This window comes from Caulobacter sp. Root655, from assembly GCF_001427665.1.
GTDB lineage: Bacteria > Pseudomonadota > Alphaproteobacteria > Caulobacterales > Caulobacteraceae > Caulobacter.
This window is the reverse complement of record NZ_LMHC01000004.1, coordinates 1-54,537: the sequence shown is the minus strand read 5'-3', so window position 1 is coordinate 54,537 and position 54,537 is coordinate 1. Positions and strand designations below refer to the sequence as shown.

Annotated in this window: 57 protein-coding genes, 1 other RNA gene and 2 pseudogenes (1 of these 60 only partly in view); 43 read left to right on the top strand and 17 right to left on the bottom strand. The window is 68.1% G+C overall.

Translation table 11 applies throughout. The annotated features are described in order from the left end of the window. From ASD79_RS06705 to ASD79_RS06695, 3 genes are all read left to right on the top strand, one after another. Positions 1-613: the end of a TonB-dependent receptor gene (locus ASD79_RS06705; protein WP_082584830.1), read on the top strand. It extends 1,541 nt beyond the left edge of the window; only the last 613 of its 2,154 coding nucleotides appear in the window; its start codon lies off the left edge, out of view; it ends in the stop codon at positions 611-613. Next, on the top strand, positions 613-1,704 hold the full coding sequence (locus ASD79_RS06700; protein ID WP_056720272.1) for a PepSY domain-containing protein: 1,092 nt from the start codon (positions 613-615) through the stop codon (positions 1,702-1,704). Before ASD79_RS06705 ends, ASD79_RS06700 begins: the two co-directional genes overlap by 1 nt. 446 nt (positions 1,705-2,150) lie before the next feature. Next, complete coding sequence (locus tag ASD79_RS06695; protein ID WP_235524347.1) at positions 2,151-3,263, top strand: hypothetical protein; 1,113 nt, start codon at positions 2,151-2,153, stop codon at positions 3,261-3,263. A 101-nt stretch (positions 3,264-3,364) separates the two neighbouring features. Here the strand turns inward: ASD79_RS06695 and ASD79_RS06690 are convergent, their stop codons facing one another. The 3 genes from ASD79_RS06690 to ASD79_RS06680 are packed head-to-tail and all read right to left on the bottom strand — an operon-like array spanning position 3,365 to position 5,250. Further along, on the bottom strand, positions 3,365-3,811 hold the full coding sequence (locus ASD79_RS06690; protein ID WP_056720270.1) for a hypothetical protein: 447 nt from the start codon (positions 3,809-3,811) through the stop codon (positions 3,365-3,367). A 3-nt stretch (positions 3,812-3,814) separates the two neighbouring features. Continuing rightward, positions 3,815-4,138 carry a rod-binding protein gene (locus ASD79_RS06685; RefSeq protein ID WP_056720269.1) on the bottom strand — a complete coding sequence of 108 codons (324 nt, stop codon included), beginning with the start codon at positions 4,136-4,138 and terminating at the stop codon, positions 3,815-3,817. Beyond that, entirely contained in the window at positions 4,138-5,250 is a 1,113-nt protein-coding gene (locus ASD79_RS06680) for a flagellar basal body P-ring protein FlgI (RefSeq protein WP_056720268.1), read from the bottom strand. The genes ASD79_RS06685 and ASD79_RS06680 overlap by 1 nt, the downstream gene beginning before the upstream one ends. Positions 5,251-5,472: 222 nt before the next feature. Here ASD79_RS06680 and ASD79_RS06675 point away from each other — a divergent pair, with 222 nt between their 5' ends. Together ASD79_RS06675 and dksA are read left to right on the top strand one after the other, a co-directional pair. Continuing rightward, positions 5,473-5,901, top strand: coding sequence for a flagellar assembly protein FliX (locus tag ASD79_RS06675; protein ID WP_056720267.1), 429 nt, complete (start codon positions 5,473-5,475; stop codon positions 5,899-5,901). Positions 5,902-6,076: 175 nt separating this feature from the next. Beyond that, positions 6,077-6,505, top strand: a complete 429-nt coding sequence (dksA, locus tag ASD79_RS06670) for an RNA polymerase-binding protein DksA (protein WP_007676630.1) — start codon at positions 6,077-6,079, stop codon at positions 6,503-6,505. Positions 6,506-6,600: 95 nt separating this feature from the next. On the opposite strand, the gene ASD79_RS06665 is transcribed toward dksA, so the two are convergent. From ASD79_RS06665 to ASD79_RS06655, 3 genes are all read right to left on the bottom strand, one after another. Beyond that, positions 6,601-7,317, bottom strand: a complete 717-nt coding sequence (locus ASD79_RS06665; RefSeq protein WP_156400401.1) for a hypothetical protein — start codon at positions 7,315-7,317, stop codon at positions 6,601-6,603. Between the two features lie 63 nt (positions 7,318-7,380). Next, positions 7,381-7,995, bottom strand: coding sequence for a pyridoxamine 5'-phosphate oxidase family protein (locus ASD79_RS06660; RefSeq protein WP_056720265.1), 615 nt, complete (start codon positions 7,993-7,995; stop codon positions 7,381-7,383). A 118-nt stretch (positions 7,996-8,113) separates the two neighbouring features. After that, entirely contained in the window at positions 8,114-8,470 is a 357-nt protein-coding gene (locus tag ASD79_RS06655) for a response regulator (protein WP_056720264.1), read from the bottom strand. A 341-nt stretch (positions 8,471-8,811) separates the two neighbouring features. On the opposite strand from ASD79_RS06655, the gene ASD79_RS06650 reads away from it, so the two are divergent. The 5 genes and pseudogenes from ASD79_RS06650 (at position 8,812) to ASD79_RS06635 (ending at position 12,099) form a co-directional block, all read left to right on the top strand. Continuing rightward, on the top strand, positions 8,812-9,609 hold the full coding sequence (locus ASD79_RS06650) for a crotonase/enoyl-CoA hydratase family protein (protein WP_056720263.1): 798 nt from the start codon (positions 8,812-8,814) through the stop codon (positions 9,607-9,609). A gap of 15 nt (positions 9,610-9,624) precedes the next feature. Beyond that, positions 9,625-10,281 (top strand): DUF3052 family protein, encoded by a 657-nt coding sequence (locus tag ASD79_RS06645; protein ID WP_056720262.1) that lies wholly within the window; start codon positions 9,625-9,627, stop codon positions 10,279-10,281. 75 nt (positions 10,282-10,356) lie between these two features. Then, positions 10,357-11,448, top strand: coding sequence for a M23 family metallopeptidase (locus ASD79_RS06640; protein ID WP_156400400.1), 1,092 nt, complete (start codon positions 10,357-10,359; stop codon positions 11,446-11,448). Between the two features lie 31 nt (positions 11,449-11,479). Continuing rightward, positions 11,480-11,601: pseudogene (locus tag ASD79_RS24940) on the top strand (hypothetical protein); the annotation flags it as partial. 99 nt (positions 11,602-11,700) lie between these two features. Continuing rightward, entirely contained in the window at positions 11,701-12,099 is a 399-nt protein-coding gene (locus ASD79_RS06635) for a hypothetical protein (protein ID WP_235524346.1), read from the top strand. 25 nt (positions 12,100-12,124) lie between these two features. Here ASD79_RS06635 and ASD79_RS06630 read toward each other — a convergent pair whose 3' ends face one another. The 3 genes from ASD79_RS06630 to ASD79_RS06620 form a co-directional block, all read right to left on the bottom strand. After that, the gene (locus ASD79_RS06630) at positions 12,125-13,039 is read right to left on the bottom strand and encodes a helix-turn-helix domain-containing protein (RefSeq protein ID WP_056720259.1); all 915 of its coding nucleotides are present in this window, start codon (positions 13,037-13,039) and stop codon (positions 12,125-12,127) included. Between the two features lie 130 nt (positions 13,040-13,169). Beyond that, positions 13,170-14,237, bottom strand: coding sequence for a ribosome small subunit-dependent GTPase A (gene rsgA, locus ASD79_RS06625; protein ID WP_056720258.1), 1,068 nt, complete (start codon positions 14,235-14,237; stop codon positions 13,170-13,172). A 235-nt stretch (positions 14,238-14,472) separates the two neighbouring features. Further along, positions 14,473-15,954 carry an NAD(P)/FAD-dependent oxidoreductase gene (locus ASD79_RS06620; RefSeq protein ID WP_056720257.1) on the bottom strand — a complete coding sequence of 494 codons (1,482 nt, stop codon included), beginning with the start codon at positions 15,952-15,954 and terminating at the stop codon, positions 14,473-14,475. 178 nt (positions 15,955-16,132) lie between these two features. Between ASD79_RS06620 and ASD79_RS06615 the strand changes: the two genes are divergently transcribed. The 14 genes from ASD79_RS06615 to murG all read left to right on the top strand — a co-directional run bounded on the left by ASD79_RS06615 (position 16,133) and on the right by murG (position 30,754). Next, entirely contained in the window at positions 16,133-17,026 is an 894-nt protein-coding gene (locus ASD79_RS06615) for a DMT family transporter (protein ID WP_056720256.1), read from the top strand. After that, positions 17,023-17,742 (top strand): N-acetylmuramoyl-L-alanine amidase, encoded by a 720-nt coding sequence (locus tag ASD79_RS06610; protein WP_056720255.1) that lies wholly within the window; start codon positions 17,023-17,025, stop codon positions 17,740-17,742. Before ASD79_RS06615 ends, ASD79_RS06610 begins: the two co-directional genes overlap by 4 nt. Further along, positions 17,742-18,395, top strand: coding sequence for an FMN-binding negative transcriptional regulator (locus tag ASD79_RS06605; RefSeq protein WP_056720254.1), 654 nt, complete (start codon positions 17,742-17,744; stop codon positions 18,393-18,395). The genes ASD79_RS06610 and ASD79_RS06605 overlap by 1 nt, the downstream gene beginning before the upstream one ends. 220 nt (positions 18,396-18,615) lie before the next feature. Next, positions 18,616-19,014, top strand: an RNA gene (gene rnpB / locus ASD79_RS06885) — RNase P RNA component class A. A gap of 249 nt (positions 19,015-19,263) precedes the next feature. Beyond that, positions 19,264-19,731 carry a division/cell wall cluster transcriptional repressor MraZ gene (locus tag ASD79_RS06600; RefSeq protein ID WP_007675749.1) on the top strand — a complete coding sequence of 156 codons (468 nt, stop codon included), beginning with the start codon at positions 19,264-19,266 and terminating at the stop codon, positions 19,729-19,731. Further along, complete coding sequence (gene rsmH, locus ASD79_RS06595) at positions 19,728-20,678, top strand: 16S rRNA (cytosine(1402)-N(4))-methyltransferase RsmH (protein ID WP_056720253.1); 951 nt, start codon at positions 19,728-19,730, stop codon at positions 20,676-20,678. The genes ASD79_RS06600 and rsmH overlap by 4 nt, the downstream gene beginning before the upstream one ends. Beyond that, the gene (locus ASD79_RS06590; RefSeq protein WP_056720252.1) at positions 20,675-21,121 is read left to right on the top strand and encodes a hypothetical protein; all 447 of its coding nucleotides are present in this window, start codon (positions 20,675-20,677) and stop codon (positions 21,119-21,121) included. The genes rsmH and ASD79_RS06590 overlap by 4 nt, the downstream gene beginning before the upstream one ends. Then, positions 21,118-22,875 (top strand): penicillin-binding protein 2, encoded by a 1,758-nt coding sequence (locus tag ASD79_RS06585; protein ID WP_056720251.1) that lies wholly within the window; start codon positions 21,118-21,120, stop codon positions 22,873-22,875. The genes ASD79_RS06590 and ASD79_RS06585 overlap by 4 nt, the downstream gene beginning before the upstream one ends. Then, entirely contained in the window at positions 22,872-24,329 is a 1,458-nt protein-coding gene (locus tag ASD79_RS06580; RefSeq protein ID WP_056720250.1) for a UDP-N-acetylmuramoyl-L-alanyl-D-glutamate--2,6-diaminopimelate ligase, read from the top strand. Before ASD79_RS06585 ends, ASD79_RS06580 begins: the two co-directional genes overlap by 4 nt. After that, positions 24,322-25,710 carry a UDP-N-acetylmuramoyl-tripeptide--D-alanyl-D-alanine ligase gene (murF, locus tag ASD79_RS06575; protein ID WP_056720249.1) on the top strand — a complete coding sequence of 463 codons (1,389 nt, stop codon included), beginning with the start codon at positions 24,322-24,324 and terminating at the stop codon, positions 25,708-25,710. Before ASD79_RS06580 ends, murF begins: the two co-directional genes overlap by 8 nt. Continuing rightward, positions 25,710-26,825 carry a phospho-N-acetylmuramoyl-pentapeptide-transferase gene (gene mraY, locus ASD79_RS06570; RefSeq protein WP_056720248.1) on the top strand — a complete coding sequence of 372 codons (1,116 nt, stop codon included), beginning with the start codon at positions 25,710-25,712 and terminating at the stop codon, positions 26,823-26,825. Before murF ends, mraY begins: the two co-directional genes overlap by 1 nt. A gap of 13 nt (positions 26,826-26,838) precedes the next feature. Further along, positions 26,839-28,254 (top strand): UDP-N-acetylmuramoyl-L-alanine--D-glutamate ligase, encoded by a 1,416-nt coding sequence (gene murD / locus ASD79_RS06565; RefSeq protein WP_056720247.1) that lies wholly within the window; start codon positions 26,839-26,841, stop codon positions 28,252-28,254. Between the two features lie 186 nt (positions 28,255-28,440). Then, a complete protein-coding gene (gene ftsW / locus ASD79_RS06560) occupies positions 28,441-29,607 on the top strand; it encodes a putative lipid II flippase FtsW (RefSeq protein WP_056720246.1) in 1,167 nt (388 codons plus the stop codon). Between the two features lie 61 nt (positions 29,608-29,668). Next, positions 29,669-30,754, top strand: a complete 1,086-nt coding sequence (murG, locus tag ASD79_RS06555) for an undecaprenyldiphospho-muramoylpentapeptide beta-N-acetylglucosaminyltransferase (RefSeq protein WP_056720245.1) — start codon at positions 29,669-29,671, stop codon at positions 30,752-30,754. 42 nt (positions 30,755-30,796) lie between these two features. On the opposite strand, the gene ASD79_RS23780 is transcribed toward murG, so the two are convergent. Beyond that, the gene (locus ASD79_RS23780; RefSeq protein WP_156400399.1) at positions 30,797-31,216 is read right to left on the bottom strand and encodes a hypothetical protein; all 420 of its coding nucleotides are present in this window, start codon (positions 31,214-31,216) and stop codon (positions 30,797-30,799) included. 84 nt (positions 31,217-31,300) lie between these two features. After that, entirely contained in the window at positions 31,301-31,861 is a 561-nt protein-coding gene (locus tag ASD79_RS06550) for a TetR/AcrR family transcriptional regulator (RefSeq protein WP_056720244.1), read from the bottom strand. 44 nt (positions 31,862-31,905) lie between these two features. On the opposite strand from ASD79_RS06550, the gene ASD79_RS06545 reads away from it, so the two are divergent. Then, positions 31,906-32,367 carry an SRPBCC family protein gene (locus ASD79_RS06545; protein ID WP_056720243.1) on the top strand — a complete coding sequence of 154 codons (462 nt, stop codon included), beginning with the start codon at positions 31,906-31,908 and terminating at the stop codon, positions 32,365-32,367. 81 nt (positions 32,368-32,448) lie between these two features. Here ASD79_RS06545 and ASD79_RS06540 read toward each other — a convergent pair whose 3' ends face one another. After that, the gene (locus tag ASD79_RS06540) at positions 32,449-32,742 is read right to left on the bottom strand and encodes a hypothetical protein (RefSeq protein ID WP_056720242.1); all 294 of its coding nucleotides are present in this window, start codon (positions 32,740-32,742) and stop codon (positions 32,449-32,451) included. A gap of 97 nt (positions 32,743-32,839) precedes the next feature. Further along, positions 32,840-33,382 carry a hypothetical protein gene (locus ASD79_RS06535; protein ID WP_235524345.1) on the bottom strand — a complete coding sequence of 181 codons (543 nt, stop codon included), beginning with the start codon at positions 33,380-33,382 and terminating at the stop codon, positions 32,840-32,842. Positions 33,383-33,502: 120 nt separating this feature from the next. On the opposite strand from ASD79_RS06535, the gene murC reads away from it, so the two are divergent. The 7 genes from murC to ftsZ all read left to right on the top strand — a co-directional run bounded on the left by murC (position 33,503) and on the right by ftsZ (position 43,171). After that, positions 33,503-34,921, top strand: a complete 1,419-nt coding sequence (murC, locus tag ASD79_RS06530; protein WP_056720241.1) for a UDP-N-acetylmuramate--L-alanine ligase — start codon at positions 33,503-33,505, stop codon at positions 34,919-34,921. 136 nt (positions 34,922-35,057) lie between these two features. Continuing rightward, positions 35,058-35,957, top strand: coding sequence for a UDP-N-acetylmuramate dehydrogenase (murB, locus tag ASD79_RS06525; RefSeq protein WP_056720240.1), 900 nt, complete (start codon positions 35,058-35,060; stop codon positions 35,955-35,957). A gap of 227 nt (positions 35,958-36,184) precedes the next feature. Continuing rightward, entirely contained in the window at positions 36,185-37,588 is a 1,404-nt protein-coding gene (locus tag ASD79_RS06520) for a M20/M25/M40 family metallo-hydrolase (protein ID WP_056720239.1), read from the top strand. A gap of 236 nt (positions 37,589-37,824) precedes the next feature. Next, on the top strand, positions 37,825-38,793 hold the full coding sequence (locus tag ASD79_RS06515; protein ID WP_056720238.1) for a D-alanine--D-alanine ligase: 969 nt from the start codon (positions 37,825-37,827) through the stop codon (positions 38,791-38,793). Then, a complete protein-coding gene (locus tag ASD79_RS06510) occupies positions 38,762-39,676 on the top strand; it encodes a cell division protein FtsQ/DivIB (RefSeq protein WP_056720237.1) in 915 nt (304 codons plus the stop codon). Before ASD79_RS06515 ends, ASD79_RS06510 begins: the two co-directional genes overlap by 32 nt. A gap of 32 nt (positions 39,677-39,708) precedes the next feature. Next, a complete protein-coding gene (ftsA, locus tag ASD79_RS06505) occupies positions 39,709-41,034 on the top strand; it encodes a cell division protein FtsA (protein WP_056720236.1) in 1,326 nt (441 codons plus the stop codon). 604 nt (positions 41,035-41,638) lie between these two features. Beyond that, complete coding sequence (gene ftsZ / locus ASD79_RS06500) at positions 41,639-43,171, top strand: cell division protein FtsZ (protein WP_056720235.1); 1,533 nt, start codon at positions 41,639-41,641, stop codon at positions 43,169-43,171. Positions 43,172-43,271: 100 nt separating this feature from the next. Here ftsZ and ASD79_RS06495 read toward each other — a convergent pair whose 3' ends face one another. Both ASD79_RS06495 and ASD79_RS06490 read right to left on the bottom strand, forming a co-directional pair. Further along, entirely contained in the window at positions 43,272-43,610 is a 339-nt protein-coding gene (locus tag ASD79_RS06495; protein ID WP_056720234.1) for a hypothetical protein, read from the bottom strand. Between the two features lie 161 nt (positions 43,611-43,771). Further along, complete coding sequence (locus ASD79_RS06490; RefSeq protein ID WP_156400398.1) at positions 43,772-44,107, bottom strand: hypothetical protein; 336 nt, start codon at positions 44,105-44,107, stop codon at positions 43,772-43,774. 231 nt (positions 44,108-44,338) lie between these two features. On the opposite strand from ASD79_RS06490, the gene ASD79_RS06485 reads away from it, so the two are divergent. The 9 genes and pseudogenes from ASD79_RS06485 (at position 44,339) to ASD79_RS06450 (ending at position 52,702) form a co-directional block, all read left to right on the top strand. After that, positions 44,339-44,809, top strand: coding sequence for an Lrp/AsnC family transcriptional regulator (locus tag ASD79_RS06485; RefSeq protein WP_056720232.1), 471 nt, complete (start codon positions 44,339-44,341; stop codon positions 44,807-44,809). A 134-nt stretch (positions 44,810-44,943) separates the two neighbouring features. After that, a complete protein-coding gene (locus tag ASD79_RS06480) occupies positions 44,944-46,149 on the top strand; it encodes a saccharopine dehydrogenase family protein (protein ID WP_056720231.1) in 1,206 nt (401 codons plus the stop codon). Positions 46,150-46,161: 12 nt separating this feature from the next. Next, complete coding sequence (locus tag ASD79_RS06475; RefSeq protein WP_056720230.1) at positions 46,162-47,334, top strand: carboxynorspermidine decarboxylase; 1,173 nt, start codon at positions 46,162-46,164, stop codon at positions 47,332-47,334. Between the two features lie 292 nt (positions 47,335-47,626). After that, positions 47,627-48,748, top strand: a complete 1,122-nt coding sequence (locus ASD79_RS06470; protein WP_056720229.1) for a histidinol-phosphate transaminase — start codon at positions 47,627-47,629, stop codon at positions 48,746-48,748. Between the two features lie 14 nt (positions 48,749-48,762). Then, positions 48,763-49,824: a 4-hydroxyphenylpyruvate dioxygenase gene (gene hppD / locus ASD79_RS06465; protein WP_056720228.1), complete on the top strand. Its 1,062-nt coding sequence runs from the start codon at positions 48,763-48,765 to the stop codon at positions 49,822-49,824. 11 nt (positions 49,825-49,835) lie between these two features. Next, positions 49,836-49,949 (top strand): annotated as a pseudogene (locus tag ASD79_RS24935) (hypothetical protein); the annotation flags it as partial. Positions 49,950-49,985: 36 nt separating this feature from the next. Beyond that, entirely contained in the window at positions 49,986-51,269 is a 1,284-nt protein-coding gene (hmgA, locus tag ASD79_RS06460) for a homogentisate 1,2-dioxygenase (RefSeq protein WP_056720227.1), read from the top strand. A 45-nt stretch (positions 51,270-51,314) separates the two neighbouring features. Next, a complete protein-coding gene (locus ASD79_RS06455) occupies positions 51,315-52,322 on the top strand; it encodes a fumarylacetoacetate hydrolase family protein (protein WP_056720226.1) in 1,008 nt (335 codons plus the stop codon). After that, positions 52,322-52,702, top strand: a complete 381-nt coding sequence (locus tag ASD79_RS06450) for a Rieske (2Fe-2S) protein (protein WP_056720225.1) — start codon at positions 52,322-52,324, stop codon at positions 52,700-52,702. Before ASD79_RS06455 ends, ASD79_RS06450 begins: the two co-directional genes overlap by 1 nt. A gap of 9 nt (positions 52,703-52,711) precedes the next feature. Here the strand turns inward: ASD79_RS06450 and ASD79_RS06445 are convergent, their stop codons facing one another. Further along, on the bottom strand, positions 52,712-53,068 hold the full coding sequence (locus ASD79_RS06445) for a hypothetical protein (RefSeq protein WP_056720224.1): 357 nt from the start codon (positions 53,066-53,068) through the stop codon (positions 52,712-52,714). A 210-nt stretch (positions 53,069-53,278) separates the two neighbouring features. Between ASD79_RS06445 and ASD79_RS06440 the strand changes: the two genes are divergently transcribed. After that, the gene (locus tag ASD79_RS06440; RefSeq protein ID WP_056720223.1) at positions 53,279-53,479 is read left to right on the top strand and encodes a hypothetical protein; all 201 of its coding nucleotides are present in this window, start codon (positions 53,279-53,281) and stop codon (positions 53,477-53,479) included. A gap of 350 nt (positions 53,480-53,829) precedes the next feature. Next, on the top strand, positions 53,830-54,321 hold the full coding sequence (locus ASD79_RS06435) for a GNAT family N-acetyltransferase (RefSeq protein WP_235524349.1): 492 nt from the start codon (positions 53,830-53,832) through the stop codon (positions 54,319-54,321). A 77-nt stretch (positions 54,322-54,398) separates the two neighbouring features. On the opposite strand, the gene ASD79_RS23770 is transcribed toward ASD79_RS06435, so the two are convergent. Further along, positions 54,399-54,537, bottom strand: a 139-nt coding sequence (locus tag ASD79_RS23770) for a flagellin (protein WP_255356966.1), incomplete at its 5' end; no start/stop codon positions are given.

The following is a 54,537-nucleotide window of genomic DNA, read 5'->3' as shown; positions in this document are numbered from 1 at the left end:
TCTGGACATCAGCCCGATCGTCTCCAACAACCGCGAACTGGGCGCCGAGCTGAAGCGCGGGCCGTTCGAGGCCAGCGCCACCTATTTCTGGTCGGCGTCGAAGCTGGGCCAGTTCCTGGTCACCAACCCGGGCGGCACGTTCGACGTCCTGCGCCAGCGGGTCGAGATCGAGGGGTTGGAGCTCAACCTGAAAGCCCGCACGCCCGTCGAGGGCCTGGTGCTGTCGACCGGCTACGCCCGCCTGCGCGGCAAGACCGACACCAACGACGACGGCAAGGTCGACAAGAACCTGGACGGCGCCAACATCTCGCCCGACCGCCTGAACCTGGCGGCCGACTTCCAGCGCGGCAAGTTCGGCGCGCGCCTGCAGGCGCAGTCCTATCTGAAGCGCGACATGCAGGGCAGCACGGTGAAGGACGACTTCAGCGGCTACACGGTGGCGGACGCCTTCGTGCGCTACGAACTGCCAGTGGGGGCCTTGTCGCTGGGCGTGCAGAACCTGCTCGACAAGCAATATCTCAGCTACAATTCCGACACGACCCTACCGCTGGACAGCAAGGTCTTCGCCGGGCGCGGGCGGACGGCCACCCTGGGCTGGGACACCCGCTTCTGATGAAGACCCTGCGGCTCATCCACCGCTGGACGGGCGGGCTGATTGGCCTGCTGCTGGCCGTGCTGGGCCTGACCGGCACGCTGCTGCTGCACGAGGACGCCTATCTGCGCGCCACCGTGCCGCACGCGGCCGACGCCCAGGTCCAGGACACCGCGACCCTGGCGGCGGCCGCGGCGCGGATTTTCGCCGGGCCGGATCGGCCGCGTTCGATCGTCCTGGCCACCCAGCGCCTGGGCCTGCATAAGCTGGCCTACAAGGGCGAGCACGCCGCCTATGCTGACCAGAGCGGCGCGATCGTCCAGGCCTGGACCTCGAATTGGACACGGCCCGAGGTCTGGCTGTTCGACCTGCATCACCACCTGTTCAACGGCGACACCGGCGAGGTCTTCGGCGGCGTCGCCGGGCTGGCGGGGCTGGGCTTCGTGGGCACCGGCCTGTGGCTGTGGTGGCCGACGCGGCGGATGTTCCACGTCCGGCTCTGGCCGCGCATGGCCAAGCGGGCGGCGATCGTCCACCACCATCGCGACCTCGGCGCCCTGGTCGCGCCGCTGCTGATCCTGTCGCTGACCACCGGCGCGACCATGAACCTCAAATGGTTCTCCGACATCCTGCGCGCGCCGTTCACCCCGCCGGCGGTGATGAAGGCCGCGTCCGCGCCGCCGAAGGTCAAGGGCGGCAAGCTGGCCAGGGACCTGGACTGGGCCGCCGTGATCGGCGCGGCCCAGGCCCGCTATCCCGGCGCCGAGGTGCGGGTGATTTCCCTGCCGGCCAAGCCGGGCGGATTGATCGGCGTGCGCCTGCGCCAACAGGCCGAATGGCTGCCCAACGGCCGCACCCAGGCCTGGTTCGACCCCGCCGACGGCCGCCTGGTCGCCACGCGCGACGCCCAGACCCTGCCGCTGGGTTCGCGGATCGCCAATCTCGACTACCCGCTGCACGCGGCCAAGGTGGGCGGTCTGCCGTATCGGTTGGTGATGACGGTTTCGGGGGTGACGCTGACCCTGCTGGGGACGCTGACGGTGGTGACGTTCTGGGGCAATCCGACGGGGAGCCTGAGGCGGCGGAAGAAGGCGAAGACAGCGGCGGCGTAATGCCCCGTGAGGGGGACACACACCCATTTCCGCATCGACCTTGCAGCGGGCAGGCGCGTGGAGGGAAATGAGTGTGTGTCCCTCAACGCAACGGGTGTTTTCTCAAGCTCGGTCGCCAATGCGTCGGCGCGCGCCTTGGCCCGGGCGACCGCCGAGCGGCGTTTAGCGGACCTGCGCCGTTCCGCCACATGGGCCTTTAACGCTGTCGCGCCGTCTTCGCTCTAAACTGCGCGGACATTGGAAGAGAACCTGCATGTGCAATCTAGAAGCGCGAAGGCTGAACGTCTTGAGATCCTACAGCGCGCTCGTTACCGAGGCGGGTCTGGCCGGCAATTTTTTCGTGGCCGCCATGTCCCTGGTCTTGCTCGTAAGACCAGGCGCCGTGTGGACGCCATCGTTCGCGCAAGTGGCTGGAGGCGCGTGGCACGATGGAAAATGATCGGTCGGTGCGCAAGCTCACCGCGTTGGCGCAGTCCGCCTCTACCGCGCGGGTCCTCAACCTCTCGGCGGTCCACAGCAAGCACCGGCTGGATCCAGCCCTCATCGCGGCGCCTTTCTTCGCCCATCGGCTGCTGGATCGCAGCATCATCTTGAAGCACCGGCTGCGGCCGCATGAATACGGCTTGTTCGTCACCCCCAAGCCCACCGCCACCAAGATCCTGATCCCCATCGACAATGAGGACCTGAGGGCCGGCGCCCACTACGCCTTTGTCGGCCAGCGCGATTTCGAGGCGGTAATGCAGGCCGCGTTCGGCGACAACCTGAGGCCGGGAACCCGGGACCGCATCGTCCTCGACCTCATCGATTCCCTGCCGTCCCTCGACCCATTCCTGCTGCGCGAACAACTGCGACGTCACGAGGTCGAGCCGGCCCGGATCTATTTCGGGATCTCCGAGGCCGATATCCAGCGGATGTTCGACTTCGTGCGAGCGCAGATCATCAGCTTGGTCACGCTGTCGTCCAAGGAAGGCACGGCAAGTTCCTCCGAGGGCGCCGGCCGTCTGGTGGAGAAGCTCTTGTCCAACAGGCCCGAGGACGGCTTCGAACCTTTGAAGGCCACCCTTAAGCTCAGTGACAAGGAGTATCTCGACGGGGTCTTCGCCTGGCGCGGCTTTCTTTACTACAAATGGCAACTTGAGGAGCTAAGGGAGGCGATCACCGAGGTGGCGCTGGAGATCTCCAGCATCTCGCCACGCGGGCCCCGCGACACGGAGGCCACCCAGTATCTGCCCGAGGCGCGCCAGCGCATCCGCACCGCGGTCGGTCAGGCCATCTCGCGGGTCCAAACCCTGCTGGATGTCTATAACAAGGCCTATCTGGGTCTGACGGAGGGCGGCAAACCCCAGGGCTTTCGTGACTTCCTGCTCACCGCGCCTGGCATGTTCACCGAACTCGGCGAGTGCTTGGGCGGTGTTCAGCACATCATCAGCTTTTGGCGCTACCGCTTCCCGGCGGGCAAGGCGCGGCTGATCTCGCCCTCGGAGCTGATGGACGTGTTCCTCGACTTCGAGGACAGCCTGATCATCTCGCCCGAAGAGGCTTTCACTCGGATCGCCTGACATGGACACGACCATACCGCAGCGCCTCGTGGGCTTCGCTTTCGCGGATTCCGACTTCGTCTTTGAGGTGATCGCGGACGGCCTGACCGGCCTGGCCCGGCCTAAGCCCGCTGGTTCAGCGTGATCGCCGTGCCGCTGGCGCGATAGGCCGCGCCGTGGGCGCCGGGGCCGTAGCCGACGGCCTGCGGGCGTTGTTCGGCGACTTCCTGGGCGATGGCGCGGACCAGGCCCTCGGTGACGGTCTTGGCGGCGGTGACCGCGCGGCCCTGGCGGGCCAGGACGGCGTCGAAGGCCTCGGTGGCGCGAATCAGGCGCTGGCGGACGGCCAGGGCGGCGCCGGACACCAGGGCGACATTGGCGCGGACCCGCGTCGACTCGTGGCGATAGAGGTTGGCCAGCTTGGCGACCTCGTCGACATACTGCGCCGCCTCGTGCGGACGGCGGGCCTCGAAGGCGGAGGATTGCCGGGCGATCAGGTCGGTCAGTCGCTCGGTCAGGATGATCAGCTGCTCGACGCGGTCGTCGGCGTCTAGGGCGTTGAGGGCCATGGGCTACTCCTTCAAACCTTGCATCTTCAGCATCTCGCGCTGGACCGTGGCGGCCAGGCCGATGCCGCCGGACTTGGCGACCTGCTTGGCCATCTCTTCGTTCAGCAGCGACTTGAACATGTCCTCGCCCTCGCCGCCGCCGCCCAGCTCGGGGGTCTTCACCCCGGCCGACATCGACTGCAGCATCACCGACAGGAACGAGGCCTCGAACTTCTGGGCGGTTTCCTTGATCTTGCCGCGGCGCAGCAGCTCGGCGGTCGAGGTCGCCGTGTTGGGCGTGGCGGTGTCGACCAACGGGGTGGCCGCTATGGGAGCGAAGGAGCCCATCACATCACCTCGATTTCGGCTTGCAGGGCGCCCGAGGCCTTGATGGCCTGCAGGATCGAGATCATGTCGCGCGGCGTGACGCCCAGGGCGTTGAGGCCGCCGACCAGGCTCTTGAGCGAGGCGCCGCCGCCCAGGGTCAGCAGCTTGCGGCCCTTCTCCTCCTCGACGCTGACGGTCGACTGCGGGACGATGGCGGTGCGGCCCTGGCTGAACGGGGCGGGCTGGCTGACGGCCGGGCTCTCCTGGACCGAGATGGTCAGGTTGCCCTGGGCGATCGCCACCTGGCTGATGCGGACGTCATCGCCCATGACGATGACGCCGGCCACTTCGTCGATGATCACCTTGGCCGGCGAGTCGGGCTCGACCTCCAGGTTCTCGATGGCTGTGACGAAGCTGATCATGTCCATGCCGGCCGGCGGGCGGACCGCGACGATGGTCGGGTTCTGGGCCTGGGCGCAGTTGACGAATTTCTGGTTGATGGCGTCGGCGATGCGGCGCGAGGTGGTGAAGTCCGGATTGCGCAGGGTCATGCGCAGGACGTCCATGCTCACCATCTGGAAGCCGGTCTCCTTTTCGATGATGCCGCCGGCGGCGATCCGACCAGCGGTCGGAACACCCTTCGTGACCGAGCTGCCCGAGGCCCCGCCGGCCGAGACGGCGCCGGTCTGCACCGAGCCTTGCGCCACGGCGTAGGTCTGGCCGTCCGCGCCCTGCAGGGCGGTGACCAGCAGGGTGCCGCCCAGCAGGCTCTTGGCGTCGCCCAGGGTGGCGACCGTGACGTCCATGCGCGCCCCGGCCGCCGAGAACGGCGGCAGGTTGGCGGTGACCATGACGGCGGCGGTGTTCTTGGTGTTGAGGTTGCCGTCGCGGACGTTGACGCCCTGGCGTTCCAGCATCGCCTCCAGGCTCTGCTTGGTCATCGGCGCGTTGCGCAAGGAATCGCCTGAGCCGTTGAGGCCGACGACGATGCCGTAGCCGATCAACTGGTTGTCGCGCACGCCTTCGAAGGCGACGATGTCCTTGATCCGCGACTTGGCGTCGGCGGGGCTCGCCACCAGGGTCATGGCGGCGAGGGCAAGGCCCAGAACGGATGCGAAGAATGAACGAGACATGGCGATCCTGCGGCGGGGTCGTATCCCCGTCCTGCTCCATGCCAGAAGCGGGCCACGAAAAAGCTCAATAAAATCAGTCAAAAGGCGGTGATTTTCTGCCTGCGACAATCGTGTCCGGCAGTTTCTGCCCGGCATTAACCATACCGCAAGCGGCGACCCGCAAGATGTGGTTAACGAGGGGAATCAAGTCCCTGTTCTCGCGGGTTTGGAGCGGCGGTCGTCATGAAGGTTTCCAGCACGGGGGGCGCGGGCGCGGTTGGCGCATCGCGGGCTAAGCCGACTGGCGGCGGTTCGGGGTTCGCCCTTCCCACGGTCGGGGGCGCGAGCGCGGCTTCGGGCGTCGTCCAGGCCGGCGGCGTGGCCGGGGTCGGGTCGTTGGACGCCCTGCTGGCCCTGCAGGCCAACCTCGACCCGATGGAGCGCAAGCGCCGGGCGGTGAAGCGAGCCGGGGGGCTGCTGGACCTGCTGGACTCCCTGAAGATCGCCGTGCTTGACGGCGAGGTTTCCACCGGCACGCTCTCGAAGCTGAAGACCGCCGTGCGCGAGCATCGCGAGGCGACCGACGATCCGGCGCTCGAAGCCATCCTCAACGAAATCGAGACCCGCGCCGCCGTCGAGGCCGCGAAACTCGAAGCGGCCCGGCAGGGATGAGCGCGGCCATGGAACCCCACACCTCCCGTGCGGTTCTCAGGGATATCCCCAGGCAGGGTGCGTCCGTACACCACGCTGAATGCGCCGCTCACATGAGGTTCATTGAACGAAGCTATCGTTTTGGTATAAGCACCCCGCCTGACCTGGGCGGAGTTCATCGGGGCGTGAGGCGTTAATGCAAACGGCCACTGTTCTTAAGGCATCAGACTCGTATCGTCCGACGGACGACGAGCCTTTCATGAACGAACGGCAGCTTGAATATTTCAAGAAGAAGCTGCTGGTCTGGAAAGAGGAGATCCTCCGCGAATCTCGCGAGACGGTCACCCATCTCCAGAAAGAAACTGAAAACCATGCCGACCTCGCCGATCGCGCGTCGTCGGAAACTGATCGGGCGCTGGAACTTCGCACCCGGGACCGTCAGAGAAAGCTTATCTCCAAGATCGACCAGGCGTTGCGTCGGGTCGAGGACGGTTCCTACGGCTACTGCGAGGAAACCGGCGAACCCATCGGTTTGGCGAGACTGGACGCGCGGCCCACCGCGACGCTCAGCCTGGAAGCCCAGGAACGCCACGAACGTCGGGAGCGGGTTCACCGCGACGACTGAGGTCTTTTCGAGGGCCTCGACTGAATGTGTTTCAAGCGGCTTCGCCCTCCTGGGCGGGGCCGCTTTCGTTTTGGGCGGCCTCCCTCGCCCGGGTGTCAGGGAAGAGGTCGCGGCGCGTAGAGATCCTTTTGGCGGACATAGCCGCCGCGAGGGGTTCCGGGCGGGTCGTACCAGGCGAGATGGACAAAACCCTCGGGCGAGAACGCCGCGGAATAGGTCCTCTCTATCCAGACGCCCACGCCTGGAGGCGGAAGTCGGTTTTCACGCGGCGCGGGCGTTGGTTTTTCGCCAGCATGCGCGATCGTGAAAACCCGCGCGCCGCGCTTTCGCACCACGCCCACATCGAAGAAGGACTCGCTCACCCAGCTTGAGCGGTCGAGCGAGATGCGATCGCGGCAAGCTTTCGGGCGGTTTTCGTCCCTGGAGCCAGGTTCCAGCGTCAGCTGGTTGCGATAGCCGTTTGGCGTCTTCGAATAGATCTTGGTGGTGAAGTGACGGTCGGGATGGGCGGGATCCCACGAATCCACGACATAGGCCTCGCCAAGTTCGCTACGCTGGTCCAGTTGGGTGGGGGACAGCGCGTCCCGGAAGATGAACTTGCATTTTCCGTCGTTGTAGTAGCCCGAGAGGGTCTTTGCCTTCTCGTCGACCGCCAGCATTAGATAGTCGTCGAAATACCCGCCACTGATGGTGCTGACGATCTCGCGCGGCTTTCCCTCCTGAGCCAAGGCTTCGCCATCCAGCGTCGTTCCCATCAAGACGCTCGGTAGAATGAACGCCGATATGAACTTGGCGCGGCGCGAAACACTCATGCTTGAACTCCCCGGCGAATAGTCAGTCGATGGACCGCGCGTAGCTCGACGCGCCCTCCGGCTTCACCACAAGCTCGCCGCCGCCCGTTCCGGCCAGGCGCGGTCGTATTCCGCCCCGCCGACCGTATCCTGGCTCATCGTCGCCAGCATGGCGCCGGGCGAGGGCAGGGCGCGGGGGTCGACCTGGGCTTCGGCCTTCCACAGGCCCGAGCGGACAATGGCGCGGGCGCACTGGAAATAGGCCTCGACCACGGTGACCACCAGGCAGGTGCGCGGCGCCTTGCCGTCGACCGCGAAGCTGGCCAGCAGGTCGGGATCGGCGCTGATCGCCGCCCGGCCGTTGACCCGGAACGTCGTGCCCGAGCCGGGGATCAGGAACATCAGCGCCACGCGCGGGTCGCGGACCACGTTGCGCAGGCTGTCGATGCGGTTGTTGCCGCGCCGGTCGGGCAGGATCAGCGTCCTGTCGCCCTCGATGCGGACGAAGCCCGGCTGGTCGCCGCGCGGGCTGCAGTCCAGGCCTTCCGGTCCGACAGTGGCCAGGGCCAGGAACGGCGAGGCCTCGATCAGGGCGCGATAATGCGGGGTGATGTGGTCGGTCACCTTGACGGTCGAGGCCGCGACCGGCGCGGGGGCGTAGAGGGCCTCGAGCGCTTCGAGGCTGTCGATGACGGTCATGGGTGGGCCCCTTGAGAGAGGGGCAGCATAACGGGTCTCGCGGTCTTGCGAAGACCTAGCTCTTTGTTTTAACGCATTTTCTTCACGCGAACCGGTGTCCACTTCGCTTGAAAATGCTTCAGGCGGCGGCGCCCTGGGCCGCGGCGCAGGCCTCGGCCAGGCGGTGGGGCGAGATCGGCTTGTCGACGACGGCGCGGGTGCGGGCGCCCAGCTGATCGGCGTTGCCCGTCACATAGACCACCGGAATCGGTCCCAGTCGGGCCAGGATGGCGGTCACCGCCTCGACGCCGGTGCCGCCGATGATGCGGTAGTCGGCGGTGATCAAGTCCGGCGGCCTTCTCAGGGCGCAATCAAGCGCTTCCTGAGGGCTTTCCGCGATGTCGAAGCTATCGAAACCTTGCTCAGCGAGCAAAGCTTCGACTTCCATCGCGATGAGGATTTCATCCTCGATAATCAAAGCATGTCGTTGGGACATGTGCACTGAACGCCGCCGCTTCTGTAATTCGTCCCTGACGCTAGTAGAAGCCTATGATTCCTTTTCACGCTAACGCTTTTTATGGTCCAGCTTGTCTAAAATGTCGCAGCCGCGCTGTTGCGTCTTGTTCGCAAGCGGCGCCGTGGGGGGTGTTGATTGGTGACATCGTTGTCAAAACAGTCGAACACTTCGCTGCTCTGAGGATATTTCGCCCCTTTACCTTATTGTTCGGCGAACATCGTGCTCTGACTGGCGGTGCTTGCGTGAGTTTCGCGGAGTCTTGCGTCCCCTGGGGGAAATTGCGCTATGCAGGGCGCAAAAATAAGCAGGAGCGCCCACCCATGTCCCTGATCCTTACCGAAAAGCGCGGCCATGTCGCCATTCTCACCCTCAACCGTCCCGAGGCGATGAACGCTCTGGGCGCGCCGGGCGACGGCGACCAGGTGGCGGCGGCCTGCGAGGCGATCAACGACGACCAGGAGATCCGCTGCGTGATCCTGACCGGGGCTGGCCGGGCCTTCTCGGCCGGCGGCGACGTCAAGGCGATGAAGGCGCGCGAGGGGGCGTTCGGCGGCAACGGCGTGGCGGTGCGCGACGGCTATCGCAAGAACATCCACCGCATCGTGCGGGCCATCTACGGCCTGGAGGTCCCGTCGATCGCGGCGGTCAACGGCGCGGCCATCGGCCTGGGCTGCGACGTGGCCTGCATGACCGACATCCGCATCGCCGCCGACACCGCCAAGTTCGGGGTGACTTTCCTCAAGCTGGGCCTGATTCCTGGCGACGGCGGGGCCTGGTTGATGCCGCGCACCATCGGCATGAGCCGGGCGGCCGAGCTGCTGTTCACCGGCGACGTCATCGACGCGGCCAAGGCCGAGGCTTGGGGCTTGATCAGCAAGGCCGTGCCGGCCGAGACCCTGATGGACGAGGCCATGGCCCTCGCTACCCGCATCGCCCAGCAACCGCCGCACGCCCTGCGCATGGCCAAGAGCCTGCTCAAGCACGGCCAGACCGCCAGCTACGACACCCTGATGGAGATGAGCGCGGCGGCCCAGGCCATCGCCCACCACACCGAGGACCACATGGAAGGCGTCGACGCCATCCTCGAGAAGCGCCAACCCAACTTTCGTGGCTTGTAGGGGGCGGGGCGTCTGATGGGCAAGGAAGCCAAGAGCGTCTGGGGCCAGCTCTCCGACGGCGAGAGCGACGGCAAGCTGTTGTGGGAACCACCCAAGCTGATCTTCCGCGGGGCGGTGCGCGGCATCTTCCAGGGCCATGCCCTGCGCGACCTGCGGGTCGAGGGCCCCGACCTGGTGCTGACCGACGGCACGCGCTTCACCCTGGAGCCGGGGGAGGCTGAAAAGTGGCTGCACGCCATCCAGAACCCGCCCGGCCGCCTGGACAAGCTGGGCGTCAAGGCCGGCCAGACGGTGGTGGTCGAGGGGCTGGACGATCCGGAGTTCCTGGCCGAGCTATCCGAGCGGGCTCCGCCGATCGAGGCCTATGAGGACGTCGACCTGGTGTTCCTGGGCGTGGAAGACCTGGCTGATTTCGACCAGCTGGAAGACCTGGCCGGCGGCCTGGCTCCCAAGGGCGCGATCTGGATCGTCGCCCAGAAGGGCAAGGGCGCGCCGCTGAAGGACACCCAGATCCTGGCCGCCGCCCGCGAACAAGGCCTGGTCGACACCAAGGTCTGCGCCTTCTCCAAGACCCACACGGCGCTGCGCTTCGTGCGGCGCAAGGGCGGGGCGGCGGTCGCCAAGCCGGCGCCGGAGGATGACGACGCCGGTTTCGACGACGAGGACGCGTAGTCCACGTGGAACGCCGCATCCCGCGCCTCTCGGCCTGGCTTGGGGCGCTCCTGGCCCTGGTCGCCGCCCCCGGCCATGGCCCAGCCGGCCGCCGGCCTCGGCGCTCCGCGTGAGTCGTTCGAGATCGCCGTGCCGCTGGCCCCCGCGCCGACGGTGGTCGAGGGACGGCGGCGGCTGGTCCACGAAGTCCACCTGACCAATTTCACGTCCGATCCCCTCGTGGTCCGCCGGGTCCGGATCGCCGACGCGGACACCGGCGCGACGCTGGCCGTGTTCGCGGGCGAGGCGCTGGCGCAACGGCTGGCGGCGGTTCCGGCCGTGGCGGGCGACGCCACGACCGTCGCGTCGGGGCGTCGCGCGATCGTCTTCATCGAGCTGGACCTGGCGTCGGGCGACCCTCCTCGAGGGCTGGTCCACGAGATCACCTATGCGACGACCGATGGGGCGACCTTCGTGGTCGTCGGCCCGCGCGTTCCGATCGATCCCCGGCCGCCAGTCGTGCTGGGTCCGCCGCTGGCGGGCGGCCCCTGGGTCGCGGTGCATAACCCGTCCTGGGCGCGCGGCCATCGCCGCGTCGTCTACACGGTCGACGGCGGCGCGCGCATTCCAGGCCGGTTCGCGGTCGACTTCGTTCGCGTCGACCCCCGGGGACGGACCACGCGGGGCGACCCGGACCGCGCCGCCGACGCTCTGGGCCATGGCGACGCGGTCCTGGCGGTGGCCGACGCGGTGGTCGCCGCGACTCGTGACGACATGACGGAAAGTCCGGTCATCTCCCGCAACCCCAAGCATCGCTTCGGGGACGCGACCGGCAACTATGTGGCTCTGGCGCTTCCCGGCGGCCAGGTCGTCTTCTATGAACATCTGAAGCCCGGCAGCGTTAAGGTCCGGCCCGGCGACCACGTGCGTCGCGGCCAGGTGATCGGCGACCTGGGTTTCTCCGGCGACACGACCGGACCGCACCTGCACTTCCATGTCGCCAGCGCCAACGCGCCGTTGGGCGCCGAGGGGCTGCCCTTCGCCTTCGACCGGTTCACCCTGCTGGGCCGCTATGACGACCTGGGCGCCTTGGGCAAGCAGGCCTGGACTCCCGTCGCGCCAGGCCTTGATCCCGCGCGCGCCGACGAATGGCCGGGTTCGAACGTGGTCCTGCGCTTCGCCGACTAGAGTTCGGACTCCATTGGAGCCCACCTTCTGTTGTCATCCCGGCCGTAGCGGAGCGAAGAGCCGGGACCCAGGGCAACCGCGATGCGCCGGCCCCTGGGTCCCGGACAGCCTCTGCGAGGCTTCCGGGATCACAACTGTTACTGTGGGCTTTGACTCCACTCAGGAGTTCAAGCGTTCAATTGAGTGTCCCGATAGCTCCATGTATTTCGTAATCCGACTCTACTAACGCCGATCGTTACGCATAAACGTCGATTGATCATCGGCAAGCCGAGGCGTTCTCTGTCCGTCACGAACCGAGCCAATTCCGTGATTTGGACAAGAAAGGAAGCCCAGATGCGCATGCTTCTGAGAGTGTCGATCCCTGTGGAAACCGGAAACGCGGCGGCCAAGGCGGGAACCCTGGGAGCCACGATCGAGCGAATACTCGCCGACCTCAAGCCGGAAGCGGCCTATTTCTTCGGCGACGACGAGGGTCAAAGGGCGGGGGCCATCGTGTTCGACATGACCGATTCATCGCAGATTCCCGCGGTCGCGGAGCCGTGGTTCCTGGCGTTCAACGCCAAGCTCTCGTTCCGGCCGATCATGAATCCGCAGGACCTCGCCACGGCGGGCCCGTCGATCGCCGCGGCCGCTCGGCAATACGGCGGGTAGGGCAGGCCCGCACCCCAGCCCGCGCTCAGTGCCGTCGCAACCGTCGCCAGGCGCCGGGGGCGACGCCCAGGCTCTGGGAGAACACCCGCGTCAGGTGGCTCTGGTCGGCGAAGCCGCAGTCCAGGGCGACCTCGACCAGGCTGAGGGTGGTGGTTTCCAGCAACGATCGGGCCCGCTTGACCCGCTGGGCCAGCAGCCAGCGATGCGGCGGCAGACCGGTCGCGCGCTTGAACCCGCGGGCGAAATAGCTGGCCGACAGGCCGCAGCCGGCGGCCAGGTCTGTCAGGCTGAGGTTGCGCTGCAGGTCGTCGAGCAGCATGGCCTTGGCCCGCGCCACCTGCCAGGTCGCCAGGGCGCCGCGCTGCCGGTCGACGCCGGGCGTCAGGCCGGCATGAGCGCAGGCCAGGCGCAGGCGGATGGCGGCGAACACGTGCTCGGCATAGAGCGCGCTCAGCTCCCGGGGGTTGTCGAAGGCGGGGCCCAGGGAGCGCGCCAGGTGCAGCATGACCTCGTCATGGACCGGCGCGCCCCGGGCGAACGGCGCGTCGTCGTCGAGGCGCGGGGCGCGCAACTCGTCGGCCAGACTGTCGAAGGCGCTGAGCGGGATGAAGAAATTGATCGTCTCGAACGGCAATTGGAGATTGGACACCCAGCTGCGCCGCTGGTCGAACATCCTCAGGTCGCCGATCCCCACCGGCGTCGCGGCGATGTGGCGCTCGTCGCACCACAGTTCGCTGCCCTCGCGGGCGCGCAGGTTGACCACCGCCATCAGGGCGTCGTCCCGGAGATTGGGCGCGGTGATCCCCAGGTCGGGCCGGTCGCGCCGGAAGTGGGCGGCCGTCGAAGGGGCCTGGCCGGGTTGGGCGAAGCTGAGAAGCCGCGAGACGTCGAGGTTTTCGCGCCGGGTGAAGTAGGGGTCTTCGTCCTGGACCGTCGCCACGTTCCCTCCGCCCGGCCCGCCCAGAGGCCAGCGCGGTCAAGCTGTCGGACCCGCGTCGTCTTGGCAAGGGCGAGGGGCGCCGGTCAGGCGAAGCGCCGCGCGCTGTTCGCTTCAGGGCAATCTCCCGCCGTCAGTCGTCTCGCCGGATCTTCTTGCTCGACCGGTGGGCCTTCTGGAGGGCGATCAGGCGGCGGCGCTCGGCGTCCTTGGCCGCCCGGTCTTCCTTGCGGTCCACGGCCGCCACTTCGCGGCCCAGTTTCTGGAAATGCTCCCAGCGTCCGGCGTCGAGGTCGCCGCTCTCCAGCGCCCCGCGCACGGCGCAGCCGGGTTCGTTGGCGTGGCCGCAGTCGTTGAACCGGCAATCCCGCGCCAGGCGTTCGATGTCGTCGAACACCACGCCCAGGCCGTCGTCGGCGTCGATCAGGCCCAGCTCGCGCATGCCGGGGGTATCGAGGATCAGCCCGCCGCCGGGCAGCGGGACCAGCTCGCGGTGGCTGGTGGTGTGGCGCCCGCGGGCGTCGGCCTCGCGGATCTCCTGGGTCGCCATCCGCTCGGCGCCGGACAGGGCGTTGACCAGGGTGGACTTGCCGACGCCGGACGAGCCGATCAGCACGCAGGTCTCGCCGGGCGCGACCTGGGCCAGCAGGAGATCCATCCCCAGGCCCTGCCGGGCGGAGACCACCAGCACCGGGCAGCCGGCCGCCACGGCGGCGATCTCCGCGGCCTGAGCCCGCGGCTCGGCGCAGAGGTCGGCCTTGGTCAGCACCACCACCGGCCGCGCCCCGCTCTGCCAGGCGGCCGCTAGATAGCGCTCGATCCGGCGCGGATTGAGGTCGGCGTTCATCGAGGTGACGACGAAGGCGACGTCGATATTGGCGGCGACCACCTGCGGCGTCTGCAGGCTGTCGGCCGCTCGGCGCACGAAGGCGGTGCGGCGGGGCAGGACGGCGTGGATGGTCGCGGTGGCCTCGGCGCGGTTGACGGTGAGCGCCACCCAGTCGCCGACCGCCGGATGGCCCGCTTCCCGGGCCTGGTGCAGCAGGCGGCCGGAAGGCTTGGCGCGCAACTCACCGTCGTCGCTGGCCACCAGGTAGGCGCCGCGCTGCTGGACGACGATGCGTCCGGGGGTCCGGCCGGCCCGCGCGTGCGGCTCGAAGGCTTGGCCCAGCAGGTCGGACCAGCCGTATTGTTCGATCAAGGGGGAGGTCTTTCAGAGTGGATAGCCCGTTCTAGCACCGACCGGGCGGCAAGGCTTCAGGCTCGATCGCGGGTTCGGGAGACCTCAAGTCCTCCCCCTGTGGGGGAGGTGTCGGCGAAGCCGACGGTGGGGGGAGTGATCGGTTGACGGCCAAAACCAGGATCGAACGACCCTAAAGCTCCCCCACCGATCGCTGCGCGATCGCCTCCCCCACGGGGGAGGACTTCGTCTCAGCTCACGCCGCGACCTTCACCTTCTCCGCCGCCTTCGCCTTGGAGAACACCATCGTCCCGTCGTCCACCTTGCCCAGTCGCAGGGTGAACAGGTCCAGGGCGTAGTTCTGGTAGGCCTTCCACGGCTTGCGGGCGCCTTGCTTGGGGAACTTGCCGAGGCCGCGCTGGACGTAGCCGGAGCTGAAGTCCAGCCACGGCTCGACCGGCATGTCGGGGTCGGTGACGCGCGGGGTGCACTGGTCCGTGCCGGTGCGGTCCATGTGGTTGATCAGCCGGCAGACATATTCCGCCGTCAGGTCGGCCTTCAGGGTCCAGGAGGCGTTGGTGTAGCCGAAGGTCGAGGCGAAGTTGGGCACGTCGCTGAACATCATGCCCTTGTAGCTGAGGCTCTGCGACAGGTCGGCCGGCTTGCCGTCGACCACCACCTTCATGCCGCCGGCCAGCTGCATCACCAGGCCGGTGGCGGTGACCACGATGTCGGCGTCCAGCGTCCTGCCCGACTTCAGGGCGATGCCGGTCGGGGTGAAGCGGTCGATATGGTCGGTGACCACCGACGAGGTTCCGGCCTTGATCGACGCGAACAGGTCGGCGTCCGGCACCAGGCACAGCCGCTGGTCCCAGGGATTGTAGCTGGGCGTGAAGTGCGTGCCGACGTCGTAGTCAGGACCCAGTTGGTCGCGGACCAGGGCGATCAGCTTTTCCTTGGTCTTGGCCGGTTTCTTGCGGGCGATGTTGAAGAACATCATCTGCATCAGCACGTTCTTCCAGCGCGTTATGCCGTAGGCCAGCATGATCGGCAGCTTGGCCCGCAGCCAGTTGGCCAGGGCGTCCTCGGCCGGCCGCGAGACCACATAGGTCGGCGAGCGCTGCAGCATGGTGACGTGGGCTGCGGTCTTGGCCATCTCGGGCGCCAGGGTGACGGCCGTGGCCCCGCTGCCGATCACCACCACCGTCTTGCCGGCGTAGTCGAGGTCCTCGGGCCAGTGCTGCGGATGGACCACACGGCCGCCGAACGTCTCGACGCCGGCGAAGTCGGGGGTATAGCCGGCGGCGTAGTCGTAATAGCCGCTGCACATCAGCAGGAAGTCGCAGGTCAGGGCCACGACCTTGCCGTCGTGCTCGGCCTCGACCGTCCAGGTCGCGGTCTCCGACGACCAGGAAGCTTGCTTGACCCTGTGGCCGAAACGGATCTTGCGGTCGACGCCGTGGTCCTTGGCCGTTTCGCGGACGTAGTGGAGGATCGACGGGCCGTCGGCGATGGCCTTGGCCTCGCGCCAGGGCCGGAACGAATAGCCCAGGGTGTACATGTCGCTGTCGGAACGGATGCCGGGATAGCGGAACAGGTCCCAGGTGCCGCCGATCGCGTCGCGGCCTTCGAGGATCGCGTAGGTCTTGTCCGGGCAATGGGTCTGCAGGTGGTAGCCGGCCCCGACGCCGGACAGGCCCGCCCCCACGATCAGGACGTCGAAATGCTCCACCGCCATGCGCTCGCTCCGCTCCCCGATGCCTGGTCCGGCGCGTCCGGACGTCTTTATCTGATCATCGTTCATGTATCAGGCGACCATTTCGCCGTTCGGTCAACCGCGACGGCGTACCGACCCTTCGATTTTCCCGTGGGGTTTTGATTGGCGCCTTGGCCCGCGCCGCGTATGCGGTCTTTCCATGTCCTTTCGCGACTTCGGATTGCTGACCCTGATCTGTCTGGTCTGGGCCAGCAACAACATCATCTCCAAGATCGTGGTCGCCCACTGGGGCGTGCCGCCGCTGTTCTACGCGGCGGTGCGCTTCGCCATCGTCGCCGCCGTGACCCTGCCCTGGCTGCTGCCGGCCCCGCGCCCGGCCTGGCGGATCGTCGTGGTCGGCCTGCTGATGGGCGTGGGCAACTTCGCCCTGCTGTTCATGGGCTTCAAGACCGCCTCGCCGTCGGCTTCGGCGGTGGTCATCCAGCTGGGCGTGCCGTTCACCACCCTGCTGTCGATGCTGATGCTGGGCGAGAAGGTCCGCTGGAAGCGCGGTCTGGGCATCGCCCTGACCCTGGCCGGGGCGGTGGTGGTGATGTGGAACCCGCACGGCCTGCAGCTGTCGCCCGGCCTGTGGTTCATCGTCGGCTCGGCCTTCACCGGCTCGCTGGGCGCGGTGATGATGAAGCAGATCGAAGGCGTGAAACCCCTGCAGTTCCAGGCCTGGGTCGGATTCACCGCCGTCGCGCCGCTGGCGGCCTTGAGCTGGACCTTCGAGCCGGGCGGCGTCGCGGCCGCCGCCCAGGCCGGTTGGCCGTTCGTGGCGGCGGTGACGTTCTCGGCCCTGATCGTCTCGGTCCTGGCCCACACGGCCTATTACGGCCTGATCCAGCGCCACGAGGCCAACCTGATCGCGCCGCTGACCCTGATGACCCCGCTGATGACCATTGGCCTGGGCGTGCTGATCACGCACGATCACTTCGACATCCGCATGGGAATCGGCACGATCCTGGCGCTGGTGGGGGTTCTGATCATCGCCCTGCGCAAGAACCAGGTCATGCCGCTGCTGATGCTGACGAGGAACCGTTCTCAATGACGCTCATCGACGCTCCGTCGCCGAACTTCGACGCCCGCAAGAGCGTCCCCGACTGCGTGGTCCTGCACTATACCGGCATGGAGAGCGGCGAATCGGCGCTGGCGCGGATGCGCGACCCGGAAGCCAAGGTCTCGGCCCACTACATGGTCGACGAGGACGGCGCGGTCTATCGCCTGGTGCCCGAGGAGCGCCGCGCCTGGCACGCCGGGGCCGCCTTCTGGAAAGGCGTCAAGGACATCAACTCGGCCTCGATCGGCATCGAGATCGTCAATCCCGGCCACGAGTTCGGCTACCGCCCGTTCCCCGACGCCCAGATCGCCAGCGTGATCAACCTGCTGGCCGACGTCCGTTCGCGCTGGACCATCGACGACGACCGTATCCTGGGTCATTCCGACATCGCCCCCGGTCGCAAGATCGACCCGGGCGAACTGTTCCCGTGGAAGCGCCTGGCGCAGGCCGGCCACGGCCTGTGGGTCGAGCCGCCGCCCTCGCCCGGCGCGCCGCTGGGCGAAGGGGAGGAGGGCACGGGGGTGTTCGCCCTGCAGGCCGGCCTGACCCGCCTGGGCTACAACTGTCCGCCGTCGGGCAAGTACGACGAATGGACCTCGACCGTGGTCGCCGCCTTCCAGCGCCACTGGCTGCAGGTCCGCTTCGACGGCGTCGCCGACGGCGAGACCCGGGCCCGGCTGGTGGCGCTGCTGCGGGCTGCCGCCTGATGCATCCGGCCAAGCCGTTCCATGTCGACGACCGCGAGACCTTGCTGACCTTCCTGCGCGAGCATCCGTTCGTGACGGTCGCCGCCGCCGTGCGCGGCCGGCCGTTCGTGGCCCAGGCGCCGGTGGTGGTCCGCGAGTTGGGCGACGGCGAGGTGGCGCTCGACTTCCACCTGTCGCGCGGCAACGTGCTGTCGCCGCACATCGTCCAGGGCTTTCGGGCGGTGGTGCTGGCGACCGGCCCGGACGCCTATGTTAGCCCCGACTGGTACGAGGCCGCCGACCAGGTGCCGACCTGGAACTACCTGTCGGTCGAGGCCGAGGGCTCGGTCGCGCCGCTGAACGACGACGAACTGGTGGCCGTGCTCGACGACCTTTCGGCCCAGGAGGAGGCGCGGCTTCTGCCCAAGCCGCCCTGGACCCGCGCCAAGATGAGCCCCGGCCGCTTCGAGACCATGACCCGCGCCATCATCGGCGCCCGCCTGGTCGTCGACCGGCTGGAGGGGACGTTCAAGCTGTCGCAGAACAAGGGCGAGGCGGATCGCGCCGGGGTGGTCAAGGCGCTGGGGGATCATCCGATCGCGGGGCTGATGCGGGGTAGTTTCCCTCTCTCAWAGAGAGAGGGAGGGGCCCGCCGCGAAGCGGTGGGAGGGTGAGAGGTTACAACCTCTCAGACAAGGCGCTGCGGTCGTCATGGCCCTTTCGGTTCCAAGTCTCGATGCGCAACTAAAACCTAGGGTTCTCCGGCCAACGGTGAAACCTCTCACCCTCCCACCGCCTGCGGCGGCGGGCCCCTCCCTCTCTCAWAGAGAGAGGGATCTCGCGGGCGACTATCTGTTGACCCGCCGTCCCGGACCCGTCAAACACCGTCCCGGACCAGATGGTCGGGCGGCCGCGGTCTTCGCAAGAAGGTCGAGGAAAGTCCGGGCTCCACGGTGACAAGGCGGCGGGTAACGCCCGCCGGGAGCGATCCCAGGGATAGCGCCACAGAAAGCAAACCTCCTCCCTTCGGGGCGGGAAGGGTGAAAGGGTGGGGTAAGAGCCCACCGCGGACCTGGCAACAGGGACGGCATGGCAAGCCCCGCCTGGAGCAAGACCGAATAGGGACCCCGCGCCGGCCTCGCGTCGGATAGGCCGTCACTGGCTGAGAGGGTCCGGGTAGGTCGCGAGAACCGTCCAGCGATGGACGGTCCAGAGGAATGGTCGTCTCGGGCCCTTTCTTCCTTCGGGAGGGACGGGCCTAGACAGAACCCGGCTTATAGACCGTCTGGTCCATCACACTTCATTCAACCTGTGAGCCCGCAAGGGTGCGCGCCGAGTCCATCGCGCCACAAGTCTTAACAGGTTCCGTGTATGTTCTGTTGATAAGCTTCGATGCTCTGTGAAGGGACTCCCGGACACCTTTGTTTTCGCGGCGAAACGGCATTCGGTGTCATTGTTTCCCAGTCAATCCCATGTTAACCCAATTGCGCCAGGGCGGTCCTGGCGGAGCGTCCGGCGACGGGCTCAAGCAGGGGTAGTGGGGTGTTTCTCTCGACGTTCGAGAAGCAGCTGGACAGCAAGCGGCGCATCGTCGTGCCGCAGGACTTCCGCGCCGCGCTCTCGGGTCCGTTCGACGGCATCTTCTGCTTTCCCTCGATCGAGGCCGACTGTCTGGAGGCGGGCGGCAAGGGCCTGTTCGACCGCTATCAGGGCGTGATCGAGGAGCTGCCGTTCGGCGACCCGCTGCGCTCGGCCCTGGAGACCAGCGTCCTGGGCGGCATGGCGCGGCTGTCGTTCGACACCGCCGGCCGCATCACCTTGCCCGACACCCTGTGCGAGATGTTCGGCCTGACCGACTGGGTGGCGGTGGTTGGCCTGGGCGAGCGGTTCCAGATCTGGTCGCGCGAGGCCTTCCAGGCCCACCGCGCCGCCCAGCGCGAACTGGCCCGCGACGGCCTGGCGGCGATGCGCGCCCAGCAGCGCACCGCGCGGATCGGCGGCGCGGCATGACCGAGGTTTCCGCCCCCGCGCCACACGTTTCCGTCCTGCTCGACGAGGTGGTCGACGCCCTGTCGGTCGGGCCGGGCGACAGGGTCGTCGACGGCACCTTTGGGGCCGGCGGCTACACCCGCGCCATCCTGGAGACCGGCGCTTCGGTCATCGCTTTCGACCGCGATCCCAGCGTCGCGCGGTTCGCCACTGAGTTCGCCGCGACTGATGGTCGCTTTCGCCTGATTCAGGACCGTTTCTCGCAAATCACCGCGTATCTGGAAGACGCGTCGGTCGACGGCGTGACCCTGGATCTTGGCGTGTCTTCCATGCAGCTCGACGAGGCTGAGCGCGGCTTTTCCTTCATGCGCGACGGTCCGCTGGACATGCGCATGGGCGACGACGGTCCGACCGCCGCCGACCTGGTCAACCACCTGGACCACACCGAGCTGGCCCGCATCCTCTATGTCTACGGCGAGGAGCACGCCTCGCGCCGCATCGCCAGCTTCATCGTCAAGCGTCGCGAGGAGCGGCATTTCACGCGGACGCTGGACCTGGCCTCGGTGATCGAGCGGGCCCTGGGCGGCCGCAAGGGCGCCAAGGTCCATCCGGCCACCCGCTCGTTCCAGGGGCTGCGGATCGCGGTCAACGCGGAACTGGAAGAGCTGGAAGCCGGCCTGGTCGCCGCCGAGCGGGTGCTCAAGCCTGGCGGCCGCCTGGCGGTGGTCACCTTCCATTCGCTGGAAGACCGCATCGTCAAGAATTTCCTGGCCGAGCGGGCCGGCCGCACGCCGGGCGGTTCGCGCCACGCGCCGCCGGTCGCCCAGGGTGCGCCGGCCAGCTTCCAGCTGATCTCGTCCAAGGCCATCGCGCCCGGCGACGCCGAACTGGCGGTCAATCCCCGGGCTCGCTCGTCGAAGCTTCGCGCCGCGATGCGGACGCAAGCTCCCGTGTGGAGCGGCGCATGAGCCTCTCGAACATCTTCGAGCGCCGCGTGCGGGGCTTCCGGGTGGTGGAGCTGGTGTGCCTGAGCCTGCTGATCGCGCTGGTGATGGGCGTCTATCTGGCCAAGACCTTCGCCGGCCGCGAGCGCGCGCAGATCGCTTCGGTCGAGCAGCAGATCGTCGACGAGAAGGTCCGTGTTCGCCTGCTCAAGGCCGAGGTGGCCTATCTGGAGCAGCCGCGCCGCATCGAGCAACTGGCCACCAGCTTGCAGCTGGCGCCGATCAAGCCCGAGCACGAGACCACCGAGGATGCGCTGATCGACGTGGCGCGCCGCGCGCCGGTCGCCCACGCTCCGGCCCCGCCCGAGGCCGCCGCCGCCGGCGCCGCGGCCGCCGCCGAAGCGCCCGAGGCGACGCCCGACGACTATCCCGCGCCCCAGCCGCCTTCCGGGGAGGTTCAGCGATGAGCCTGGCCAACCTCGCCCCCGGCGGCGCGCCCGCGGCCTGGCGCTGGCTGATCGAACGGGTCTGGCGGCTGGAGCACGCCTTCGAGCGCTCGCGCGCCGCCGCGCGGCCCGAGGACGACACCCGCATCCGCATCTTCTTCGTGATGGCCATCTTCGGGCTGGCGTTCTGCGTTCTGGCCCTGGGCGCGACCTGGGCGGCGGTGTTCTCCAAGGTCGGGGGCAACGGCTACCTGGCCTCGACCGAGGGCGCGCGCGGCGACCTGGTCGACCGCAACGGCCAGCTGCTGGCCGTCGACCTGACCCACTACGCCCTCTATGTCGATCCCAAGGAAGTGTGGGACGCCAAGGCCACCCGCCTGGCCCTGGCCAAGGCCCTGCCCGCCGTGCCGGCCAAGCGCGTCAACGAAGCCGTGTCGGCGCCGCGCCGCAGCTTCGTGGTCGGCGGCATGACCCCGGCCGAGAAGGACGCGATCTTCGACCTGGGCCTGCCGGGCGTGCAGTTCGAGGAGCAGGCCCGCCGGGTCTATCCGCTGGGCTCCAGCGCCGCCCACTTCATCGGCTTCGTCGACAAGGGCGGCAAGGGTCTGGCCGGGGCCGAGCGGGCGCTGGACAAGCCGGTGCGCGCCGCCGCCGCCAAGGGGCCGGACGGCGCGACGCCGCTGTCGATCGACCTGCGTGTCCAGGCCGCCCTGGAGGACGAGGTCCGCAAGGCCGCCGTCGAGTTCCAGGCTAAGGGCGCCGTGGGCCTGGTGACCAACGTCCATACCGGGGAGATCCTCGGCATGACCAGCTATCCCGACTACGACGCCAACCTGGCGGGCCAGGCCGGCGACGCCGCCCGGGTCAACCACGCCGCCGCCTCGGTCTACGAGATGGGCTCGACGTTCAAGGCCTTCACCGTGGCCATCGGCCTGGACAGCGGGGTGGCCACGCCGGCCTCCACCTTCGACGCCCGCGAGCCCTTCAAGCTGGGCTACCGGACGATCCACGACTTCCACGCGGCGCGGAAGATCCTGACCCTGGTCGAGGTGTTCCAGCACTCGTCCAACATCGGCACCGCCATGCTGGCCGAGCGGATCGGCGGCGAGCGGCTGAGCCGCTACTTCACCGCCCTGGGCCTGACCAGGCCGGCCAAGGTGGAACTGCTGGAATCGGCCCGGCCGCTGACCCCGCGCAAGTGGGACGACGACGCGGTGGCCTCCACCTCGTTCGGCCACGGCATCAACGTCTCGCCCCTGGCCCTGGCCCAGGCGATGGGCGCGCTGCTGAACGGCGGCACGCTACAGCCGATGACCATCCTCAAGATGGCGCCCGGCGTGCGCCCCGAAGGCCCGCGCGCCGTCTCGGAGGAGACCTCGCAGCAGATGCTGCAGATCATGCGCGCCAACGTCACCGGCGGTAGCGGCAAGTCGGCCAACATCCCGGGCCTGTCGGTGGGCGGCAAGACCGGCACCGGCGAGAAGTACGACCCGGCGATCCGGGCCTACAACCACCAGCGCCAGGTCTCGTCCTTCGCCGCCGTGTTCCCGACCGAGGGCCCCCTCGAGGCCGACCGCTATTTCGTGCTGGTGCTGCTGGACGAGCCCAAGGGCAACGCCCGCACCGCCGGCTTCTCGACCGGCGGCTGGGTGGCCGCGCCGGCCGCTGGCAAGGTCATCGACCGCATCGCCCCGTTCCTGGGCGTACGGCGCCAGGCCGACATCTTCACCGTGGCCGCCCAGCAGCCGAAAGCCGCACCGGAGGCGGGACTTTGAGCAAGACCCTTTCGCAGATCCTGAACCGGCCGTTCGAGGTCGATCCCGTCATCACCGGGGTCACCGCCGATAGTCGCAAGGTCGCCGAAGGGTTCCTGTTCGCGGCCTTGCCGGGCAGCAAGGCCGACGGCCGCAGCTTCATCGCCGGGGCGATCGCCTCGGGCGCCGCCGCCATCCTGGCCCCGGACGACGTGCGCGACCTGCCGGTCCCGGCCGCGCATGCCGGCGACCTGCGCCGCGCCTACGCCCTGGCCGCCGCCAACTTCTGGGGCGCTCAGCCGGAAACCTGCGTGGCGGTGACCGGCACCAACGGCAAGACCTCGGTCGCCGGCTTCTGCCGCCAGATCTACGCCCGGCTGGGCCGCAAGGCCGCCAGCATGGGCACCCTGGGCGTCGTGGTCAGCGCGCCCGGCGTCCCCGACCAGCAGATCACCCCGCCGGGCCTGACCACGCCGGACGCCGCCGACGTCGCCGAGATGATGGCCCGCCTGGCCGCCGAGGGCGTCACCCACCTGGCGGTCGAGGCCTCGTCGCACGGGATCGACCAGCGCCGCCTGGACGGCGTGCGCCTGGCCGCCGCCGGCTTCACCAACTTCACCCAGGACCACCTGGACTATCACGGCACCATGGGCTGCTACCGGGCGGCCAAGCTGCGGCTGTTCGAGACCCTGCTGCCGCGCGCCCGCACCGCCGTGCTCAACGCCGATAGCGACGCCTTCCCGGCCTTCGCCTCGGCCGCCGTCACCTCGGGCCAGACCATCCTGTCGGTCGGCGGGCAGGGGCAGGGGCTCAGGCTGGTGTCGCGCACCCCGGTTCCGGAGGGCCAACGCCTGAAGATCGCCGCCCAGGATCGTGAGTTCGACGTGCTGCTGCCGCTGGCTGGCGATTTCCAGGCCTCCAACGTGCTGGTCGCGGCGGGCCTGTGCCTGGCGACCGGCGAGGACCTGGACGCCGTCATCGCCGCCCTGGCTCACCTCGAAGGCGCTGCCGGCCGGCTGCAGCGGGTCGGGACCGGCGCGCGCGGCGGCGAGGCCTATGTCGACTACGCCCACACGCCGGACGGGCTGGAGACCGTGCTGGCCGCCCTGCGTCCGCACACGCGCGGCAAGCTGATCGTGGTGTTCGGGGCCGGCGGCGACCGCGACCGCGGCAAGAGACCCTTGATGGGCGAGATCGCCGCCCGCCTGGCTGACGTCGCCATCGTCACCGACGACAATCCGCGCTCGGAAGAGCCCGCCTTGATCCGCGCCGCCATCCTCGACGCCGCTCCCGGGGCCCGCGAGATCGGCGACCGCCGCGAGGCCATCCGGGCCGGCGCGGCGCTGCTGTCCGAGGGCGACGTGCTGGTGGTGGCCGGCAAGGGCCACGAGCAGGGCCAGCTGGTGGCCGGCGTCAACCATCCGTTCGACGACGTGACCGAAACCGCCCTGGCTTTGGAGGGCGCCCATGTCTGAACCCCTCTGGACCGCTGACGAGATCGCCGCCGCCACCCATGGCCAGGTGGTCGGCGACTTCGAAGCGACCGGCGTGTCGATCGACAGCCGCAGCCTCGAGCCCGGCGACCTGTTCGTGGCCTTGACCGGCGCGCGCGACGGCCATGAATTCATCGTCCAGATCACCGACAAGGGCGCGGCCGGGGCCCTGGTCTCCAAGCCGGTCGCCACGCCGGCGGTGCTGGTCGAGGACACCTTCCGGGGCCTGGAGCGCCTGGGCGTCGCCGCCCGCGAGCGCGCGCCGCAGGTCCGGCGCGGCGCGGTCACCGGCTCGGTCGGCAAGACCAGCGTCACCCGCGCCGTCGAGGCCGGTCTGCGCCGGGCCGGCAAGGCCCACGCCTCGGTCAAGTCGTACAACAACCATATCGGCGTGCCCCTGACCTTGGCCCGCATGCCGCGCGACACCCAGCGCGCGGTGTTCGAGGTCGGCATGAACCATGCCGACGAGATCACCCCGCTGTCGGAGTTCATCCGTCCGCACGCCGTCGCCATCACCACGGTCGGCCCGGTGCATCTGGAGAACTTCGCCGACGGCGAGGAGGGCGTCGCCCGCGCCAAGGCCGAGATCTTCGCGGGTCTGGAGCCGGCCGGCGTCGCCGTGCTGAACGCCGACAACCCCTGGTTCCCGCTGCTGAAAGCGGAGGCCGAGAAGGCCGGCGCGCGGGTCTGGAGCTTCGGGACGGGCGAGGGGCTGACCGCCCAGCTGACCGGCTTCGCCGCCAGCGCCCAGGGCGCGACGGTCACCGCAGTGCTGCGCGGCGAGACCCTGAGCTTCCCGATCCTGCAGAGTGGCGTCCACTGGGGCCTCAACAGCCTGTGCGTGCTGCTGATGCTGGAGGCCCTGGACGTCGATCGCGACACCGCCCTGGCCGCCCTGGCCGCGTTCGAGCCGATCGAGGGCCGGGGGGCCGAGCGCGTGGTCCGCGTGCCCGGCGGGACCTTCACCCTGGTCGACGAGAGCTACAACGCCAACCCGGTGTCGATGCAGGCCGCCCTGGCCACCCTGGGGGCCCGCGACGTGGCCGGCCGGCGCATCGTGGTGCTGACCGACATGCTGGAGCTGGGCCCCAAAAGCGCCCGCTTCCACAGCGATCTGGCCACCCCGATCGCCGCCGCCGACATCGATCTGGTGTTCTGCGCCGGACCGTTAATGAAATCTTTATGGGATGCGCTATCGCCGACTCGGCGGGGCGCGTACGCCGAAACCGCCGCCGAGCTCGCGCCTCTGGTCGTCTCGGCGATGCGGACGGGCGACGTGGTGATGGTGAAGGGTTCGAACGGATCGAAAGCGGGGGTGGTCGCGGCCGCCCTGGGCGCGCTCGACCTCGAGGAACAGGTCTGATGCTGTATTTTCTCTATGAGTGGCTGTCGCGCGGCGGGCATGAGCACGTGCCGGTGCTCAACCTGCTCAAGTACCTGACCTTCCGCACCGGCATGTCGATGCTGACCGCCTATGTGGTGGCCGTCGCCATGGGCTCGCGCTTCATCCGCTGGATGAAGGCCCGGCAGGGCAAGGGCCAGCCGATCCGCACCGACGGCATCGAACGCCACGTGCTGGAGAAGTCGGGCACCCCGACCATGGGCGGCTTCATGATCCTGGCCGGCCTGTTCGTCGGCTCGCTGCTGTGGGCCGACCTCAAGAACGTCCACGTCTGGGTGGTGCTGCTGATCACCGGTTCGTTCGGCGTGCTGGGCTTCATGGACGACTACGCCAAGGTCACCAAGCAGACCACGGCGGGGCTTTCCAGCGGCCAGAAGCTGATCGCCCAGTTCGTGGTCTCGATCGTCGCCGCCGTGGTGCTGATCCTGTTCGCGCCCAAGGAGTCGATGACGACGGGCCTGGAGACCTCGATGGTCTTCCCGTTCTTCAAGAACCTGGTGATCAATATGGGCTGGTTCTACGTGGCCTTCGCCGCCGTAACGATCGCCGGCTTCTCCAACGCCGTGAACCTGACCGATGGCCTGGACGGCCTGGCCATCGTGCCGGTGATGATCGCCGCATCGACCTTCGGCCTGATCACCTACCTGGTCGGCAACTACAAGTTCGCCGACTATCTGAACCTGCACTTCGTGCCCGGGGTCGGCGAGCTGGCCGTGGTCTGCGGCGCGATCATCGGCGGCGGCATGGGCTTCCTCTGGTACAACGCCCCGCCGGCCAAGATCTTCATGGGCGACACCGGCTCGCTGGCCCTGGGCGGCGCGCTGGGCTCGATCGCCGTCTGCGCCAAGCACGAACTGGTGCTGGGCATCGTCGGCGGCCTGTTCGTGGCCGAGGCGCTGAGCGTGATGATCCAGGTCGCCTACTTCAAGAAGACCGGCAAGCGCATCTTCCTGATGGCGCCGATCCACCACCATTTCGAGAAGCTTGGCTGGGCCGAGTCCACCGTCGTGATCCGCTTCTGGATCGTGGCGATGATGCTCAGCTTCGTCGGCCTCGCCACGCTGAAACTGAGATAGGAAGGGGCGCGCCATGATCCCGGTCCGCGGTTTCGAGGGCAAGACTGTCGCCGTGTTCGGCCTGGGCCGGACGGGGCTGACGGCGGCTCGCGCCTTGATCGCCGGCGGGGCCAAGGTGGCGCTGTGGGACGAGAAGCCCGAGAGCCGCCAGGCCGCCGTGGCCGAGGGGCTGAACGTCGTCGACCTGACGACCAGCGACTGGAGCGACTACGCCGCCCTGATGCTGTCGCCGGGCGTGCCGCTGACCCATCCCAAGCCGCACTGGACGGTGGGCAAGGCCAAGGCGGCCGGGGTCGAGATCCTGGGCGACATCGAGCTGTTCGCCCGCACGGTCAACGCCGCGCCGGACCACAAGAAGCCCAAGATCATCGCCATCACCGGCACCAACGGCAAGTCGACCACCACCGCGCTGATCGGCCACCTGTTCCAGCAGGCCGGCCGTGACACCCGGGTCGGCGGCAATATCGGCACGGGGGTGCTGGGCCTGGACGACATGCACGGCGGCGCGGTCTACGTGCTGGAGCTGTCGTCCTACCAGCTGGACCTGACCTCGAGCCTGAAGCCCGACGCCGTGGTGCTGCTCAACATCTCGCCCGACCACCTGGACCGTCATGGCGGCATGGACGGCTACATCGCCGCCAAGCGCCGGATCTTCCAGAACCAGGGCAAGGGCGACACCGCGATCATCGGGGTGGACGATCCCTGGTGCCAGCAGATCTGCACCGAGATCACCGCCGCCAACCGCCGCACCATCTGGCCGATCAGCGCCGGCAAGGCCATGGGGCGGGGCGTCTACGCCCTGCAGGGCGTGCTGTACGACGCCACCGGCGAGCGGGTCACCGAGATGGCCGACCTGCTTCGCGCCAGAAGCCTGCCGGGTCGCCACAACTGGCAGAACGCCGCCGCCGCCTACGCCGCCGCCCGCGCGCTCGGCATCCCGCCGCACCAGGCGGTCGATGGCTTGATGAGCTTCCCGGGCCTGGCCCATCGCATGGAAACGGTCGGCAAGCTGGGCAAGGTGCGCTTCGTCAACGACAGCAAGGCCACCAACGCCGACGCCGCCCGCCAGGCGATGAGCAGCTATCCGAAATTCTACTGGATCGCCGGCGGCGTGGCCAAGGCCGGCGGCATCGACGACCTGACCGACCTGTTCCCGCGCGTCGCCGGGGCCTATCTGATCGGCGAGGCCGCCGAGGCCTTCGGCCAGACCCTGGAGGGCAAGGCCCCGGTGCGCCAGTGCGGCGACATCGAGACCGCCGTCGCCGCCGCCTATGCCGACGCGGCCGCCAGCGGCGAGGACGCCATCGTCCTGCTGTCGCCGGCCTGCGCCTCGTTCGACCAGTTCGCCGACTTCGAGCAGCGGGGCGAGGCGTTCCGCGCGGCGGTCAACGGTCTGGGCAAGCCGGCCTCGGCGGCCAAGCGGGCCTGAGGACTCAACGGGTGAGGCGGGGACACACACTCCCCGCAAAGCGTTGGGAAGGCTGGATGCGCGCTCAGCGGGGAGTGTGTGTCCCCATCTGATCCCGACCGTTTGGGAACTTTAGAGTCCATTCGCCACACCCTCGCCAACCTCCACCGCAACACTCGCTTAACCCTAAACTCCGACCCTCCGAGCATGAACTTCCAGACGACCCACGCCTTCGCCCGCACCGACCGATCGCGGCTTGGCGTCTGGTGGTGGACGACCGACCACTGGCTCCTTGGAGCCACGGCGATCCTGGTCACGCTGGGCATGCTGCTGTCGTTCGCCTCCAGCCCGGCGGCGGCGGCGCGGATCGGCCTGGACGACCAGTTCCACTTCGCCGTGCGCCAATGCGTGTTCGGGCTGGGCGCGGCGATGATCGTGCTGTCGGTGTCGATGTTGAGCCCCAAGGGCATCCGCCGCTCGGCGTTCTTCATCTATGTCATGGCCATCGGGGTGATGGCGGCCCTGCCGTTCATCGGCCACAGCGCCAAGGGCGCCGCCCGCTGGCTGCTGATCGGCGGCTTCACCTTCCAACCGTCGGAGTTCATGAAGCCGGCCCTGATCGTGCTGGTCTCGTGGATGTTCTCCGAGGGCCAGAAGGGCGAGGGCGTGCCGGGCGTGTCGATCGCCTTCGTGCTCTACGGCATCGCCGTGGGTCTGCTGCTGGTCCAGCCCGACGTCGGCCAGACCGTGCTGATCACCATCGCCTTCGGGGCCGCCTTCTGGATGGCCGGGGTGCCGATCTCGTGGATCATGGGGCTGGGCGCGGTGGCCATGGGCGGGCTGATGTCGACCTATTTCCTGTTCGACCACGTCCATGCCCGGGTGCAGAAGTTCCTCAGCCCCGACCAGGCCGACACCCACCAGATCACCCGCGCCGCCGAGGCCATCCACGCCGGCGGCCTGTTCGGGCGCGGCCCGGGTGAGGGGGTCATGAAGCGCCACGTGCCCGACCTGCACACCGACTTCATCTATTCGGTGGCCGCCGAGGAATACGGCCTGGTGTTCTCCCTGGCCCTGGTCGGCATCTTCGCCTTCATCGTGGTGCGCGGCCTCTACAAGGCCATGAAGCTGACCGACACCTTCGAGCAGGTGGCGGCGGCCGGCCTGTTCGTGCTGGTCGGCCAGCAGGCCTTCATCAATGTCGCCGTCAACCTCAACATGATCCCGACCAAGGGCATGACCCTGCCGTTCATCAGCTATGGCGGCTCGTCGATGCTGGCCATGGGACTGACCCTCGGCATGGCCCTGGCGTTGACGCGCAAGCGTCCAGGGGCCTATGGCGGGGCCGGAGAGTTCGACCAGGCGGGGGCCTGAGGGCTCTCCCAAGGAGGCCGATCTTGCCCATCATCCGCTCGCGTTCTGGAGCCCGCCTCTCATGAGCAAGCTAGTCGTCGTCGCCGCCGGGGGCACCGGCGGACACCTGTTTCCCGCCCAGGCGCTGTCGGAGACCCTCAAGGCCCGAGGCTGGCGCGTGGTGCTGGCCACCGACGAGCGCGGCGCGCTGTTCGCCGACAAGTTCCCGGCCGAAGAGCGTCTGGCCCTGTCGGCCGCCACGGCCAAGGCCGGCGACCCGATCGGCATGATCAAGGCCGCCTTCGCCGTCGCCCAGGGCGTGATGCAGGCCAAGGCCGCCTTCAAGCGCCTGGACCCGGCGGTGGTGGTCGGCTTCGGCGGCTATCCCGCGCTTCCCGCCCTGATCGCCGCCCTGACCGAGCGCCGGCCGACGGTGATCCACGAACAGAACGCCGTGCTGGGGCGAGTGAACCGCTTCCTGGCCCCGCATGTCACCGAAGTGGCCTGCGCCTTCCCGACCCTGAACCTGGCCAAGCCGTCGGTGAAGGCCCGCGCCCACGTGGTCGGCAGCCCGGTGCGGCCCGAGATCCGCGAGCTCTTCGACGTGCCCTACCTGCCGCCCGAGGTGCAGCTGCGGGTGCTGGTCACCGGCGGCAGCCAGGGCGCGCGCCTGCTGTCGGAACTGGTGCCGGAAGCCATCGCCAAGCTGCCCGAGGAGATGCGCGGCCGGCTGAAGGTGCAGCAGCAGTCGCGGGCCGAGTCGATGGAGGCCGCCCGCAAGATCTATCGCAACGCCATGGTCGACTGCGAGGTCGCGCCGTTCTTCCGCGACATGGCCGGCCGCCTGCGCCAGGCCCACCTGGTGGTCGGCCGGGCCGGCGCCTCGACCTGCTGCGAGCTGGCCGTGGCCGGCCGCCCGTCGATCCTGGTGCCGCTGAAGATCGCCGCCGACGACCACCAGCGCTTCAACGCCCGCCTGCTCGAAGAGGCGGGCGGCGCGGCGGTGTGCCTGGAAGACGAACTGACCGTCGACGCCATGGCCGGGGCGCTGAACGCCCTGCTCAAGGACCCGGAGCGGCTGGCCCGCATGGCGGTCGGCACCCGGTCGGTGGCGACCCCGGACGCGGCGGAGAAGCTGGCGGACCTGGTGGAGCGGACGGCGCGGTAGCTCTCAAGCTATGCGACTAAGAGGCCTCGGATCGGATGGAGGCTATCGCGTCGCGGCAGGATGGGCGGCGTCGACGCAGTATTTGTTCCAGATGAATTCATCATAAGGGCTCGGGCCGTCGCTAGACGATGAGCGCGGAGAATCGTCGAAGTTCACAACAACCGACCTGTCCGGTTCCGCACCGGGTTCAACGAATGTCCATGCTACGAAGCGCGTTCCGCCGCTATAGCCGCCGAACCCATTTTTGCCGTCGATGATCCCGCAGGCTGCAACCTGATCGTACTTCGCGCTTTCGCCGGTTCCCCGAGTTCGCACAACATATGGCTCGATGGGAAAGCGAGCGCTGGGAGGATCCTTAAGCTGCGCCTTCGCGGCGTCTTTAGCGGCCCAAATGAAGTTCTGCTCAGGTGAGCCACATGATGCGACGAGCATGCACGCGACAACGATCGCTAGCCGTTTCATAGCCCCTCCGAGCCGCAAGCCCTCGCGGCGAAGCACCACTATAGAGAAGCGCTTGGAAGCTGCGCAACCGAGGCGACGCCGGAGTCAGCCTTTCGTCACGCCCGAGCAAAATACGCCGACCAACAGGGCGATGCCCTGTTCCGCGCCAGCCTTCGTCTCCGCCTTCTCAAGAATACCATTCACGGACTGTATCAAGACGCGCGCCAGCGCTGCGCCGTCCAAGGGCCCGGTCAGGTTCTCGGTGAGCAGATTGGCGATGACCGTTTCAAAGCGGTCATTCGCGGCCAGCACGTCGCCGCCGCAGATCCTGTTCTTTTCGTTGATCAGCTCGCGTCCGTATTCGGACGCATGCAGTAGCTCATAGACCCAACTCACGCGGGCGTTGATGATGCCGAGCATGCGCTCGTCCCAGGCGCCCGGCCTGCCGAACGCGGAAACCACGGCGGCATGGACGTGCTGGTTTATCCGAGCGCTCAAGGCGCGGAACACGTCGTCCTTCGTCGGGAAGGCATTGTACAGCGAGGTGCGCGAAACGCCGGACGCCTTGGCGATGTCCGACATCGATGTCTTGGCGAATCCATGCCGCGTGAACTGCTGCATCGCGCCGTCGAGCAGAGCCTCGACCGTGGGCGTGGAGGGGATCATCGGTTGAGATTTACAAAAAGCATCATAAGTGTAAATATTGTCCAATGAGCAGCAAGCCGAATATCATCCTGGCCGACGAAACCGTGTCGATCGCCAATCCCATCTCGAACGTGTTCGCGTTCCTTTCCAATCACGAAAATTACAGTCTCTGGTATCCGGGCGCCATGGCGGTCACCTCCGTGGATGGCTTGCCGCAAGGAACGGTCGGAAAGGTCTACCAGGAGACCCTTCGATTGCCGTCGGGACGCCACCGGGTTTTCGACATCAAGGTCGTCGAAAGCCGAACGCCCGATCAGTTCATGACGGAGGGGACGCTGACGCCGCTTCATCCCCGGATGGAGATGAGGCTGACCGCGAAATCGGCGCATGAAACCGTATTGAGCTTGAAGTTCTTCAGCCGAAATCAGTCGGCCATGGGCCGCTTTCTGATCGGTGCGTTGGTGCGGGGCGTTGTCCGGCGGCAGAGCCAGGCCGGGCTTCGAAAACTCAAGTCGCTGCTCGAGTAGCGCAGTGGCCAAGCCGAACGCGACGGAGAGGCTGGCCGACCTGGTGGAGCGGACGGCGCGCCAGGCGCCGTCCGCTGCCGGTCAGGACGCCTTGGAAATCTGGCGCAGGCGCGCATCCAGGCCGGGGCCGTTGTCGAGCGGGCCGGCCTTGGCGGCGCCGTCGGCATAGGGGCAGGCTTCCTCGGAATAGTAGCCGAAACAGGCCTGCCACTCGGGCGTGCCGCGCGTGAACTGCGGGTCGCACATGATCCAGCCGTATTGGATGCAGAGGGTCGGCTTGGCCTGGGCGGCCGGGACGGCGACCAGGGTGGAGGCGAGGGCGAAGGCCGCGGCGGCGATCGCGAAGGTCTTCGACTTGATCGTGGGAGAAGTCATCGAACGCTCCTGATGCTCGCCTGGATGGCGAGCCTGAAAGGAGGCAATCTTAAGATTGCATACTCGTCAAGGTTCTCCGGAGATTGTATTTTCGCGGCTACGGTTCTGCCCCCGTGGCGATCAGCGGCCGGCCGATCCTGACCGCCTCTTCGACGCTCTGCGCGACGGAAACGGTGGCGAACGGCTTCCACCCGTCGCAGACCACCTTGGCCACCGCGTCGTCCGCCCCACCTGCCGGGATCGCCGCCGCCGGTCGCTGGTCACCGCTGATCGGGCCCTCCCGGCCGCCGCCCCGGACGCTGGAAAAGCCGGCGTGGGCGATGGTGCGGGCGTCGCAGTCGAGGACTTCGTAGCGCCAGCCGCCCCAGAACGCCTCCGCGCCGGCGGTGAAGCCGTCCTCGGTCACCTGCAGCACGCGAAGCCGCGCGGTGCGGTCGGTCCAGGCGATCCCGCCCATGTCGACGAAGGCGGCGAAGCGGCCGACATCGGCCAGCCGTAGTTCGAGCGGGGCCTGCGCCTGGGCGGGCGAGGCGAGGGCCAGGGCCAGAACGGCGGCCGACAGGCCGAGGGGCAGACCTCGTCCTTCGACAGGCTCAGGATGAGGTCTATTGATCGGCTTGGGGTTTCCACGGCCGCGCATTGAAATCCTCATCCTGAGCTTGTCGAAGGACGAGGATTTCACGCACTGACCGCCAATATCCACGGTTCCTGCACCAAACATCCCGTTCCACCCCGCCGCCAAATCGTCTAATCGAGCCAGATGATCCAGCGTCGACGCCCCGTACCCTTCGAACTCGGCCCCGTGCACTTCATCGGCATCGGCGGCATCGGCATGTCCGGCATCGCCGAGATCATGCTGCGCATCGGCTATACCGTGCAGGGCAGCGACGCCAAGGCCAGCGCCAATACCGAACGCCTCGAGAAGCTGGGGGCGCGGATCTTCATCGGCCACGACGCGGCCCATGTCGAAGGCGCCTCGGCCATCGTCTATTCGACGGCGGTCAAGGCCGACAATCCCGAGATGGCCGCCGGCCGCGACAAGCGCTTGCCGCTGGTCAGACGGGCCGAGATGTTGGCCGAGCTGATGAGATTGCAGTTTTCAGTGGCCGTGGGCGGCACCCATGGCAAGACCACCACCACCTCGATGGTCGCCGCCCTGCTGGACGCCGGCGCGCTGGACCCGACGGTGGTCAATGGCGGGATCATCAACGCCTACGGCACCAACGCCAAGGTCGGCGAGGGTGACTGGATCGTGGTCGAGGCCGATGAGAGCGACGGCAGCTTCCTGAAGCTGAAGTCCACCGTGGCCATCGTCACCAATATCGACGCCGAGCACCTGGACCATTGGGGCACCTTCGACGCGGTCAAGAAGGGCTTCCAGGACTTCATCGAGAACATCCCGTTCTACGGCTTCGCCGCCGTCTGCACCGACCACCCGGAAGTCCAGGCCCTGACCGCCCGGATCGAGAACCGCCGGCTGGTGACCTACGGCGTCAATCCGCAGGCCGAGGTGCGGGTCTCCAATATCGAGATGGGGCCGGACGGTTCGACCTTCGACATCGTCGTCTCGCCCCTGGCCGGCGACCCGGTCCGTTATGACGGGCTGAAGATGCCGATGGCCGGGCACCACAACGTGCTCAACGCCACCGCCGCCGTCGCCGTGGCCCGCGAACTGGGCGTCGACGCCGAGGCGATCCGGGCCGGCCTGGCCGGGTTCGGCGGGGTCAAGCGCCGCTTCACCACCACGGGCGTGGCGGGCGGAATCCGCGTCGTCGACGACTACGGCCACCATCCCGTCGAGATCGCCGCCGTGCTGAAGGCCGCCCGCGCGGTCACGCTGGGCAAGGTGATCGCCGTGGTCCAGCCGCACCGCTTCACCCGCCTGCGCGACCTGATGACCGAGTTCAGCTCGTGCTTCAACGACGCCGACACGGTGATCGTCGCCGACGTCTACACGGCCGGCGAAAGCCCCATCGAGGGCGTCGACCGCGACCACCTGGTCGAGGGCCTCAAGAAGTTCGGCCACCGCCGCGCCCTGCCGCTGGAAAGCCCCGCCGCCCTGCCGGCCCTGATCGCCGAGGAGGCCCATTCGGGCGACCTGGTGGTGCTGCTCGGGGCGGGCGATATCACCGCCTGGGCCTATGCGCTGCCGGGGCAGTTGGAAGCGCTGGCGAAGTGAGCGGAGCGGTGACCCCACCCGACCTCCGCTTCGCTTCGGCCACCCTCCCCGTAAAGGGGAGGGAAGACGCGTTTTCTCTTTCCCTCCCCTTTATGGGGAGGGTGGCGGCGAAGCCGACGGGTGGGGCTGGCGCGCAATGAGCTGGAAGCAAAACCTCCCCGCCGTCCGCGGCAAGCTGCTCGCCGACGAGGCCCTGGCGCCGTTCACCTGGTTCCGGGTCGGCGGGCCGGCCGACGTGGTGTTCCTGCCGGCCGACGAGCAGGACCTGGCCGATTTCCTCAAGGCCCTGGACCCGGCCGCGCCCGTGCTGGCCATCGGCGTCGGCTCCAACCTCCTGGTCCGTGACGGCGGCGTCGACGGCGTGGTGATCCGGCTGGGCAAGGGCTTCAACGCCGTCGAGCCCCTGGGCGACAGCCGCATAAAGGCCGGCAGCGCCGTGCCCGACGCTTTCCTGGCCCGCAAGGCGGCCGAGGCCGGGATCGCCGGGCTGGAGTTCTATGCCGGCATCCCCGGCACCATCGGCGGCGCGACGATCATGAACGCGGGATGCTACGGCTCGGAGACGGCCAATGTGCTGGTCTCGGCGCGGGTCATGGACCGCCGGGGCGAGGTCCGCGAACTGGCCACCGACGACCTTCATTTCACCTATCGCCACAGCGCCCTGCAGGACGCCGGCCTGATTGTGCTCGACGCGACCTTCGAAGGCCTGCCCGACGACCCGGCCACCATCAAGGCCCGGATGTCCGAGATCACCGCGCGCCGCGAGACCACCCAGCCGATCCGCGAGAAGACCGGCGGCTCGACCTTCAAGAACCCGCCCGGCCATTCGTCCTGGAAGCTGGTCGATGAAGCCGGCTGGCGCGGCAAGCCGTTTGGCGGAGCGATGTTCTCGCCCCTGCACAGCAACTTCCTGATCAACACCGGCGAGGCCACGGCCGCCGACCTGGAGGGGCTGGGCGACACCGTCCGCGCCGACGTGCTGGCCAAGACCGGCGTGCGGCTGGACTGGGAGATCAAGCGGATCGGGCGGGCCTAGCTTTCAAGCCCTCCCCCTGTGGGGGAGGCGATCGCGAAGCGATCGGCGGGGGGAGTGTTTCGACGGTCGATCCGGGTCTTGCCTGCTTTCCGACCACTCCCCCCTCCGTCGGCTGCGCCGACACCTCCCCCACAGGGGGAGGAGCAAAGGTTACGGATAGTTCATCCGGTTGTTGCCTATTCCGGGCGCGGAGCGGTGCTATGAAACCCTCAAACGAGGGAGATTTCATGCGCCTGTTCCGCAGCCTGCTCACCGCCGCCGCCGTTTCCGCCCTTCTGACCAGCGCCGCCCACGCCCAGGACGCCCGCACCGCCGAGGCGTTGCGCGACAAGGCCCTACTGGACCGCACCGCCTGGGACGTGACCGAGGACCTGACCACCACCATCGGCCCGCGCATCGTCGGCTCGCCGGCCATGGCCCGCGCCAAGGACTGGAGCGTCGCCAAGTTCAAGGCGCTGGGCTTCACCAACGTCAAGGTCGAGGAATTCGCCAAGCCGTCCTGGACGCGCGGCGCGGAGTCGGCGCAGCTGACCGCCCCCTATCCGCTGAAGCTGGACATCGTCGGCCTGGGCCGCACCGTCCCGACCCCGCCCGAGGGGATCGAGGCCGAGGTGGCGCTGTTTCGCACCTACAATGAGCTGATTGCCGCGCCGGAAAGCGCCGTGAAGGGCAAGATCGTCGTCATCACCCAGCCGATGGTCCGCGCCCAGGACGGCGCCGGCTATGGCGTCGCCGGCATTTCGCGCCGCGCCGGTCCGGTCGAGGCCGCCAAGCGCGGCGCGGTCGGCCTGTTGATCCGTTCGGTCTCGACCTCGGACTCGACCGTGCCCCACACCGGCGTCACCGCCTTCGGCGACGGCGTCGTCAGCATCCCCTCGGCCGCCCTGGGCGTGCCCGAGGCCGAGCAGCTGGAACGCCTGGCCGCCAAGGGCCCGCTGCGCATCAAGCTGAAGCTGGCCTCGACCAGCGATCCCAAGGCCGTGGCCTGGAACATCTCGGGCGAGATCAAGGGCTCCGAAAAGCCCGACGAGGTGATCGTCATCGGCGGCCACCTGGACAGCTGGGACGTCGGCACTGGGGCCCTGGACGACGCCACGGGCGTGGCCATCACCACGGCCGCGGCCAAGCTGATCGGCGACCTGCCCAAGCATCCCAAGCGCACCATCCGCGTGGTGATGTGGGGCTCGGAGGAAAGCGGCGGCTCGTCGGAGGCCTATCTGGCCGCCCACCAGGACGAACTGCCGAAGATCGTCCTGGCCGGCGAGAGCGACACCGGCGCCGACCGCGTCTACAGCCTGCAGATCCCGGCCGGCGCGGCCGACCACCCGGCGATGAAGACCGCCGTGCGGGTGCTGGCCCCGCTGAAGATCTATCTCGACAAGGCCCCGCCCGCCCATGCCGGCTCCGACATCGAGGGCCTGGAGGGGGCGGGCGTGCCGGTGGTCGCCCTGAACCAGGACGCCAGCCGCTACTTCGACTACCACCACACCATGGACGACACCCTCAACAAGGTGCGTCCGGACGAACTGGCCCAGAACGTCGCGGCCTGGGCCAGCTTCCTCTACCTGGTGGCCGACAGCGACATCGACTTCCGGGTGTTGTCGGCGGGGGCGCCGAAGGCGGCCCACTAAAGACCCTCTCCCGGAGGGAGAGGGGGGGGGGCCAAGCGAAGCTTGGGAGGGTGAGGGGTTTGGACGTCCGACGGCGTGCCGGCAGGGCGTTCGTGAGAAAACAGGGTGAGGGCGTGACCCCTCACCCTCCCACCGCTGCGCGGCGGGCCCCTCCCTCTCCCCTCCGGGAGAGGGTTCACGAAAAGCCGACCCCTTCTCCCTCACGCCTCCACGTCGCACCGATATCGCTGCGGTCCATGACCCCAGCCGATCCTCGCCCCCTCGCCAACCATCACATCGCCGTCCTGCTGGGCGGCCCCTCCGCCGAGCGCGAGGTCAGCCTGGCCACGGGCGCGGCCTATATTGCCGCCCTCCAGCGCCTCGGCGCCCGGGTGACCCCCGTCGACCCCGGCCGCGACCTCGCCCAGGCTCTCACCACCCTGGCCCCTGACCTCGTCTTCAACGCCCTGCACGGGCGCTGGGGCGAGGACGGCCGGGTGCAGGGGGTGCTGGAAGTCCTGGGCCTGCGCTACACCCATTCGGGCGTCCTGGCCTCGGCCCTGGCGATGGACAAGGCCCGGGCCAAGGCCGTGCTGGCGGCCGCCGGCGTCACCGTGCCCGGCGGCGGCCTGTTCGACCGCCACGAGGTCGCCCGCGACCATGTGATGCAGCCGCCCTATGTGGTGAAACCCAACGCCGAGGGATCGTCGGTCGGGGTGTTCGTCGTGCGCGAAGGCGCCAACGCGCCGCCGCGCGAACTGGCCGCGCCGGACTGGACTTTCGGGGAAAGGGTGATGGTCGAGCCCTACATCCCCGGGTTGGAGCTGGCGGTCGCTGTCCTAGGCCAGGCAACGGGTCCGAGGGCCCTGGCGGTCACTGAAATCCGTCCGTCCACAGGTTTCTACGACTACGCCGCCAAGTATTCGCAAGGTGGATCGACCCACGTTATTCCAGCGCCAATCCCGAACGCAGTAAGGGACCGGGCGATGCATATGGCGGAGCTTGGCCATGCAGCTCTTGGTTGCCAAGGTGTGACCCGATGTGACTTCCGTTATGACGGAATTAACGACCTTCTGGTCCTTCTAGAGGTCAATACGCAGCCTGGCATGACACCCACTTCGCTCGTTCCCGAGCAGGCGGACCACGTCGGGGTCTCGTTTGATCGTTTAGTGTTTTGGATCGTGGAGGACGCTTATGCCCGCGGTGATGCGGGGGGGATCGCGTAAGCCTACGCGCCCCCGGGCCGAAGCGCCCGCAAGTCCGAACAAGGGCCGGTCGGCCGCGCGCAACTCCGCGCCGCCGACGGGGAAGCTGCACGCCGCGCGTGGCGGTGTGGGCGTGTCGCCGCGGTTGGCCCTCGGCGTGGCCGGCGCGGCCCTGCTGATCGCCCTGGTCGCCACCCTGGCCACCGGCCATCGGATGGAACGGCTGGGCGCGGCCTTCGGGCGCGGCGTCGACGGCCAGTTCGCCGACCTGGGCTTCAAGCTCAAGGCCGTGCACATCGAAGGCGCTTCGCCGATGGCCAAGGCCGACATCATGAACGCCACGGCGCTCTACCAGGACCAGCCCACCCTGGGCATGGACCTCGAGGACCTGCGGGCCCGCGTCGAGAGCGTGGGCTGGGTCAAGACCGCCAAGGTCGTGCGCCTGCTGCCCGACACCGTCTCGATCACCATCGAGGAGCGCCCGGCCCTGGCCGTCTGGCAGCATTCCGGCGCGATGCGGGTAATCGACGGCGAGGGGCGCATCATCCGCGAGGCCGACGCCGCCCGCTTCCCGCAACTGCCGCTGGTGGTGGGGCAGGGGGCCGACCAGGCCGCCGGCGCCATCCTGCCGGCCGTCAATGCGCGGCCCCGGCTGCGGGACCGTCTGGAGGCCCTGGTGCGCGTCGACGACCGCCGCTGGGACCTGCGTTTGAAAGATGGTTCGCTGATCCAGCTGCCGGCCATTGACGAAGAGTCCGCGCTGATTCAATTGGATCAACTCGATCAACGACAACGAATCCTCGATCTCGGCTTCGCGCGTATCGACCTGCGCGATCCCGAGATGGTGGCCGTGAGGCCTCGTGACACGGTGCTGCCCGGGCAGCCCGTGGCCGGCGGGGCCTGAAGATGAACCATGGGCGTGAGGTGTCTCTAACGATGTCGCGACTGGATGACCGGAAACAGGCCCGCGAAGGCCTGAAGGCGACGCTGGTGCGTCAGCCGGCGGTCGCGGCCGTCGACCTCGGCGCGTCCAAGGTGACCTGCTTCATCATGAAGCCGGACGGCATCCACCGCGACAACCGCACCCTGACCACCTCCGGCGTCGGCTATGTGCAGTCGCGCGGCGTGCGCGGCGGGGCGATCGTCAATCTGGACGAGGCCGCCCAGGCCATCGCCCAGGCCGTCGAGCGGGCCGAGACCGTGGCCGGCGTCAACGTCCAGGGCGTTTCGATCTGCACGGCCGGCGGCCAGCTGGCCAGCCATCGCGTCACCACCCAGGTGTCGCTGGGCGCCCGGCCGATCGCCGACGGCGACCTGTCGCGCGCCATCGCTTCGGCGCTGGCCCAGGTCCGCATTCCCGGCCGCAAGCCGATCCACCTGCTGCCGATCGCCTGGTCGGTGGACGGCCAGAAGGGCGTGCGCGATCCGCGCGCCATGTTCGGCCGCGCCCTGGGTCTGGAGCTGCTGGTCGTCTCGATCAACGAGAACGTCTTCCACACCCTGGCCCACTGCGTCGAGCGGGCCCACCTGTCGTTCGAGGGCGTGGTCGCCGCGCCCTTCGCCTCGGCCCTGGCGGCCCTGGAAGAGGACGAGATGGACCTGGGCGCCGTCTGCATCGACATGGGCGGCGGCTCGACCTCGGTGGCGGTGTTCAACCAGGGCGCCCTGTGCCACGTCGACAGCCTGGCCGTCGGCGGCGGGCACGTGACGCAGGACATCGCCCGCGGCTTGCAGACCTCGGTCGCCGGCGCCGAACGCATCAAGACCCTGCACGGCAGCGCCATCGCCTCGGCCAACGAGGACCGCGAGATGATCGAGGCCCCGCCGCGCGGCGACGATCCGGGCGCCGGTCCGGTCATCGCACCCCGCAGCCTGCTCAAGGGCATCATCCAGCCGCGCGTCGAGGAGACGCTGGAACTGCTGCGCGAGCGCCTCAAGGCCTCGGGCGCGCCGGTCGAGCCGGGCGCCGGCATCGTCCTGACCGGCGGCGCCAGCCAGCTGGCCGGGGTGCGCGAAGTCGCGGTGCGGGTGTTCGACCGTCCCGTCCGCCTGGGCCGTCCGCGCCGGGTGCCGCACCTGGCCGACGCCGCGTCGGGTCCGGCGTTCTGCGCCGCCGCCGGCGTGCTGCACCGCTCGGCCTTCGGTCCGCGCGAGGTGGTCTCGCCCAAGGCCCTGGCCGGCGCCGCGATCCGCAAGCGTCCGATGGACCCCAACGCCAGCCCGGTCGCCAAGGCCGCCGCCTGGCTGCGCGACAATCTGTAGGTTTTTGGATTCAAAGACGGTTGTCATCCCGGACGAGCCTGGCGACAGCCGGGCGCAGATCCGGGACCGCCGGAAGCGCTGAGCTCAGGCGTCGGTCCCGGATCTGCGCGCTCCGCGCTTGTCCGAGATGACAACGATTTTGATGACCCGCACCCTCCATCAAGCTCGGCTGAGTCGCGCCGATCTGGACCCGACTGTAAATTTCTGTGACCGCGCGAATTTTCTCGTCTTGCCGGCAAAGGGCAAGAATTGCGGTCAAGTGTTAACAGAATTTAAGCATAAGCCTTAAGGATCTAAGTGTCGGAAACACCTAACAGTGTAGTTTCGGGCCCTGCGAAAACAGGGTTTCGGACGGCTTTTTCGGTCAGCGGCGTTCCGTCGCACAGCCTCTTCGGCTAGGTTCGGGAAGTCGAGGAAACCCTGCGATTCCTTGGGATAACTGGATTTTTTCCCCTCTGCGGGGGTCGACCGAGGGCCGACTCAGCTTATGCAGTTAACCACCGATTAAGGTTGGTGGTTGTTCTGTTAACCCGATCGTCGAGATGACTCCCGGCGGTGTCTGCTCGGTAGTTGACGAATTCGGCGTTTAGGACGCGAGGGTCCCATGGCTATTTCTCTTTCCGCGCCGCGTACCACTGAACTGAAGCCACGTATCGTGGTGTTCGGCGTCGGTGGCGCAGGCGGCAATGCTGTCAACAACATGATCGAGGCTGGCCTCGAGGGTGTTGAGTTCGTGGTGGCCAACACCGACGCGCAGCAACTCCAGTTCGCCAAGACCGACCGTCGCATCCAGCTCGGCGTGCAAGTGACCCAGGGTCTGGGCGCCGGCGCTCACCCCGAAGTCGGCATGAGCGCCGCCGAGGAGAGCTTCCCGGAAATCGGCGAGCACCTCGACGGCGCGCACATGGTGTTCATCACCGCCGGCATGGGCGGCGGCACCGGCACCGGCGCGGCCCCGATCATCGCCAAGTGCGCTCGCGAACGCGGCATCCTGACCGTCGGCGTGGTCACCAAGCCCTTCCACTTCGAAGGCCGTCACCGCATGCGTCTGGCCGACGCCGGCATCGGTGAACTGCAGCGCTATGTCGACACCCTGATCGTCATCCCCAACCAGAACCTGTTCCGCGTCGCCAACGAGCGCACGACCTTCGCCGAAGCCTTCGGCATGGCCGACCAGGTGCTGCACTCGGGCGTCCGCTCGATCACCGACCTGATGGTCCTGCCGGGCCTGATCAATCTCGACTTCGCCGACGTCCGCACGGTCATGACCGAAATGGGCAAGGCGATGATGGGCACCGGCGAGGGCACCGGCGAAGACCGCGCCCTGATGGCCGCCCAGAACGCCATCGCCAACCCGCTGCTGGACGAAGTCTCGCTGAAGGGCGCCAAGGCCGTGCTGGTCAACGTGACCGGCGGCATGGACATGACGCTTCTTGAAGTCGATGAAGCGGCTAACGCGATCTCGGATCAGGTCGACCCGGAAGCCAACATCATCTTCGGCGCCGCCTTCGATCCGTCGCTGGACGGCGTGATCCGCGTGTCGGTGGTCGCCACCGGCATGGACGGCGCCTCCATCGCCCAGATCGAGCCCAAGTCGGTGTCGCGCAACACCACGGCCCAGCCGCTGGTGGTCGAGACCGCCCGCCCGGCCCCGCAGGCCCAGCCGGCCCCGATCACCGCCGAAGCCGGCCGTCCGGGCATGCGCTACGAGCCGCGCCCGATTGAGCGTCCCGTCCAGACCGCGTCCTACGCGCCGGAACCGGCCTATGAAGAGCCCGCCCCGACCGCCGCCGCGCAGGAAGACCTTCGCTTCGAAGAGCCGGTGATGGAAGCCGCGCCCGAGCCCTATGTCGCGCCGGCCCCGCGCGTCACCCGCATCGTCGACCCGATGGTCGCCGAAGCCGAGGACGAGCCGCTGTACAGCGAAACCTACGAAGACCGCCGCGCCCAGAAGTCGGGCGGCTGGATGAGCCTGTTCGGCGGTGGCCGTCAGCAGCGCTACGAGCAACCGGCCGCCCAGCAGCAGCGTCCGGCGACGGGCTCGGCCCGTCCGGCCCTGCAACCGCTGGACCAGCCGCAGGCCGACGAGGGCGAGGATCTGGAGATCCCGTCCTTCCTGCGCCGGCTGGCCAACTGAAAGTTCCGATAAGTTTAGTGGCGTACCAGTAAGCGTAAACGAGACGCCCGGGGTGAGAGCCCCGGGCGTTTTGCTTTGATCCTGGTCACGCTCCGTCCGCTCAGGAGGCCGGCCGGACCCGGATGCCGATGATGACAGGCCAAGTGGAGCAACCGCTCAACGTGAGCATCACCTGATCGCCGCGGGCGTAGGCGGTCAGCAGCATCGACGTGAACATGTCGTGCGACTGCGCATCGGGTGTGACGATATAGATTCCCGCCGACGGGCACCCATCGGGATTTTCCATCGGAGCGGAAACCTGCACGGAGAACATGGGAACGGTCCAGCCGCCGCTGATCTCGGTGATTTTCGCCCAGCCGACTGTACCGGTGGCGTTGGCCGTCGCGGCGAAGCCCAGGGTGAAGGCCAGGACCGCCGCGAAGGTCGATATGCGTTTCATCGTGTTCTCCAGATCTCGACGTCGAGCTTCGAGTTTGCCGGTCGATCGTCGATCTGAAGCTTAGCTGTGTAGGCGATCGATTCTCAGAACCCATTTCGTCTCTGGATTGTGGCGCGGCAATTCGTGCTTCGGGGACAGGCGCATGCGCCTGTCCCCAGCCGCTAGTGGGCCTTGGCGGCCGCGTCGGCGGCGGCGTCGGCCTTTCGCTTGGCGACGCCCGCGGCGTCGGTGGCGCTGTCGACGGCCTTGTCAGCGGCCGCGGTCGTCTTTTCGGCGGCCTGGTCGGCGGCGGCGCCTGTCTTGTCCATCGCCTTGTCCGTCGCCTCGGCGGTCTTGTCGGCGGCCGCGTTGACGTTGGCGGCGGTGTCCTGGGCGGCCGAGGCGGTCGCGGTGGCGGCCTGGTCGGCGGCGGTCTTGGCGTGTTCCTCGGTCTTCGGCGAGCAGGCCATCAGCGACAGGCCGGCAAGCGAAGCGGTGATCATCAGAGCAAGGCGCATGGGGTTTTCTCCGTGGGTGGCGGGACGTTGGTCGGCCCGGCGGTGTCCAAGGCTCGGTTTGGCGCTTGGTGTCGTCGAGGCGATCGGGCCTCTCGGTCTCAACGCCCAGGAACGGACTATGGCTCCAGCTTGAGGCGGGCGACGGATGGGGGGCCTCAAGCCTGTGTCCCCGGTCGCGCAATCTCGCTAGTCTCGTCACATCCTGCCAGGCGATCCGGAAAAACGGTCATTATGAAGCTCACTCGCGCCGATCGAAAGATCCTCGAGATTCTGCAACAGGACAGCGGGGTCACCAATGTCGAACTGGCCGAACGGGTGGGGCTGTCGCCCAGCCCGTGCCTGCGGCGGGTCAAGCAGCTGGAGGCCTCGGGGTTGATCAGCGGCTATGTGGCGCTGCTGGACCGCCGCAAGGCCAGGCTGGACCTGCTTGCCTATGTCGAGGTGCAGGTCGACCGCCACAGCGAGACCGCCGCCGAGGGCTTCAAGGAGGCGGTGCTGCGCGAGCCCCTGGTGGTCGGCTGTCACGCCATGACCGGCGGCTACGACTACCTGCTGCGGGTGGTGGCCCCCAATCTCGACGCCTATGCCGAATTCACCATGAAGCGGCTGCTGAAGATGCCGGCGGTCAAGGACATCCGGTCCAGCTTCGTGCTGGAGACCATCAAGGACGCCACGGCCCTGCCGCTGGATTACCTGGAATAGGGGGCGGAGCGGGCCAGACGATTGGAACGTTCATCAAGGGCGGTTAGCGAACCTGTGGTCCTCGTGATAAGACCCCCGCCCCTCGTGAAGGCGGCTATGCTGCACGAGGCTGTCAGGCGTTAGGAGAAGCCCAAATGAGCAGGGTTCTGGTTATCGGCGCGGGCGGCGTCGGTTCGGTCGCGGTCCACAAGATGGCGATGAACAGCGACGTTTTCTCGCACATCACGCTGGCGAGTCGCCGCAAGTCCAAGTGCGACGCCATCGCGGAGTCCGTGAAACAGCGCACCGGCGCGACCATTGATACGGCGCAGCTGGACGCCGACGATGTGGGCGCGACCACGGCGCTGATCCGGGCCGTGAAGCCCGGGGTCGTGGTCAATCTGGCGTTGCCCTACCAGGACCTGGCCATCATGGACGCCTGCCTGGCGGCCGGCGTGAACTATCTCGACACCGCCAACTACGAGACGCGCGAGGAGGCCAAGTTCGAATACAGCTGGCAGTGGGCCTATCAGGACCGCTTCAAGGCCGCCGGGCTGATGGCCCTGCTGGGCAGCGGCTTCGACCCGGGCGTGACCTCGGTGTTCGCCACCTATACCAAGAAGCACCTGCTGGACCGGATCGACACGCTCGACATCCTGGACTGCAACGGCGGCGACACCGGCCTGCCGTTCGCCACCAACTTCAATCCGGAAATCAACATCCGCGAAGTGACCGCGCCCTCGCGGCACTGGGAAAACGGTCAATGGATCGAGGGGCCGGCGCTGTCGCACAAGCAGGTCTTCGACTTCGACCAGGTCGGCCCGAAGAACATGTACCTGATGTACCACGAGGAACTTGAGTCCCTGGCCAAGTTCTATCCGGAGATCAAGCGCATCCGCTTCTGGATGACGTTCGGCGACTCCTACCTCAAGCACCTGGACGTGCTGCAGAACGTCGGCCTGACGCGGATCGACCCGGTGATGTTCCAGGGCCAGGAGATCATCCCGATCCAGTTCCTCAAGGCCCTGCTGCCCGAGCCGTCCTCGCTGGGCCCCATCACCAAGGGCAAGACCAATATCGGCACCATCGCCACCGGCGAGAAGGACGGTCAGGCCAAGACGGTCTACGTCAACAACGTCTGCGATCACGAGGAAGCCTACGCCGAGACCGGCAACCAGGCTGTCAGCTACACGACGGGCGTCCCGGCGATGATCGGCGCGGCCCTGATGCTGACCGGCCAATGGAAGGGCGCGGGCGTCTTCAACATGGAGCAGCTGAATCCCGATCCGTTCATGGACATGCTGAACCGGCACGGGCTGCCCTGGCAGGTCCGCGACCTGGCGGCCCCGCTCGCCTTCTGATCGGCTCAGGACATGGAAACCAAGGCGGCCGGCCCCGGCGCATTCGCACGATTTGACCTGAACCGCGTGCCCTCGCCCTGTTTCGTGGTCGATGAGGCCGCGGTGCGGCGCAATCTGGCCATCCTCAAGGACGTGGGCGACCGGGCGGGCGCCAAGGTCCTGCTGGCGCTCAAGGCCTTCTCGATGTGGTCGCTGGCCGACCTGGTCGGCGAGTATCTCGACGGCGTCTGCGCGTCCGGACTGTGGGAGGCGCGGCTGGCGCGCGAGCACTATCGCGGCGAGCTGACGACCTATTCGCCCGCCTACCGGCGCGAAGACCTGCCCGAGATTCTGCGGCTGTCCGACACGGTGATCTTCAATTCACCCGACCAGATCGCCCGGTTCGCCGAGGTGATCGCGGCGGCGCGCGACCAGGGCGAAACGTTCGAGATCGGGCTGCGCCTGAATCCCGAGCACAGCGAGGCCGAGGTGGCCAAGTACGACCCGTGCCAGATGGGTTCGCGGCTGGGCTATCCGGTGTCCCAACTGCGTCCGGAGCATCTGGATGGGGTCGACGGTTTGCACATCCACGCCCTGTGCGAGCAGGGTTTCGAGCCGCTTCAGCGGATCTGGGCATCGCTCGAACCGAAGCTCGAGGGGATGCTGGCCCAGGTGAAATGGCTCAATCTCGGCGGCGGCCATCACATCACCCGGGCCGACTATCAACGCGAGGACCTGATCGCCTTCCTGGCCCAGGTTTCCAAGCGCCACGGCCTTGAGGTCTATCTCGAACCCGGCGAGGCGATCGCCCTGGACGCGGGCATCCTGGTCGGCGAGATCCTCGACACCTTCGACAATTCGGTGGCCGTCGCGATCACCGACATCTCGGCGACATGCCACATGCCCGACGTCATCGAGGCGCCCTACCGGCCGGCGATGCTGGACGAGGGCGAAGCGGGCGTCGTGGTCAGGATCGGCGGCCCCTCCTGCCTGGCAGGAGACATCATCGGCGACTACATCTTCCAGGCCCGGCCGGTCCCGGGCCAGCGCATCGCCTTCCTGGATCAGGCCCACTATTCGATGGTCAAGACCAACACCTTCAACGGCGTGCCGCTGCCGGCCATCGCGCTATGGAACAGCCAGACCGACGCCCTGAGGCTGGTCCGACAGTTCGACTACACGGACTTTCGCGACCGTCTTTCCTGAGCGGTTCCGCATGTCCCCAACTGTAACCGGGCGCGAATCCCCTTCGTTGTCATCCCGGGCGTAGCGAAGCGAAGACCCGGGACCCAGGGGCCGTGCGCACCGCCCCTGGGTCCCGGACAGCCTCTGCGAGGCTTCCGGGATGACAACTTGATTTGTCGACATCAAAGCCCGAACTTGCGGCACGTTTTAGCATAATATGACCGTTTGTGGGTCGACAACGGTCATCATCGCCACACACCGTCGCCACGAACGTCCTATCCTGCCGCGTCCCTGGTTCGCGGAGCGTTGGCGCATGCTTGTTGTCGATCAAAAGTCCCTGTCGCCGGCCGTCGTTTCGCCCGTGCGTCCGGCCCTGGAAGGCGTCAGCGCCTACAAGGCCGGCATGACCCTGGCCGAGGCCGGTCGCCTGGCGGGGCGCACCGACCTGTCCAAGCTGGCCAGCAACGAGAATCTGCTGGGCTGCAGCCCCAGGGTCGCCGACGCCGTCCAGGCCGCCCTGGCCAGCCCGGAAATCTATCCCGACCCCTATTGCGAGACCCTGCGCGCCGCGATCGGCGCGCGGCTGAAGATCGATGCGGGCCGCATTGTCATGACCCCGGGTTCGGAAGCCCTGATCGACTACCTGTTCCGCGCCGTGCTGCATCCGGGCGACAGCATCCTGCTGAGCTCGCCGACCTTCCCGGCCTACGAAATCTTCGGCCGCTGCGCCGAGGCCGTGTTCATCGACGTGCCGCGACTGGCCAATTTCGACCTCGACGTCGAGGCCTTCAAGGTCGAGGCGGCCAAGGGCCCCAAGCTGCTGGTGCTGTGCACGCCCAACAACCCGACCGGCAACGCCCTGTCCGGCGTCGACATCGGCGAGATCCTGGCCGTCACCCCGCGCTCGACCGTGGTGTTCGTCGACGAGGCTTACCGCGAATATCACCAGGCCTTCGACACCCTGGCCCTGCTGAAGGCCTGGGGCGGGACCTGGGTGTCGGGCCGCACCTTCTCCAAGGCCTATGGCCTGGCCGGCATGCGGGTGGGCTACGGCATCTGCTCGTCGGTCGCGATGGTCGGCTACCTGGACCGCATCCGCCCGCCGTTCAACGTCACCGCCATCAGCCAGGCCGCTGCCCTGGCCGCCTGGGACGACCAGGAGCATCTGGAGCGCACTGTCGCGCTGACCATCGCCGAACGCGGCCGGGTCGAGGCGGTGCTGGACGCCATGGGCGCCCCGCGCACCAACAGCGCCGCCAATTTCGTCTTCCTGCGCAGCCCGGCCGGCGCCGAAGCCACGGCCACGCGTTTGTTGTCGGAAGGGCTTATCGTGCGCCCCACGCCGGTGCCCGGCGGCTGGGTGCGGATCACCATCGGCCGCCCCGCCGACAACGACCGCCTGATCGCCGCCTTGCCCGCCGCTCTCGCTCTCTGACTTCGGAGCCCGCCATGACCATCAACGCGCAAAACCCCCTCGGCCTCCACGGCTTCGAGTTCGTCGAGTTCACCAGCCCCGATCCGGCCGCCATGAAGGCCCTGTTCGAGCAACTGGGCTTCGTGGCCGCCAGCACCCACCCGACCAAGGCCGTGACTCGCTACAAGCAGGGCCGCATCAACCTGTTGGTCAACGAGGAACAGACCGGCCAGGTCGCCGAGTTCCGCGCCGCCCACGGCCCGTCGGCCAACGGCATGGCCTTCCGGGTCGAGGACGTCGACCAGGCGCTCGCCGAAGCCCTGAAGCGCGGGGCGGTGGCGGCCGACGCCTCCAAGACCGTGCTGGGCGAGGGCGCCAAGGTGCTGGAAGGCATCGGCGGCTCGATGCTGTACCTCGTGGCCGGCGAAGGCTCGATCTACGACAGCTGGACGCCCGTGCCCGGCGCGGCGGAAGCCGAAGCGGCCAACAATGTCGGCCTCGACCTGCTCGACCACCTGACCCACAACGTCAAGCGCGGCCAGATGCGCACATGGTCGACCTTCTACCGCGACGTCTTCGGCTTCGAGGAGCAGAAGTATTTCGACATCAAGGGCCAGGCCACCGGCCTGTTCAGCCAGGCGATGATCGCCCCCGACAAGGCCATCCGCATCCCGCTCAACGAGAGCCAGGACGACCAGAGCCAGATCGAGGAGTTCATCCGCCAGTACAACGGCGAGGGCATCCAGCACCTGGCCCTGACCACGCCCGACATCTACGACACGGTCGAGCGGCTGCGAGCTCGCGGCGTCAAGCTGCAGGACACCATCGAGACCTATTACGAGCTGATCGACAAGCGCGTGCCGGGCCACGGCGAGGACGTCGAGCGGCTGCGCAAGAACCGCATCCTGCTGGACGGCAATGTCGGCGAGGAAGGCCTGCTGCTGCAGATCTTCACCGAGAACCTGTTCGGGCCGATCTTCTTCGAGGTCATCCAGCGCAAGGGCAATGAAGGCTTCGGCAACGGCAACTTCCAGGCCCTGTTCGAGAGCATCGAGCTGGACCAGATCCGCCGCGGCGTGATCACGGTCGAGGCATAGGCTTCTTCTGAATTCCCCTTCCTTGTCATCCCGGCCGAAGCGTAGCGTAGAGCCGGGACCCAGGGGCCACCGCATTGCGCCGGCCCCTGGGTCCCGGACAGCCTCTGCGAGGCTTCCGGGATGACAACGACAATGATGGCCAGAGGGTCACGGAAACGCTGATGGACCTCCACTACCAATCCGGCTTCGGCAACCACCTCGCCACCGAGGCCGTGCCCGGCGCCCTGCCGGTCGGCCAGAACTCGCCGCAGACGCCGCCGTTCGGGCTCTATGCCGAGCAGCTGTCGGGCACGGCCTTCACCGCGCCGCGCCACGAGAACCGCCGGTCCTGGCTCTACCGCCTGCGGCCCAGCGCCGGCCACGGCCCCTATGCGCCCTATGCCCAGGAGCGCCTGAAGAGCGGCCCGTTCGACGCCGCCGCCCCGACCCCCAACCGACTGCGCTGGGACCCACTGGGGCTTCCCGCCGAACCCACCGACTTCGTCGACGGCCTGGTGACCCTGGCCGGCAACGGCGACGTCGCGACCCAGCAGGGCATGGCCACGCACCTGTACCTGGCCAACCGCTCGATGACCGGCCGGGTGTTCCAGAACGCCGACGGCGAGCTGCTTATCGTGCCGCAGCAGGGGAGCTTGCGTCTGGTCACCGAGCTGGGCCTGATCGACGTGGCTCCCGGCGAGGTCGCGGTGATCCCGCGCGGCGTGCGGTTCCGGGTCGAGGTTTCCGGCCCGGTGCGCGGCTATGTCTGCGAAAACTACGGCCAGGCCTTCCGCCTGCCGGAACTGGGGCCGATCGGCTCGAACGGCCTGGCCAACAGCCGCGATTTCCTGACCCCCGTCGCCGCCTTCGAGGACGTCGACGCCCCGACGCAGGTGATCCAGAAGTTCCAGGGCGGGCTGTGGGCCGGGACCTGGGACCACAGCCCGCTGGACGTCGTCGCCTGGCACGGCAACCTCGCGCCCTACAAGTACGACCTGGCCCGGTTCAACACCATCAACACGGTCAGCTTCGACCACCCCGACCCGTCGATCTTCACCGTCCTGACCGCGCCCAGCGAGATCCCCGGCACGGCGAATGTCGACTTCGTGATCTTCCCGCCGCGCTGGATGGTGGCCGAGCACACCTTCCGGCCGCCGTGGTTCCATCGCAATGTGATGAGCGAGTTCATGGGGCTGGTCACCGGCGCCTATGACGCCAAGGCCGGCGGCTTCTCGCCCGGAGGAGCCAGCCTGCACAACGCCATGAGCGATCACGGCCCCGACGTCGCCAGCCACAAGGGCGCGACGGAGGCGCAACTGAAGCCGCACAAGATCGACAATACGCTGGCCTTCATGTTCGAGAGCCGCTGGGTGATCCGCCCGACGAAGTTCGCGCTGGAGACTTCTGAACTTCAGGCCGACTATGACGCGTGCTGGACGGGCTTTCCCAAGGCCAAGCTGCCTTAGGAAACCAGTCTGCCTTAGGTCAACGACAACAAAGAGGAAGCGCCCATGAAGCTCGCGTCTCTGAAGGGCGGCCGCGACGGCCGGCTGGTGGTGGTCTCCAACGACCTGGCCTGGTTCACCGATGCCGGAACGATCGCCCCCACCCTGCAAGCCGCTCTCGACGATTGGGAGCGCTGCGAGCCGATGCTGCGGGCCCTCGCCGAAAGCCTCGAACACGCCGGCGTGCCGCGCGAACGGTTCCACGAGCACGAGGCCGCCAGTCCGCTGCCGCGCGCCTACCAGTGGGTCGACGGCTCGGCCTATGTGAACCATGTGCAGCTGGTGCGGCAGGCCCGTGGGGCCGAGATGCCCGAGAGCTTCTGGACCGACCCGCTGATGTACCAGGGCGCCTCCGACGGGTTCCTGGGGCCGCGCGACGCCATCCCGCTGGCCGACGCCGCCTGGGGCGGCGACCTGGAAGGCGAGGTGGCGGTGGTCACCGGCGACGTGCCGCTGGGCGCGACCCGCGACGAGGCCCTGGCGGCGATCCGCCTGGTGATGCTGGTCAACGACGTTTCCCTGCGCGCCCTGATCCCGGCCGAGCTGGCCAAGGGCTTCGGCTTCGTGCAGTCCAAGCCGGCCAGCGCCTTCTCGCCGGTCGCCGTCTCGGTGGACGCCCTGGGCGACGCCTGGAAGGGCGGCAAGCTGTCGGGCGCGCTGCTGGTCGAGCTGAACGGCAAGGCGTTCGGCCGGGCCGACGCCGGCGCCGACATGACCTTCGATTTCGGGACCCTGGTGGCTCACGCCGCCAAGACCCGCGCCCTGGCGGCCGGCACGATCGTCGGCTCGGGCACGGTGAGCAACCGCGGCGCCGACGGCGGCCCGGGCAAGCCGGTGGCCGAGGGCGGCCTGGGCTATTCGTGCCTGGCCGAGGTCCGCACCGTCGAGACCCTGCAGACCGGCCACCCCAAGACCCCGTTCCTGAAGGCCGGCGACACCGTCCGCATCGAGATGCGCGACGCCAGGAGTCACACGATCTTCGGCGCCATCGAACAGACGGTGGCCGCCTCCTGATGAGCGACGCGCCGGGGGAGGTCGCTCTGGGCCGTGTCTGGACGACGCCCGCCGGCGTCAAGCTGGGCCCGCTCGACCAGATCGCCGACCCCGGCGCCCGAAACTATGTCCTGCAGATCGGCGACAAGCGTTTCCACGGCTTTGTCGTGCGGCGCGGCGGCGCGGCGTTCGGCTATGTCGACCGCTGCCCGCACGCCGGCCTGCCGCTGGCCCAGGTGCTGGACCGCTACCTGACCGAGGACGGCGGGCTGATCGCCTGCTCCTGGCACGGGGCGCTGTTCGAGCCGGAGACCGGCGTCTGCGTCGGCGGACCCTGCGTCGGGGCGCGGCTGTCGCCGTGGCCGGTGACGGTCGAGGACGGGCGGATCGTCACGACCTGACCGCCTCCGTCACTCGCTCCCGGTGTGGAAGTAGTTGACCAACTCGGTGGGGTCCCAGCTGTTGCAGGTCCCCGTGCCGTAGACGATGATCGGCTTGCGCATGGCGTAGGCCGAAAGCAGCACCGCCAGCATGCCCTGGTCCAGCGGGTTGGTGAGGTCCAGGACCCATCGGTTCGGCTGATTGGCGGCGGCGCAACTCGGCAGCGCGGTTCGGCCGTTGCCGCCCGTGACCTGGAAATAGACATACCCGCCGTGGACCGGGGCCACGTAGCTGATATAGCCCCAGTCCGTGGTGGAGGCGCGCGCGACGCCGGCCGTCGACATCATCAGGATCGCGATCGCCAGCCCGCTCAGAATCTTCGTCATCCGCACTCCCCCGTCTAGGTGGGCAAAGCTTGAGTATGGCCGCGGCCATCGTCAAGGTTGTACACGGCCTGGATGACGTTTCGCCCTGATTGGAAGCAGGCGCTGGCCTGCACGAAAACTCCACGCCGCTTCGGCCGTGCGTGGAAACCCGGGCCACGAACGCGTGAAGCGGCGCGCCTACTCTGTCTCGACAGAACAGGAGCCCGACCCATGCCTTACGACCAGATCCAGGTGCGCGACTACGCCGTGGTCATCCTCGCCGGCAACGACGAATGGACCTGGCAGGTGATGGATTTCGACGCCCGGATCGCCGCCAGCGGTCTGGCGCCGGACCGCGAGAGCGCCTGGCGCAGCGGCCTGTTCGCGGCGGGCGCGGTCGGGGCCCTGGCGAGGATCGGCCGGCGCGGCTAGAGCATTTTCGAGCGAAGTGGATACCGGTTCGCGTGAAGAAAATGCGCAAAACAAAAAGTCCAACGCCCAAAAGAAAGGCCGCCTTCGCAGGAGAGCAGAAGACGGCCAAAGTCGCATAGGAGGAAACGCCCAGAAGGGCTGAGACCTCTATAGCCGAACCTAGCAAACGTGACAACGTTGTCATGTGATTTATTTCGTGCGGCGCGGAAAAGCGTCGTTTCGACCGGTCGCGACGGGTTGGCGCGGCCGGGCCGGGTCGCCAAGTTCGCGGAACCGTCAGAGGAGCCGTCACCTTGAGTCTGAATCTGCGTCTCGCCTCGCCCGAGGACCTGCCCGCCCTGCGTGAGCTGATGAACGCCGCGATCGGCGAACTCCTGACACCGTTCCTGCCGCCGGACGAGGTGGCCGCCTCGTTCGAGATCATGGGACTGGACAGCCAGCTTGTCGCCGACGGCACCTATTTCGTGGTCGAGCATGACGGGACTCTGGCCGGCTGCGGCGGCTGGAGCCGGCGGGCGACGCTGTTCGGCGGCGACCACTCGGCGGGTCGCGACGCGGCCCTGCTGGACCCGGCCCGCGACGCGGCCAGGGTGCGGGCGATGTACACTCACCCCGACCATGTCCGGAAGGGCGTTGGGCGGTTGATCCTCGACGCCTGCGAGGCGGCGGCGGCGGGGGAGGGCTTCACGCGTTGCGAGATGGCCGCGACCCTGGCCGGCGAGCCGCTCTACCGGGCTTGCGGCTACCAGCAGATCGAGCGGTTCTCGGCCTCGACCTCGCGCGGGGTCGAGGTGCCGCTGGTGCGAATGGGCAAGGCGCTGCCGGGGACCAATCCTCAATAGAAAAAAGAGCGGGCCCCAATAGAAAAGGGGCAGGTCCGAAGACCCGCCCCTCTGACGCTTACTCGGTACGCTCAGGCTTAACGGAACAGGCTGAGGATCGACGAAGACGACTGGTTGGCGATGGAGAGCGCCTGGATGCCCAGCTGCTGCTTGGTTTGCAGCGACTGCAGCTTGGCGCTTTCCTTGTGCAGCGACTGCAGCTTGGCGCTTTCCTTG

Excerpts from the sequence above, each read along its gene's own strand:
- ASD79_RS06515 (WP_056720238.1), top strand. The coding sequence starts at position 37,825 with ATGACCCCAGCCGATCCTCGCCCCCTCGCCAACCATCACATCGCCGTC.
- ASD79_RS06510 (WP_056720237.1), top strand. The coding sequence starts at position 38,762 with ATGCCCGCGGTGATGCGGGGGGGATCGCGTAAGCCTACGCGCCCCCGG.
- ASD79_RS06660 (WP_056720265.1), bottom strand. The coding sequence starts at position 7,995 with ATGACCGTCATCGACAGCCTCGAAGCGCTCGAGGCCCTCTACGCCCCC.
- hmgA (WP_056720227.1), top strand. The coding sequence starts at position 49,986 with ATGGACCTCCACTACCAATCCGGCTTCGGCAACCACCTCGCCACCGAG.
- ASD79_RS06535 (WP_235524345.1), bottom strand. The coding sequence starts at position 33,382 with ATGCGCGGCCGTGGAAACCCCAAGCCGATCAATAGACCTCATCCTGAG.
- murB (WP_056720240.1), top strand. The coding sequence starts at position 35,058 with ATGAGCTGGAAGCAAAACCTCCCCGCCGTCCGCGGCAAGCTGCTCGCC.
- ASD79_RS06435 (WP_235524349.1), top strand. The coding sequence starts at position 53,830 with ATGAACGCCGCGATCGGCGAACTCCTGACACCGTTCCTGCCGCCGGAC.
- ASD79_RS06520 (WP_056720239.1), top strand. The coding sequence starts at position 36,185 with ATGCGCCTGTTCCGCAGCCTGCTCACCGCCGCCGCCGTTTCCGCCCTT.
- ASD79_RS06485 (WP_056720232.1), top strand. The coding sequence starts at position 44,339 with ATGAAGCTCACTCGCGCCGATCGAAAGATCCTCGAGATTCTGCAACAG.
- hppD (WP_056720228.1), top strand. The coding sequence starts at position 48,763 with ATGACCATCAACGCGCAAAACCCCCTCGGCCTCCACGGCTTCGAGTTC.
- ASD79_RS06480 (WP_056720231.1), top strand. The coding sequence starts at position 44,944 with ATGAGCAGGGTTCTGGTTATCGGCGCGGGCGGCGTCGGTTCGGTCGCG.
- ftsA (WP_056720236.1), top strand. The coding sequence starts at position 39,709 with ATGTCGCGACTGGATGACCGGAAACAGGCCCGCGAAGGCCTGAAGGCG.
- ASD79_RS06470 (WP_056720229.1), top strand. The coding sequence starts at position 47,627 with ATGCTTGTTGTCGATCAAAAGTCCCTGTCGCCGGCCGTCGTTTCGCCC.
- murG (WP_056720245.1), top strand. The coding sequence starts at position 29,669 with ATGAGCAAGCTAGTCGTCGTCGCCGCCGGGGGCACCGGCGGACACCTG.
- ftsZ (WP_056720235.1), top strand. The coding sequence starts at position 41,639 with ATGGCTATTTCTCTTTCCGCGCCGCGTACCACTGAACTGAAGCCACGT.
- ASD79_RS06550 (WP_056720244.1), bottom strand. The coding sequence starts at position 31,861 with ATGATCCCCTCCACGCCCACGGTCGAGGCTCTGCTCGACGGCGCGATG.
- ASD79_RS06445 (WP_056720224.1), bottom strand. The coding sequence starts at position 53,068 with ATGACGAAGATTCTGAGCGGGCTGGCGATCGCGATCCTGATGATGTCG.
- mraY (WP_056720248.1), top strand. The coding sequence starts at position 25,710 with ATGCTGTATTTTCTCTATGAGTGGCTGTCGCGCGGCGGGCATGAGCAC.
- ASD79_RS06540 (WP_056720242.1), bottom strand. The coding sequence starts at position 32,742 with ATGACTTCTCCCACGATCAAGTCGAAGACCTTCGCGATCGCCGCCGCG.
- ASD79_RS06680 (WP_056720268.1), bottom strand. The coding sequence starts at position 5,250 with ATGTCTCGTTCATTCTTCGCATCCGTTCTGGGCCTTGCCCTCGCCGCC.
- ASD79_RS06585 (WP_056720251.1), top strand. The coding sequence starts at position 21,118 with ATGAGCCTGGCCAACCTCGCCCCCGGCGGCGCGCCCGCGGCCTGGCGC.
- ASD79_RS06615 (WP_056720256.1), top strand. The coding sequence starts at position 16,133 with ATGTCCTTTCGCGACTTCGGATTGCTGACCCTGATCTGTCTGGTCTGG.
- ASD79_RS06640 (WP_156400400.1), top strand. The coding sequence starts at position 10,357 with ATGGCCCAGCCGGCCGCCGGCCTCGGCGCTCCGCGTGAGTCGTTCGAG.
- ASD79_RS06545 (WP_056720243.1), top strand. The coding sequence starts at position 31,906 with ATGAGCAGCAAGCCGAATATCATCCTGGCCGACGAAACCGTGTCGATC.
- ASD79_RS06655 (WP_056720264.1), bottom strand. The coding sequence starts at position 8,470 with ATGTCCCAACGACATGCTTTGATTATCGAGGATGAAATCCTCATCGCG.
- ASD79_RS06685 (WP_056720269.1), bottom strand. The coding sequence starts at position 4,138 with ATGGGCTCCTTCGCTCCCATAGCGGCCACCCCGTTGGTCGACACCGCC.
- ASD79_RS06495 (WP_056720234.1), bottom strand. The coding sequence starts at position 43,610 with ATGAAACGCATATCGACCTTCGCGGCGGTCCTGGCCTTCACCCTGGGC.
- ASD79_RS06620 (WP_056720257.1), bottom strand. The coding sequence starts at position 15,954 with ATGGCGGTGGAGCATTTCGACGTCCTGATCGTGGGGGCGGGCCTGTCC.
- ASD79_RS06440 (WP_056720223.1), top strand. The coding sequence starts at position 53,279 with ATGCCTTACGACCAGATCCAGGTGCGCGACTACGCCGTGGTCATCCTC.
- ASD79_RS06490 (WP_156400398.1), bottom strand. The coding sequence starts at position 44,107 with ATGCGCCTTGCTCTGATGATCACCGCTTCGCTTGCCGGCCTGTCGCTG.
- ASD79_RS06455 (WP_056720226.1), top strand. The coding sequence starts at position 51,315 with ATGAAGCTCGCGTCTCTGAAGGGCGGCCGCGACGGCCGGCTGGTGGTG.
- dksA (WP_007676630.1), top strand. The coding sequence starts at position 6,077 with ATGCAAACGGCCACTGTTCTTAAGGCATCAGACTCGTATCGTCCGACG.
- ASD79_RS06610 (WP_056720255.1), top strand. The coding sequence starts at position 17,023 with ATGACGCTCATCGACGCTCCGTCGCCGAACTTCGACGCCCGCAAGAGC.
- rsmH (WP_056720253.1), top strand. The coding sequence starts at position 19,728 with ATGACCGAGGTTTCCGCCCCCGCGCCACACGTTTCCGTCCTGCTCGAC.
- murC (WP_056720241.1), top strand. The coding sequence starts at position 33,503 with ATGATCCAGCGTCGACGCCCCGTACCCTTCGAACTCGGCCCCGTGCAC.
- murF (WP_056720249.1), top strand. The coding sequence starts at position 24,322 with ATGTCTGAACCCCTCTGGACCGCTGACGAGATCGCCGCCGCCACCCAT.
- ASD79_RS23780 (WP_156400399.1), bottom strand. The coding sequence starts at position 31,216 with ATGAAACGGCTAGCGATCGTTGTCGCGTGCATGCTCGTCGCATCATGT.
- ASD79_RS06450 (WP_056720225.1), top strand. The coding sequence starts at position 52,322 with ATGAGCGACGCGCCGGGGGAGGTCGCTCTGGGCCGTGTCTGGACGACG.
- ASD79_RS06665 (WP_156400401.1), bottom strand. The coding sequence starts at position 7,317 with ATGAGTGTTTCGCGCCGCGCCAAGTTCATATCGGCGTTCATTCTACCG.
- ASD79_RS06690 (WP_056720270.1), bottom strand. The coding sequence starts at position 3,811 with ATGGCCCTCAACGCCCTAGACGCCGACGACCGCGTCGAGCAGCTGATC.
- murD (WP_056720247.1), top strand. The coding sequence starts at position 26,839 with ATGATCCCGGTCCGCGGTTTCGAGGGCAAGACTGTCGCCGTGTTCGGC.
- ASD79_RS06475 (WP_056720230.1), top strand. The coding sequence starts at position 46,162 with ATGGAAACCAAGGCGGCCGGCCCCGGCGCATTCGCACGATTTGACCTG.
- ASD79_RS06675 (WP_056720267.1), top strand. The coding sequence starts at position 5,473 with ATGAAGGTTTCCAGCACGGGGGGCGCGGGCGCGGTTGGCGCATCGCGG.
- ASD79_RS06700 (WP_056720272.1), top strand. The coding sequence starts at position 613 with ATGAAGACCCTGCGGCTCATCCACCGCTGGACGGGCGGGCTGATTGGC.
- ASD79_RS06590 (WP_056720252.1), top strand. The coding sequence starts at position 20,675 with ATGAGCCTCTCGAACATCTTCGAGCGCCGCGTGCGGGGCTTCCGGGTG.
- ASD79_RS06645 (WP_056720262.1), top strand. The coding sequence starts at position 9,625 with ATGGGCAAGGAAGCCAAGAGCGTCTGGGGCCAGCTCTCCGACGGCGAG.
- ASD79_RS06650 (WP_056720263.1), top strand. The coding sequence starts at position 8,812 with ATGTCCCTGATCCTTACCGAAAAGCGCGGCCATGTCGCCATTCTCACC.
- ftsW (WP_056720246.1), top strand. The coding sequence starts at position 28,441 with ATGAACTTCCAGACGACCCACGCCTTCGCCCGCACCGACCGATCGCGG.